Raw genomic sequence first — 56,868 nt, 5'->3', positions numbered from 1 at the left:
CTATCAAGCAGGTGCCTTTACTGTAGTGCGGTATGGCGAGCCAGGTTTCGGTTAATGTTTTCGCCGGGCTGGCTTCCGCTTGCTGCGGACGGCGAGCCCACCACATGCGATAACCCAGCACGATCATCGTGCATAAACCAAGTCCAAAGAACGCCAACAGCAGTTGGTTAGGCAAGCCAAACAGCACGCCCATATGCGCATCCACGCCCCAGCGCGTCAGTTTTGCCACCAGTGGGAACTGGGCGAAATAGACGTGATCAACAATCGTGAAGTCCTGCGGATTCACGGAAACCGCATCAACCCGTGTCGGCCAGCTTCGATCGATTTCGGTCACTGCCCATGCTTTGTCCGCGCTTTTCGGCTGACGTAACTCTAGCTTCCTGGCGCTCAATCCATCCTGGCGGGCGGCGTTGAGTACGCGATCCCAGTCACTGTCCGGCAGATTGTCAGGCATTGGCTTCGCGGGCTGTGCAACCGGTTTTGTCATTGATGACATCGACATTTTGGACATGTCCATATCCGACATATCCATATCAGGCATCCCTGGCATGCTGTGATGGTCAGCATGAGGATCGGCGGGTGCCGTATCGCTACTAAGTGAAGTGTTGACCTGTGGTGTCAGCCAGTTCAACTCCGTACGCCAGCGGTCAATATTATTACCCGCCCACTGCGACCAGGTTAAACCGGTGGCGGAGAAGAATACCAATCCCAGCACCAGCGTTAGACCCAGCGTGATATGCCAGTGGCGGCTAAAGGCGAATCCCTTGCGCGCGGCTTTCAGCTTACGTTTCGGGCGCGTGCCCAGCCACAGCACCACGCCGCCCAGTGCGGCAACCCACAACCAGGACGCCGCGAGCTCGCTGTAGTTGCGGCCAAAATCACCCAACAGCAGACTGCTGTGCAGCAGATCAAGCGTGGTACGCAACGGCAGTACACCGCTGGTGCCGTACACCGTCATATCGCCTTTAACTTTCAGGCTATAAGGATCGATAAACACCGCGCGAGACTGCGAAGCACCCAGTGAGGCATCGCTGAACTGTACGCGAGTGGTATCCGTTGCGCCTGGCGCAGGCCGCACAGCGTAAATGTGCTGTTTCTCACCTGCGTAGGCGCGTGCCGCGCTGATTTGCGCAGACAGTGGCTGGGCAGGGCCATTGGGTTGTGCCGTTAACGCATCGGAGTAGATGACGTTTTCCAGTTGTGGCGTCAGCACATAGAGCGTGCCGCTGAGTGCCGCGACAAAAATAAAGGGCGCGACAAACAGGCCAATATAAAAATGTAAGCGACGAAGTAGATTAAGCACCGCACCACGCGGTGCTGCAGAGTAAGCAGCAGACAAAGCCGTCTTCCTTCCGGTTAGAGAATGCCGTGACGCAAAAAGGTGCGTCGTTAATGATGTTATCAGCAGGAGAGAACAGCAGGCGGCGCACGCGGACGGTGTGTTGGGCTAAAGCGTCGGATCACCGGAGCCTGCAGAGGCGGCAGCGGTGGGGCGCGAGAAATCACCATCATCAGCCAGATGAACGGGATGAACACCCACATCATCAACGGCACATGCACCAGCAAGTCACAGTAGCCGCAGGCGAATTCACCGTCTTCCATCATGTGATGGTCCATGCCCGGCATCGCCATATCCATCATCATTTCGTGATGATGCATCGACATTTCAGACGTCATGCCGTGGGATGGCATATCCATCATGCGGCTTTGCCGTTCCATCAACGACTTCGTTACGATCGGCGCGACAAACAGCAGCAGCACCGCCAGGATGGCGATACAGGCAGTCAGGCGCTGGCGAAGTTGATGTGAAAAGGTCATGGCGGCGACGAAATGATTCAACAATTGAGGCCGAAGTGTAACGCCATTGCCGCAAAAGGGTTACAGAAACTCAGGCTAATTTAGAAAAAATTCGCACCTTTTGAAAAAAGTCACTTTACGCGCTGTATTTGTTAACCTAAATGCAACCTGATGAGAACAGTGCGGAAACATGTAAACGGAGAAGCGATGAAAATAGTGATGCTGGATGGTGATACGCTGCCTACACCGCCGACACGCCCGGAGTGGTGTACGGAATGGGATTTTCGTGGAACAACGGCACAGCACGACATTATTTCTGCCTTAAAGGGCGCGCAGATTGCCATCACCAACAAAGTGCCGCTGCGCGCGGAAACACTGAAACAGTTGCCGGATCTGCGCTACATCTGTGTCGCGGCAACGGGTTACGACTGCATCGATTTGGATGCATGTCGTGAACGCGGCATTGTGGTCAGTAATGTGCCCGGCTACTCCACGCGAAGCGTCTCCGAAGGCGTGATTGCCGCCTTATTTGCCCTGCGTCGCCATCTGGTGGATTACGCCAACAGCACGCGCGCGGCCTGGCCTGCATCGTCGCATTTTTGTGTGCATCGCCAGCCGATTCAGGACATTTTCGGTGCGACCTTAGGGATTGTCGGCAAAGGCGACATCGGCAGCGCGGTGGGTGCGATGGCAGAAGCGCTCGGCATGACGGTACTCTACGCGGACCGCAAAGGCAGTTCAGCGCCGCGCGCTGGTTATGTTCCGTTTGAAGAGGTGCTGGCGCGTAGTGATGTGTTGAGCTTGCATTGCCCGCTGACGCCGCAAACTCAGCAGTTAATCGATTTGCAGGCGCTGGCGCAGATGAAGCCGTCAGCCTGGCTAATCAACACTGCACGCGGTGGACTGATCAATGAAACGGAACTGGCCCACGCGCTGCGTCAGGGTGCGATTGCCGGTGCAGCGCTGGATGTGCTCAGCAGTGAACCACCAGCAGCCGATCATCCGCTGTTGCAATCGGAAATTCCTAACCTGCTGCTGACACCACACATCGCCTGGGCCAGCCAGCAGGGAGTGAACAATCTGTTGCGCGGTATTGAAGCTAATCTCGAGGGATTTGCTCAGGGCAATCCAACGCATGTGGTGAGCTAAGCGCTTAAAAAATCGAGCGGCCTAGTCGCTCGGTGAGTTTCTCCAGCAGCGCGGTGCCCGCCAGAGAGTTACCGGAGTGATCCAGCGCCGGCGACCACACCGCGATACACATCTCACCGGGGATGACCGCGACAATGCCGCCACCTACGCCCGACTTCGCGGGCATTCCCACACGCCAGGCGAACTCGCCAGCACCGTCATACATGCCGCTGGTCATCATCAGCGCATTGACCTGGCGTGCCTGACGCGGTGAGATCACGGCCCACTCATCGTGCTGACTGCGTCCCTGGTTAGCGAGATAGAGAAAGGTGCGCGCCAGCTCTTCACAGCTCATGGAGAGTGAGCAGTAGTGGAAGTAGGTTTCCATTACTTTGCTGACATCATTGTGGAAATTGCCAAACGACTTCATCAGCCAGGCAATGGCGGCATTGCGGGCGGAATGCTCGTATTCAGAGCGAGCAACCACACGGTCATAGTTGATGTCGCTTTGCTGAGCCAGGCTGCGCACAATCTCCAGCATGCGCTGGCGCGGGGCAGTTAAACGACTCTCCAGCAAGTCACACATCACCAGCGCACCGGCGTTAATGAAGGGATTGCGGGGTTTGCCCTGTTCCAGCTCCAACTGCACCAGCGAGTTAAACGCCTGACCGGAGGGTTCCTTACCCACACGCTGCCAGATCTCGGCATCGTCATACAGCGTCAACGCGACCGTGAGTGACAGCACTTTGGAGATCGACTGAATAGAAAAACGCGTGGAAGCATCGCCAGCCTGAAAGCGCTGGCCATCGGGTGTGACAATGGCGATGCCGAGCTGATCGGCATCGACACCGGCCAATGCGGGAATGTAGTCCGCCACCTTGCCCTGTCGCGTTAAAGGACGGACTTCAGCGACAATTTCTTCCAGCAATCCATTCGTGAGTTCTGACACCAGATGGCTCCAATTTTCTTGTTTTTCCGTTTCAAATACGTTTGCGGCTTTTTTCATAGCGCGTATCTGCAGTCATGAAGCCGCTATCAGCTGCGCAATCAAGAGAATGGCAATCGAAGTGCGGTAGTAGAGACAGCATGATCTTTAAGGCCAGGATCATGGTGATTTGCCCCTAACTCGTCAACGGGCGACGTAAAATTCTGTGAGCCTTCCGGGTGAAGCCTGCGTTACAGTGCATAAATCCAGCAAAAACATCGGGCTCACATTATGTTGACCAATCTGTTGCGTGATTTTCCGTCAGCGGTGCAAAGCGGCAGCGCTGAAACCTTCGAAGCGCTGTTGTCACAACCCAATCTCCTGATTGAACGTATCGTTTCAACCGGGCAAGCCAGTCCGCCCGATTTTTGGTACAGCCAGACGCAAGGTGAATGGGTGATGATTTTACAGGGTTCGGCTGGATTGCAGTTGGAAGGCGAAAGCGAAGCGCGCACACTGTTACCCGGCGATTTCATCGATATTCCTGCAGGCTGCCGCCATCGCGTTTGCTGGACGGATAGCCAGGGCCCTACGGTATGGCTGGCGGTGCATTACGGAGAGCTGCCCAGCCAACCGTAAAATTCTGTTGCCAATGATTGCGTTACGCGATCGCCTGAGTTAGCTATGCTGACGGTTTTTCGTCGCGGGAGATGCGGCGCTGATGTAATTGAGGATCTGCATGTCTGTTTCGCAAAATGCCACTCAGCCTGAGAATACGATGCGCGCCGGGCGCTTTATGCTGCTGCAAAAGCTGCTGCGCCGCGATAAAACACCCGTGGCTTTATTGCTACTCGCCGCACTGGTCGGTGTGCTTACCGGTTTGGTCGGTGTTGCCTTTGACCGCGCGGTGAATTTCATCCTGCATTCGCGCCTGAACTGGCTGGAAAACGCTGCCACTCATCCCCTTTTTAAGGTCCTGTGTGCTTTTCTGGTTTCCGCTGTATTGGGGGCCATTGGTTATTATCTGGTGCGGCGATTCGCGCCGGAAGCGGGTGGTTCAGGCATTCCCGAAATCGAAGGGGCGCTGGAAGAGCTGCGTCCGGTGCGCTGGTGGCGCGTGCTGCCGGTGAAGTTTCTTGGCGGTATGGGAGCGCTGGGCTCAGGCATGGTGTTGGGGCGCGAAGGCCCAACCGTGCAGATCGGCGGCAATATTGGCGGTATGTGTCTGGATCTGTTCCGCGTTAAGTCGTCTGAATCCCGGCATACCTTGATCGCCACCGGGGCAGCGGCGGGGTTATCGGCGGCTTTCAATGCGCCGCTGGCAGGCATTCTGTTTATTATCGAAGAGATGCGTCCGCAGTTTCGCTACAGCCTGATTTCAATCAAAGCGGTGTTTGTCGGCGTGATCGTTTCCAGCATCGTATTTCGTTTATGCAATGGTAATGAAGCCATTATCAACATCGGCCAGTTGCGCGATGCGCCTACCAACACGCTTTGGCTCTATTTGTTGCTTGGCATCCTGTTTGGCGGCTGCGGTGTGGCGTTTAACCGCCTGATATTTCTCGCGCAGGATCAGTTTCAACGATTACATCAAGGCCGCATTGCCGCCTGGGTAATGTGGGGCAGCCTGCTGGCGGGATTGTGTGGTGTGCTTGGCCTGTTTCTGCCTGCTGCCGTGAGTGGGGGGATCACGCTGATTCCCGATTTCTCAGCGGGAAGTTACAGCGCGCTGGCCTTGTTCGGTCTGTTCGCCCTGCGGACATTGGTGACAATTTGCTGCTTCTCTTCAGGCGCGCCGGGCGGGATCTTTGCGCCGATGCTGACGTTGGGCACCTTGCTGGGTACCTGTTTTGGTCAACTGTGCATTCACTGGTTCCCCGGTTATCAACTGGAGGCCGCGACCTTTGCCGTGGCCGGCATGGGCGCACTGTTTGCCGCTTCGGTTCGCGCGCCCTTAACCGGCATTGTGTTGGTGCTGGAAATGACCAACAACTATCAGCTGATTCTGCCGATGATCATCACGTGCCTGGGCGCAACCCTTGCTGCACAGTTCTTTGGCGGCAAACCGCTGTACTCTTCGATTCTGGCACGCACGCTGGCTAAGGCTCAGCTCAGCGGTCACGCCAGCGCAAAGATCCACTAAGGACGTTTACCCACGCTGTGTGTCAGCGTGGTCCAGCGGCGCGCCTGTTCGCTAAGACTGAAGCCGAGGCCGTGACGATCGGAGATCAACATACGGCCGTCACGCAGTTCTAACTGCTCATTGAACAGCGGGTTGAGCCACTCAAAATGCTCCAGCCAGGGTTCAATCGGATAGGCTGCTGCGAGATGAATGTGAATCTCCATCGCGAAGTGGGGTGCCAGTTTACGTCCGTGGCGCGCCGCCAGACCCATGATCTGCAGGAATGGCGTAATACCGCCCACGCGCGGCGCATCCGGCTGCACAAAGTCGCTGGCGTTGCCAAGGATGAGTTGCTCATGTTCACGGAAGCTGGTGAGCATCTCACCGGTGGCAATCGGCGTATCTAACGCGGCAGTCAATGCTGCGTGGCCTTCCACGTCATAGGCATCGAGCGGTTCTTCGATCCACACCAGATTGAATTGCTCCATCTTACGTCCCATGCGAATCGCTGTTTCACGATCCCACTGCTGGTTCGCGTCCACCATTAACGGGAAATCATCGCCCAGTGTCTGACGCACCGCAGTGAGGCGCCGCAAGTCTTCAGCGGTGTTGGGTTGGCCGACTTTGAGTTTGATGCCGCCAATGCCATTTTCACGCGAGATCGCCACATTTTTGATCACCTGATCAAGTGGCGTATGCAGGAAACCGCCTGAAGTGTTGTAGCACTGCACGGAATCACGATGCGCGCCGAGCAGCTTTGCCAAGGGTAATTGGGCACGCCGTGCTTTCATATCCCAAAGTGCAATATCAAACGGTGAAATCGCCTGCACCGCCATGCCGCTGCGGCCCACGGACGCGCCTGCCCACAGCAGTTTGGTGTAAATCTTGTCGATGTCGTTGGGATCTTCACCAATCAGCGCATCGGCAATTTCACAAGCATGGGCGTAAATGCCCTGGCCGCCCGCGCGTTTGGAATAGCTGAAGCCGATGCCCTGGAAACCGTCACGCGTTTCGATCTCCGCCACGATGATCGCCACTTCTGTCAGCGGCTTCTGGCGTCCAGTCAGCACTTTGGCATCGCTCACCGGTGTGGCCAGCGGCAAAAACGCCAGTGACAGATTGACCCAAACGATGCGGTCACCGCTCTCGGAGGCATTACCGGCTCCTGTTGTTTTGGCATAGCTTACGGCACTGGAATTCACACTCGACATGATGTTCTCCTGTAAATGATTGCGCTAACATTTTGAATCGGAGAAGACTATGCGCCAATAACGTTGAGCTTTAATGCAGAGCCGATCACAGAATGGACAATTCGGGGATTTAAATGATAGCCCTAACATTCTCAGCGTTTTGCGCTGGCTTTGATAGGGCGGCCTGCTATGCTAGCGCTATCTGCTTCTACCCTGAGCCGCCATGAAACTACGCAACCCCGAGCGCAATGCTGCCCCTACGCTGGAAGATGTCGCCCGCGTCGCGGGAATATCGCCGATGACGGTGAGTCGTGCGCTCAATTCCCCGCATCTGGTTCGACCGGCGACTGTCGCCAAAGTCAAAGCGGCAATCAGCGCCACCGGCTACATTCCCAACGCGCAAGCGGGCAGTCTGGCGAGCAATCGTAGTCGCCTGATTGCCGTTGTGGTGCCGCAAATCAATAACAACATGTTCGTGGACACCATTCAGAGCCTGAATGACAGCCTGAGTGCGCAGGGCTATCACATGCTGTTGTGTGTCACTGGTTATGAAGCGGAAACAGAAGCGGAAACCGTAGCCACGCTGTTGTCTCGCCGTCCGGATGGCATCGTGCTGACCGGTATTCATCACAGTGCGCAGCTGAAAAAAGTGTTATTACAAGCCAACGTTCCAGTGGTCGAAATCTGGGATATGACGCCCACCCCCATCGATATGCTGGTGGGTTTTTCTCATGAGAAAATCGGTGCTCGCGTTGCGACCTACCTTGCCGAGCGCGGTTATCAAAAGCCGGGTCTGATATGGACGGATGATCGCCGCGCATTGCAGCGTAAACAGGGCTTGCTGGATGCGTTAATGTCATTGGATATAGAACCGCTGGCTGATGTGCCCGTTCAACTCCCGGCGCTAATGGCACGCGGTCGCGAAGCCAGTTCACAATTGCTGGAGCAACATCCAGATGTCGATGTGCTGGTGTGCAGTTCAGACACGCTAGCGCAGGGCGCATTGATGGCGGCGCAGGCGCGTGGTTTAAACATTCCGCAGCAGCTGGCGGTGATTGGTTTTGGTGACCTTGATTTTGCCGCGGCAAATTATCCGGCGATTTCGACGGTCCGCATTGACCGACACCGCATGGGCGAGCTTGCTGCAGAGCAATTGTTAAAGCGCCTGCAACATCAGACGGTGGATAATCCGATAATTGATATGGGATTTACCATGGTGTCGCGTGATTCAGGTTGACCCAAACTAAACTGCGATCTTCATCACATGCGAAAAATATCTTCCATGTTATAAAAAGTGGAAAATAAATTTCATTTTGAGAGGATCCTATCAATGTCAGCACTGCCTTCATTAGAAACCCTGCTACAGCAGGAAGCTGAGCACCGTTTACCGCAGTTTGATTTCGATTTGGCCTGGCAAATTGGTCAGGGCATTCAACAGCGTGGCCGCGAAATGAATGCGCCAATTGCTATCGAAGTTTATGCTTTTGGGCAGGTGCTGTTTCTGGCGGCGTTACCCGGTTCCGCGCCCGAAAATCTGGAGTGGATGCGTCGTAAACGCAACACGGTGCTGTTGACCGGCCACTCTTCGATGTATGTAGGGTTCGCTAATGAGCAGAAGGGCGAACGTATGGCGCAGCAGCATAACATTCGCCAGGAAGATTACACCGATCACGGTGGCTCCTTCCCGCTGCTCAGCCCGCAGGGCGCGATCATTGGTGCAGTTAGCATCAGTGGCTTACCTTCTGAAGACGATCATGCTTTAGCGCTGTGGGGAATCAACCAACTGCTGCGCTGATTCCGACGCAATGAGACGTCATCGAGCACAAAACTGGAAAGCCGGTTTAGCGAAAATGTTAATGGTTGTTGGATGAGGGGAGTGATACAGAGCGGCCTGTTTTTTAAATTCCCGTGAATGCTTACGGCAGCTCATTGTTGAACCCCCTACTCGTTGGCATGGTGTCCAATTTTCGGAATTCACTTCAGAGCTTGCGCCGCTATTCTTTGCACAGAAAGGAATAGCGGCGCGTTGATGAAAAACGAGAAGCCGTTATTTCGCTGCCGGTACTTTCAGCTTATCTCCCGCATCCGTGGCTTTGCGCAGCGTGGCAACATCGCTGGCTTTCACCTCGGCAGCCTCGTTGCCCCATGAATTGCGCACGTAGTTAAGCACATCTGCCATCTCTTGATCGTTCAATTTTCATGAGAAGGCAGGCATGCCGGCAGACGTTGGGCGTCCTTCGGTGTGCGGTGCGCGCGCGCCATCTAACAGCGCATGGATCATGTTGGTGGGATCATTCTGCATCGCGGTGTTACCCGCGAAAGCCGGCACCATGCCGGTGATACCTTCTCCCGACAAGCCATGACAGGCTGAACAGTCCACCTCATAGCGCAGTGCCGCCTGATCGTGTTTCGTCTTATCCATGACAAATGCAGTTGGCTTAGCCGTTGCAGAAGCGGGCAGGCTGCGCAAATAGGTGGCAATGGCTTTCAGGTCCTGGTCATTGAAATATTGTGTTGAGTGCTCAACCGCTTCTGCCATCGGACCGGCCGCAACACTCTCCCCGTTGGAGCCGGTTTTCAGGTAATCCGCGATCTGCTCATCGCTCCATTTTCCGATGCCAGCATGAGGATTCGGCGAGATATCAGGTGCATACCAAGTCCCTAAGTTGCCACCTTGCAGATACTGGCTGCTGATCTCTCCTCCTAACGCATTACGTGCGGTGTGACACACACTACAGTGCGCGGGGCCATCAACGATGTACTTACCGCGGTTCCAGGCATCATTCTGCGCACTCTGGGGCTTGAACGCTCTGTTATCAAAGAACAACAGGTTCCACCCCGCCATCGCCAGACGAATGTTATACGGGAATTTCATGCCTGCGTTTTCGTCGATGGCATTTTTCACTGGCTTCTGCACAGAGAAATAGGCCCAGAGATCGTGCATGTCGGCATCGCTCATCTGCGTATAAGCGGTATAAGGCATCGCAGGATAAAGGAAGCCGTGTTCGCCGCGTCCCTGACGGACCGCATTAAAGAAATCGTGCTCCGTCATGTTGCCGATGCCGGTTTCACGATCGGGTGAAATGTTGGAGGTTTGCAGTGCACCAAAGGGGGTGTCGATCTTGTAGCCGCCGGAAAAGTCCGCGTTGTGGCACGCCGCGCAATCCGCCAGGCGCATCACATATTCGCCACGTTTAATGGCATCTGCATCACTGCTGTGGAAATCGGCTAACCTGACCTTATCATCAGCCACATTTGAACGTGAGCTGTCCATCACAACCCACATTCTGCCGGTCACGCCAATGGCGGCGACCACGGCCAATGCCGCGAGGGTATAGGTAATTTTCTTTGCCTTCGCCATGATTATGCCCCCACCAGCGGTGCAGGATTATTGATGTACTTCTGGTGGATAGCTTGCGCCGCACGCACCGCCAACGCCCCCACGGTGACTGTTGGGTTGTAGCCGCCATTGTTGGGGAAGGCCGAGGCACCGACCACAAACAAATTATGCGCATCCCAACTTTGCAAGTATGGGTTGAGCGCGGAAGTACTTGGATCGGCACCCATGACTGCGCCGCCAATGGTGTGCGAGCTGTGCTGCATGTAAGGGTTCCAGCTTTTCTCGGCTTGGTTATCGACCACAATGTGCTATTAATTCAAAGAAGGCCTGGCTATTCACCTGTGCCCCCAAATCGATTTTTCCGTCTTCCATTTTTGTGAGGAAATCATCAACCTGCTCAGCATTTAACGCATGGAAGGAGGATTGATATTTTTTTTGTGCCCAGTTTTCCAGCGCTTTTAAACCCGTTAAATAACGTTCCTTTGGTGCGGAAAGAAATTGAGGGCTGCCCATAATTTTTTCTTCGTTTTCAGGATGCAGTGGAGCTTGCAAATAAAGCGCGGCTCCTGAACCGTAATCCCCCGCTAACTGATTATCGAGGAACTCAATACAGCCCGCTTCAGTAGCTGAAGGCCCTAGCTTATCGGCCGGGATTAAACGATCAAAAATGGCTTGTAGATTCTGGCGATCCAGTGGGTTGGTGAGCACCTGGTAACCGTCTTGCCACGCTGGCTGTGGCAAATGGTCGGCACTGAGCTGGGTTTCCAGCGGCACATTGTGCAGCTCTTTGGCGCGCAGTTGCGGTGCCACGGCAAGTGAGGCGACAATACCGCTCAGCGAAAAGAGCGCTTCTCTTCGGTTCATACTTCTTTCCCTTAATCATTCCATCGTCTGATGGACACGGCAGATTAATATTGACAGAGCACGACGTTCCGGACATTCAGACATAGACCGGCCACACGTTAATTAGCGCGCAGCCGTCCACGACGAATCCATGTTCGTTATTATGATTTCTCAGAAAGTATTGAAAGACGTTATGCGCGTGTTGTTAATCAACACGCGATTCCGTAGGCTGGATTTTTCCCGCCATTGCCAAATGTCTTCACGGAAAACCCGTTATTCGGGCCTCCTTTATTTTTAATAAATATATTTTTTCATGTCGTCGATGCTGTGACGGGCAATATCCCAGAGATCATCTTCCCAGTTGCGCGGGCTCAATAATTCCGGTGACCATACGCCGTTGTATCCCGTGGCTTTCACTGCCGCCACCCAGGCTGGAATATCAACATCTCCCTCACCGGGCGCGTAATTGCGCTGGACCCATTCATCCCAGTCTTCGCCCGGATAGGCGGCGCGACCATCACAGAAATGCACACCGTAGATCAAATCCTTGTCCATGCGCGCCACTTCATCCGGTGTGGTGCCACCGCCGGCGTGCAGGTGCCAGAAATCGACCACCACGCCAAGGTTATCTTTGCCACTCTGTTTAATCAGATCCAGCGCGTGTCGCAGTGAATTGAAGGCAGTGAAGGCCACCACCTCTATCTGGAATTTAATGCCATGTGGCTTGCCGATATCGGCGATGGCGCAGAGGTTTTCCAGCAAGATGGCGTCACGTGCGGCGTCTGGCAGATGATCTAATTCGGTCAGCGCCATAATTTGTACCACCGGGCAGCGCAGTTCCACGGCCGCCTGCACCACTTTCTCCGCTTCACGCAGCAGGGCGGCACGTTCTTCTGGCTGGAAACGACCCATCCGCTTCAAAGCATTAATGCAGGTGATCTCAATCTGATACTTCGCCAGCACATCACGATATTTTGCGTAACTGCCGCCGTTATCCAGATAGCGATACAGATGTTCAGGCAGAATCTCCAGTCCGCTGTAGCCTGTTTCGTGGGCGATGCGTAACTGAGTGACGGCATTGCTGTACCAGACAGAAACACCATGCAGTGACAACTTCATCTCTCCTCCTTGTTACCTCAGGGTTTCAGGTGAGAGCGTCGTAAGCGCAATTCTCCCTGAGACCAAACACCACCTGGAGTGGCCTTTCCGTCAATCAAGCGGTTGAGGGCTTCATTGACAATTAAATCCAATCGCTGGCTAAACGTGGTCAGTTGCCAGCTGGACAAACTGGCTTCATCGATATCATCAAAACCCACCACCGCCATAAAACGGTTGCCTGCATGCTCTTTAAGCGCCGTCAATGCGCCGAGTGCCAAAATGTCATTCTCGCAAAACAGGGCGTCAACCCGCTGCTGAGGGGCGTGCGCGTTGAGATAATCACTCAGCACTTCATAACTCCGCTCACGAGAGTACTCGCCTGCAGTGAGCAGTAACTCCAGCGTCAATCCAGCCTCCTTGAGTGCCAGCTTTAGGCCATCCAGGCGCTGGGTATGATGGCTGCTGGTTTCCGGTCCCATCATATAGCCGATACGGGTGTAGCCCTGTGCCAGCAACAGTTCGCCCAGCTGTTTACCCGCGCGTAAACCGTCAACGTTCACCACATCGATATCGGGCTCGTCATTGTTTCGGCACACCTGCACCAGCGGAATCTGATGCATCTCGCGTGCCACGCTAATCAGTTCGTCGGTTAACACGGTGCCGAGAAATAGCAGGCCATCCACTTGCAACTGATCGGCGAGCGTCAGCACGGCGCTGTAATTTTTTCCGCTACCAATATTCAGCAACAACGCCATATAGCCGCGCTGTTGCAACTGACGCGTAACCATGTCGAGCATCAGCATCGAGTGAGGATTCTTCATCTCATCGATCACCACGCCGATAATGTGCGTTTTCTTCTGCGACAGGCTGCGCGCCAGCAGGTTAGGGCGATAGCCCAATTCTGCGGCGATTTTCAATATCTGTTCACGCGCCTTGTCAGAGATGGATGCACCCGGCGTGAAAGCGCGGGATACGGTCCATTTTGAGACGCCGGCAAGTCGTGCGACATCACTTGCTGTGGCTTTGTGGGGCTTCTTTGTTGGTTTATTCATAGCACCTGCGTAGGGATAAAAGGCGGAGTCCCCTGCATTGAACGTGAAAGCCAACTGAAAATAAACACCTAAGCGCAGGCAAATGAGGCAAATGACATCGAATAACCCTGTTTTTATGATGTTACGATTATGTTTGATCTTTGCACCCGATTGCAATGAGTTTTGCATTCAGGTGCAAATTTAACGGTTTTTGTGATCTTCTTCGCTGAATTGCAGGTTGCCAGATTGACTAAAAAGTCGGCATCGCTGACATTCAGCGCTTGTAAGCACAAGAATCATCCTTTTTATGCCCGATTCTGATGCGATTTGCACTCGGTAGCATCTCGTGAAGTACGGCAGTACGTGCAGTGCAATGGATTCCAGTGCGTGAATAAATAACAAGAATCGGCAATAACAGATAAGAACATCTACCCTCAACCTAATTTGCACCCGGGTGCAAAAACAGGAGTGACTATGTTAAATGGTGAAAAACACATTCCACGCCCGCTCCGCTGGGCAATGATCGGTGGCGGCCGCCTGAGTCAGGTGGGTTATAAACATCGGTCCGGTGCCTTGCGTGACAATACCGCCTACCAGATGGTAGCCAGCGCCTTTGATATTGATGCTACACGTGGGCGCGAATTTGGCGTCAATCTTGGACTTGCGCCGGAACGTTGTTATGACAACTACCAGCAATTGCTTGAGGAAGAGGCAAAGCGTGACGATGGGGTGGAAGTGGTATCAATCGCCACCCCCAATGGCACCCATTATGAGATCACGAAAGCGGCGCTGAATGCCGGTATTCATGTGATTTGTGAAAAACCGCTGTTCTTCACCAGCGCGGAAGCGCAGGAGATTAAAGCGCTGGCAGAGGCGAAAAAGCTCATTGTCGGCGTGACATACGGCTTCTCCGGCCATCCATTGTTGATGCAGATGCGAGCCATGATCGCCAACGGCGAGATCGGCGAAGTGCGTATGGTTGAGCTGCAATATACCCACGGCTTCAGCGCCAATGACAGTGCCGATAAATTTAGCGAAGCACAGAAATGGCGTGTCGATCCAAAAATCGCCGGTCCCTCGTTTGTACTGGGCGATATCTCCACTCACACCTTCTACATCTCGCAGCTGGTGCTGCCGCAGCTGAAAGTCAAATCGCTGCTGTGCGATCGCCAAAGCTTTATTCCCTCACGCGCACCGCTGGAAGACAACGCGATGGTGCTAATGCATTACGACAACGGGGCGGTAGGGCGCATGTGGGCGTCATCGATCAACGCCGGTTCAATGGACAGCCAAAGCATCCGCATTATCGGTTCACGCGCCAGTCTGGAGTGGAGTGATTACAACCCGGGCGAATTGAAATACGAAGTCCAGGGCCAGCCAAATCAACTGATGCATCACGGTATGCCGTATTTGCATGAAAGTGCACTGGCGGATGAGCGTCTGGGTGCATTGCATACTGAAGGCCTGGCCGAGTCCTGGGCCAACATCTACCTCAAATTTGCCATCGCTATCAGTGCCACCCAGCGTGGCGATCAGCACACGCTTGATAACCTGATCTATCCCGACATCAATGCCGGGCTGGAAGGCGTGCGCTGGATTGAAAACTGTGTTCGTTCCGCCGACAACGGCGCGACCTGGGTCAACTACCAATAAGGACTGCCATGAAACTCTCTTTTTGTACCGACAGCCTGGGGCATCTGCCGTTTGAGCAAATGCTGGATAAACTGCTGGAACTGGGCGTTTACGGCGTTGAAATGACGACGGGTGGCTGGTCCTCTGCGCCACATTTGCCGACAGAAGCGTTACTGGGTAGTGCCACGCAGCGTCAAAACCTGCTGAAAGCACTGGAAACGCGTGGGATGTCGATTGCCGCCCTGAATGTATCGGGCAATCCGCTGGATCCTGGTGAACTGGGGCAGAAACATAAACGCGATACCGAGAATGCCCTGGCGTTGGCGGGTGAGTTAGGGGTGAAGAAAATCGTCATGATGAGTGGGTTACCGCCTGCCAGCCCGCATGACACCATTCCCAACTGGATCACCTATACCGTGAGCTGGCCGCCGACACTGAAAAACTGCCTCGACTATCAATGGAATGAAGTGGCGATCCCTTACTGGCAAGGGCTGGTGGTGCGTGCGAAGCAAAGTGGGGTCGAGAAATTTGCGCTGGAGAACTTCAGCTCCATGCTGGTGTGGAATCCAGAGACCCTGTTCCGGCTGCGCAATGCGGTGGGCGACATGGTAGGGCTGAACCTTGATCCCAGCCATTTACTGTGGATGGGCGCCGATCCGATTGCCGCAGCTCGGGCGCTGGGGCCGGCGATCCATCACTGCCATGGTAAAGATGTGCGGATGGAACGGGGTCTGGTCAATATCAACGGTCTGCTGGAAACCAAACCGGTGGAGGATGTGGCAAACCGCGCCTGGAACTACGTTGCTGTGGGCTGCGGCCAGGATTTGCAGTGGTGGAAGGAGTTCTTCTCGGTGGTCCGTATGATGGGCTACAACGACTGGGTCTCACTGGAAATGGAAGATCTCACCATGTCGGTGGAAGCGGGCATCACCTCATCGATTGCCGCGTTGAAACAGACCATCAGTCAGTAGGCGTTGAGCGCGGTGTGCTGCCGCGCTGTACATCCCGCATCCGCTGCCCGATACTTCGTGTTTATACGAACTATCATGAGGCAGCCTATGCTGGAAAATCACCCGCAGCGCGATGAATTCCGTCTGGAAAATGTATTGGCCGCGCTCGGCAATCCCCTGCGCATGAGTGTGGTCGCTATCCTGGCTGAGGGGGGTGAGCACACGTGCGGATCGCTGCTGAAGGGCGTGTCCAAATCCACTCTAACGCATCACTGGCGCGTACTGCGCGACAGTGGCGTCATCTGGCAGAAACCTTCAGGCCGTGAAAACCTCTTGTCACTGCGTCGTGACGACCTGGACGCACGCTTCCCCGGGCTGCTGGACGCATTTCTTACGGCGACCACGCAGGATGGTCTGACGCGTGGTACCGTCAACGACTTTCACAGCTCAGCGTCTTAATCCGTTTTTGGCCGCAACAGATAGCCGGAGCGCACATCACCCTCAATATAGCCAAATGCGGATGCGCCAAAGTGCATGCCTGCTACCCGCGTTTTGTCCCTTGAAACCTGTTCGATAATCGCTTTGCGCGTGGTTTCAGCCAGTGCCGGATCGTTATCAAAGGAAATGGAAACGTCTGGTCGAGCTAACTGGATATGCGGGTAATGCACAATATCGCCCCAGATCAGTAGACGTTCATTGTCGGAATCAATCAGATATCCGGTATGCCCCGGCGTATGGCCTGGCAGACTGATAGCCTGGATATCCGCAGTGATATTATTCTGCTCAATCAGGTGCAGGCTGGGCCGATAGGCCTCGAGCGTACGACGCACCAGCAAGGCATTTCTCTGAGTGCGTTCGTTGGCTGTTTCAAGCTTTTCATCATCCCGCCAAAATGCCGCTTCAGCCGTAGAGAGATAAAGTTGCGCATTAACAAAGGCAGGTTGACCGTTGGCTGTTAGTAAGCCGCCAATATGATCGGGATGGCAATGCGTGAGCAACAGAGTATCAATGGCGTCGGGGTTAACACCCAGCGCTAACAGATTAGGCTGCAATTCCCCGCCAATATGATTGACGGCGCCCATGCCGCTATCAATCAAGATCGTGCGTCCTTCACCGCGAATAAGATAACAGTAAATATGAATATCACCCGGCACATCGATACCCGATAGCGCTTGAATTGACTCTGCGCTGGGGATATCAATGCCGGAGAGCAGCGTAAGGCTGGCTTTCATGGTGCCATCACTGATAGCCGTGACCAGATAGTGACCCACGCGTTGTGAGGAGAAATGTTTGACCATCATTACCGCCTTTGTTCTTCACCGAAAGAGAAAACGCTGTTTAATCATTAAGCTGCATCAGCAATGAAATATTGCAGGGAACCGGCGGGTGTGACTATCATCCTTTTCGACTGAGTTGAGACCGAAAAAGCTGTGGACATTAAATTATTGCGATCTTTTGCTACTGTGGCGCTGCTGGAACATGTCGGTCAGGCGGCGGAAAAGCTGCATATCTCGGCATCCCCGCTGAGCAGGCAAATTCAACAACTTGAGAGTGAACTCGGCGTCACGCTGTTTCATCGTGAGAAAAAGCGTCTGCGATTGACGGAAGCAGGGCGAAAATTTCTAGATGAGGTCACGCCTTTTCTGCAACATCATGCGCGTCTCACCGATTATGGCCGCAACCTGACGCAGACGGCCAGGGGGCGTCTGGATATTGGTTATGTTGAGGCGGCGATACATTCGCGCATACTGCCAGATGCCATTGCCCGGATTGATCAGCAAAGCGGCACCGCTATCCATCTGCACGCGATGCGATCCCAGCAACAACGCGAATTACTTGAGGAAAGGGCGCTGGATGTAGCGCTACTGCATACCCCTCCCGAAAAGGGCGACTGGTTTTTGCAGAAAAAAGTGCTGACGGAACCGATTCTGTTAGTCATGCCAAAAGCACAAACCATCGCTACACCCACACCGGCAGATTTACAAAAACAGCGCTGGATAGCCGATCATGCTCACCTCAATCCAGCTGCGCGCGCCCGCTTACTGGCTGCATGTGAGCAAGCGGGTTTCCAGCCGGATATTACCTTTGAGGTGAACGGGCCGCTGGCTGCCCTGGCCTGCGTGGAAGCGGGCCTGGGGTTTACCTTCATTCAACAAAGCCTGGCGAGTCGGGTCGCAGATACCGTTTCACTGGTGATGCTGCCGTGGTTACCGCTGGAGATAACCTTATATGCTGTGTGGCGGAAGGACGATAACAGGCCGCAGATTCGGGAGTTTATTGACGCGCTACCGAGGAGGGATGCGCTCACTTAGTCGCGGCAATGAGCTGTAGCCGATGCGTGCTGATATCCTGATCCGCTAAGCAATGAAAACCCAACCGTTCATAGAAGGAATACGCTGCGTGCGGTGCATGGGTATTGATCAGAGCAAAATGGATGACCGCATCCTGAATGATCTGTTGCAGTAGCAACGTTCCCAGCCCCATGCCGCGATAACATTGACCTAAATAGAGATGACGAACCCTGCCAGCCCGACAATTTGTCATGAATGGGTCCTGATTCAGCCCGCCAACACCAATCAGTTGATGGCATGAAAACAGCCCCAATAGTTTTTCGCCAGGGAGATCGAAACAATTGGTGCCGTTGCGCCAATTATCATCGAGCCTGCGAAGCATATTGAAACCCAGGTCGATGCTCTCCGCTTTGAGTGACGAAAATCCGGGGACATACGGGGTGATGGTTTCAACGCGCAGATTCAATTTCTTCTCCTCTCACTGTTGCAATGGCGACGGGCGTTTTACAACGGCTGTTGTATTTGCAACTTCTCACCCGTTAAGTAACGCTCCCATCTCAATAAAATCAACTGCTTAAATTCATGAAAATCTGGCACAGCTGCTGCATTACCCTTTATATATCGAAAAGATAGAACTTGATTGAAATTCATATTTTTAAGCTATATATCGACAGGAGAAGCCGATGTCAGATAAGAAACCCCTGCAATTTGCTTACTGGGTGCCCAATGTGTCCGGTGGATTGGTGATCAGTCAGATTGAACAGCGCACCCGTTGGGACGCGGAGTATAATCGCGAACTGGCAAAAATCGCTGAAAAGGCAGGATTCGACTATGCCCTGACGCAGATCCGATTTACTGCCGGATACGGTGCAGATAACCAGCATGAATCGGTGACCTTCTCACAGGACTTGCTGAGCCATACCTCAACGCTCAAAGTGATTGCCGCGCTGCTGCCCGGCCCATGGAATCCCGTGCTGGCCGCCAAGCAGATCGCTACCATCAGCCATCTTTACGGTCCACGTATCGCCGTTAACATTGTCAGCGGCTGGTTTCGGGGCGAATTTAAAGCGATTGGCGAACCCTGGCTCGATCATGAAGAGCGTTACCTACGGTCTGAAGAATTTATCCATTGCCTTAAAGGTATCTGGCGTGAAGACAGCTTCACCTTTGCCGGAGACTTCTATCGCTTCCGCGATTACGCATTAAAACCCAAACCTCTTTTACCTTTACCTGAAATCTTCCAGGGCGGCAGTTCCCGTGCAGCGCGTGATATGGCGGCACGCGTGTCGGATTGGTACTTCACCAACGGCAATACGCCGGACGGCGTTCAGCAGCAAATTGAAGACATTCAGGTGAAAGCCATCACGCAAGGACATCAGGTTAAAATTGGTTTAAACGGTTTTGTCATCGCCCGCGATACAGAGCAGGAAGCACAGTCCGTCCTGCAGGAAATCATCGCCAAAGCCAATCCGGATGCCGTTAAAGGTTTCCAGCATGAAGTAAAAAACGCGGGAAGTGCGTCACCGGAAGGTGAGGGCAACTGGGCAAAATCGTCGTTTGAAGATCTGGTGCAGTATAACGACGGCTTTAAGACCAATTTAATTGGCACCCCACAACAGATCGCTGAGCGCATCATGGCGTTGAAACAGGCAGGCGTCGATTTATTGCTGCTGGCCTTTTTGCACTTCCATGAGGACGTTGAGTTCTTTGGCCGCGAGGTGATGCCGCGAGTGCGTGAACTGGAACGTCAGGAAAGCCGGGTCTCCGCCTGATATCAAATATGGCGGGCGCGGCCCGCCAGTAGCGCCATCATCATCTGAACCACGGTAACCGCCAGTAACATGATCAGCGGCACCAGCCAGTTACCGCTGGCATCATGTAGCATACCGAAACACAGCGGGCCAAGTGCCGCCAGTCCGTAACCGACGCACTGCGCCATGCCGGAGAGTTTTGATGCCTGGCGATGATCCTGAGTGCGCAGATTAAACAGTGAAAGGCTGATCACCAGCGATGCGCCCGCGCCCAATCCAGCCAGAATCAGCCACAAAAGTGACCATGACGGCAGCAGCAGCAAGCCGACCACCGCAACAAAGATCAGGAATGAAGCGATAAAGCCAATAGCGCGCTGATCTTTCAGGCGTTTGAGGGCGCTCATGCAGGCGAGATTGGAGACGATGGCGACGATCTGATAGACGAACAGTATGCCGCCTGCCTCAATCTGGCTAATACCGTTGTCTTGCGCAAACGGGGTGAACCAGCCAATCAGGGTATAGAACAGCAGTGACTGACTGGCCATAAACAGCGAAACTTGCCAGCCCAATGCTGAGCGCCAGGGCGATCGCGTCACGCTGTGGGTTGCTGCGGCGTGCACCTGCGGCCCCGACTTTTTCAGATAAGGTAGCCAGGCGAGCAGTGCGATAAACGCGGGCACCAGCCACACCGCGAGCGACAGACGCCAACCTGCGGAGCTGATTTCAGCCAGCGGCACCGCAATCCCTGATGCAATACTGGCTGAAATCCCCATCACCATGGCATACAACCCGATGTAGCGTGCCGTGTGCTCAGTAAAGTCACGCTTGATCAGCGGGGGCAACAGCACGTTAGCGGCGGCAATACCGGAGCTCAGAATTAGCGTGCCCGCCCACATGGCATTTTCACCGCCGGTAATGCGCAGCAACGACCCCAGCGTGATCAGCAGCAGCGAGCCCCACAAACTGCGTTCCAGGCCAAAGCGATTACCAAACCAGGCGGCAGGCGGTGCCAGCGTGGCAAACATCAGCAGCGGTAAAAAATTGATCACGCCTGCGGCACTGGCGCTCAGACCAAAACTGGCGCGGATATTCTCCAGTATGGGGCCGGTGGCGGTGATCGGCGTGCGCAGGTTGGCAGCAGTAAGCAGCAACAGAAACAAGAAAAAACCCGCGCGTCGCAGGGCTGGATTTTGGGCAATAGTGGTATGGGACATATTTGCGCACCATAGAGTTGAGGCAGAACGATTCTGCATATGGTGCGTTGATTGACGTTAACGCTTACGCAGCAGTTCATTTCCGCTGAGGAGGGGAATACTAACGAGGGACGTTTGACATGTAAAGTTTCAAAATCCATCAAAGATAAAATCAATAGAATCTGTGATTTGCTGGCGATAAGGGCGCGCATCCATCACTTGTTTTCCTAACAGAGATGCGGGCACACTTGCCATTTCATGGGTCATGACGAGATAGCCCTCTCCTTCAATTTCGATGACGGGGTTAAGCCGTTTTACCTGACCAGCCTTAAGTCGATTCATAGGGTACAAAGGAATGACAATACGCGTTGTGAGCTGATCAATGATATCGCTTTGAACATCGACCAGATAAGGGTAAGCACTGTTTTTACTGGTGTTGTTATAAATCATGTACTGCATATTTAGAACGTCCTGTGTTCATCCGACAATAAACCATGCTCTTCAGTTATGCGGTTCAGTTCCTGTAAACCGGCACTATTTTCTTGTTTCCATTTTTCTGCAGCGGCTACCCGTATTTCTTGTCGCAAAGCCTCAGCAAGAATCGCGGATAAGTTTAAACCGGCCTCTCTGGCTTGTTGCAATAGCATGGGTTCGACGGTGACGCTGACGGTTTTCTTCTGGTTTACACTGGTATTAGGCATAAATCCCCCGTGTGGACTACACGTGTAGCAATGTCGATGAGTATGGATGAAAACTCAATTGCCATCAATCCAACAAAAATAAACGTTATTGACTTGCCTCTCGACCTATCCGCGTCCACTTTTAAAGCCTCTGTTCAACACAAATGGATGCACGATGCTTTGGTTATGGAATACGCTGATCCTGCTGGCGTCAGTGGTGGTGATGGAAGTGGTGGCGGCACTGTCGCATAAGTACATCATGCACGGATGGGGCTGGGGCTGGCATTTATCACACCATGAACCGCACGACGGCAAATTTGAACTCAACGATCTCTATGCCGTGGTGTTTATGTTCTTGGCGATTGCGCTGATCTACATCGGCGTAAACGGCTACTGGCCGCTGCAATGGATTGGTGCGGGCGTAACCTTGTACGGCGCACTCTATTTCATGGTACATGACGGGCTGGTGCATCAACGCTGGCCGTTCCGCTATATCCCGCGCAAAGGTTATCTCAAGCGTCTGTATATGGCGCACCGCATGCATCATGCGGTGCGGGGCCGCGAGGGGTGCGTCTCATTCGGCTTTCTTTATGCGCCGCCTTTGCATAAGTTGCAGGCGGCGCTGCGACAGCGGCATAAATCCGTTAACGCGGACGCTGCCACAACCCCTCAGGACGCGACTCCGGACGAGTCAAACGTGAAGTAAGCGCCAAGCCAGCACCTTTCACCAGCAGCGCCAGTTTTTCGCCGCTGCTGGTGCGTTGTCGCGCATCCCAGGCATGTGCGCCTGCATGTTGCACCTTCACCCCAATTTCACGATAGACGCCGCGTGCAGTGGCGATGGCCCATGCGGAGCGCAGCGGCAATCCGGGTAAGCCGGAACGAGCAGAGTGATAATAGGGTTCTGCTTCGCTCACCAGTCGCGCGGCCAGTGGTGCCAGGGCAGCGCGATGTTGCGGATCGGCCAGATTCTGGCCGGTTAAGCCCGCTTGGTCCAGCCAGCTTTGCGGCAGATAGCAGCGCCCATTCTGCGCATCTTCAACGATGTCGCGGGCAATGTTGGTGAGCTGGAAGGCGAGCCCCAGATCGCAGGCGCGATCCAGCACCGCTTCGTCACGGACGCCCATCACACGGGCCATCATCAGGCCCACCACTCCCGCGACGTGATAGCAGTAGCGCAGAGTATCGTCGAACGTCACGTAGCGCGCCTCACGCGCATCCATCGCAAAGCCTTCCAGGTGATCAAACGCCAACTGTGGCGGCAACTGGTGAATTAACGCCACCTCCTGGAATGCTTTGAACGCGGGTTCATCCATGTGCGCACCGCTGTAAGCACGGCGGGTTTCAATTTGCAGATGCAGCATGCGCGCTTCGGCATCTTCTACCACATGTTGTGTGCCGCCTTCGCCCAGCGTTTGTCCATCAATCACGTCATCGCAGTGGCGACACCACGCGTACAGCATCAACGTGCTGCGCCGCGTGGGCGCATCGAACAGTTTCGCGGCCGTGGCAAAACTCTTTGAGCCGATCGCCATGGTCTGAGTCACTTGCTCTAGCAGGGGTTGGCGATTCATCCAGCGAGATCCTCCTGCATCAGTTGCGCAGTGGCTTTCGCCGAGCCAATCACACCGGGTACCCCGGCGCCGGGATGTGTGCCAGCACCAACCAGATAGAGGTTGGCGATATTCGCATCGCGGTTATGTGGGCGGAACCATGCGCTCTGCGTCAAAATCGGTTCCAGCGAAAACGCTGAACCCTGATGGGCATGCAGCGTGTCGCGAAAATCAAACGGCGTAAACATGCGGTGCGTCACCAGTTGCTGACGTAGTCCCGGCATATAGTGCTCCTCCAGATAAGCAAAAATGCGATCGCGTAAACGCGGTCCTTCCTGTTGCCAGTCGATCGCCGCCGTGCCGAGATGCGGCACCGGTGCCAATACATAGAAACTGCCACAGCCTGCCGGAGCCAGTGATGGATCGCTGGAGCAGGGTGCATGCAGATAAAGCGAAAAATCGTCTGAAAGCTGGCTGCTGTTAAAAATCTCGTCGATCAGCTCACGATAGCGCGGGCCAAAGCACACGGTATGATGCGCCAGCTGTGAATGCGGGTGATTCAGACCGAAATAGAGTACAAACAGCGAATTGCTCATGCGTTTACGTTTCAGTGAGGCCGCACGTTTGCTGGCGGCAGGATGCCCACGCAGCAACCGATCATAGGTATGCACCACATCGGCATTCGACGCCACCGCATTAGCTGCAAACCGGCGACCATCTTTCAACTGTACGCCACTTATGCGATTGCCCTGGGTTTCAAGCTGACTCACTTCGGCGTTGAGCAACAATTCGCCACCCATGTCGGTAAACAGCTTAGCCAGGCCTTGCACCAGCGCTCCCGTGCCGCCACGTGGGAACCATACGCCCCATTCGCGTTCCAGCGCATGAATCAAGGTATAGATCGAGGACGTTGCAAAAGGATTACCGCCAACCAGCAGCGAGTGAAAAGAGAATGCCTGACGCAGGTGATCGTCCTGTATAAATTTTGCCACCATACTGTAAACGCTGCGCCAGGCCTGCAAGCGGCCTAACTGAGGGCCAGCATGCAGCATGTCACGGAAATGCAAAAAAGGCACAGTCCCCAACTTAAGATAACCCTCTTTGAACACCTCGCGTGAATAGGCGAGAAACTGCCGATAGCCTGCGACATCGGCCGGGTTGAAGCGGGCAATTTGCTGCTCCAGCAACGGTTGATTATTGTCATAGTCGAGCTGTTTGCCGTCTTCCCAGCATAAGCGATAGAAAGGCGTAACCGGCATCAATTCAACATAATCACTGAGCGATTTACCGGCCAGCGTAAACAGCGCTTCAATCGCTGTCGGGTCGGTGATCACTGTCGGTCCGGCATCAAAAGTAAAGCCCTGTTCCTGCCATGCGTAGGCGCGTCCGCCGGGTTTATCGCGCTGCTCAAGTAGCGTGGTAGGAATGCCAGCTGCCTGCAGCCGGATAGCCAACGCCAGGCCGCCGAAACCGGCGCCAATCACATAAGTACGTGTCATTATTTCTTCCCTGGTTTAGAAGAGGTCGTCATCAGTGCGCGCACCGCTTCGCCAATCGGCACCGGCGGTTTGCCACATAAAATGCGCGCTTTATCGCCGAGCTGGAGTTGCCCGGCGTAAAAGCGGCTGATTAATCCGGCATTCAGCCGATAAAAGCGCTGCATGACACGCCAGCGCTGGTCCGGGTGCCCGGCCAAGAACAGCATTCGATTGAGCAGCCGGAAAAAACGCTGTGTTCGCCACTGCTCGCGTGCAAACTGTTCGATGGCGCGACTGAGCGTTGTCGCATCACAGGGCAACAGTTGGGCAATGCGTTCAGCCAGCGCCAGTGCTGTGGGCAACGAGTAGCCCGTGGTGGCGTGAAACAAACCGGCGCGCAATCCACTGCACGGTTGACCACGCTGTTGCAGCCAAAAGGCATCAATATCGCCACTCAATGTAATTGGCAGTGAACCTTGCTCCTCACGCAGCAGAAGGCTCAAGCTCCAGTGATGCGCTTTGGCGTAATCGGCGATATTCAGCCGCGCGGTGTGCTCTGTCAGCGTGGGCTGATTAATGTAGTGCGTATCTTCAATTAAAAGACGATCTGTACTCAGCGGTAAGGTGTAAACAAAGCGGTAGCCCTGTTGTTGATCCACTGTCGCATCCATCAAGATCGGTTGTGTTAAACCGTGAGGCCTAGCCAGATGCCACTCCTGACCGATAAAGGCTTGATAGCCGAGTTGCAGATGCGGCGTGTGTTGCAGGCCGCGACCGTCAATCACCACCGCAGCATGCAGTATGCGATGGTCGGCCAGGATGACCTGTGTGGGTTGCACCTCATTCACCGGGGTATTGATCCAGAGATCATCCGCCATGACCTCATAAAGCCGTTGGGCAAAATCTGCAGAGGTGATTGAGCAATATTCCCCGCTGAGATTGCGGCGCAGTGTAGGGAAACGCACCTGATAGCCGGGCCAGCGATAGGCAATCAACGGTTGCAACCACTGAAACTGATGGGGGCTGAGATCGTCCTGATGAAAGGACCAGGTATGATTACCTGCCGGATGCGCGTGACTTTCCAGCATCAGAATGCGCAACTGGGGTTGGCGCTGACGCAGCTTCAGCGCAATCAAGCCATTAGCCAGTCCGGCACCCACTAAAATCACGTCATAATTCTCGGGCATCAGGTCGCCTCCGCCAGCACAACACGGTGTTGCCCCAATGCCTGCTCAACGATGTCAGCGGCGCGCTCGCAACCGCCTGAGCGCTGCAGCTGCGCCTGAATCGGCGAGATACGCAGCCGATAGCCGTCATCCGTCAACAGTTGCTGCAGGTGCTGCTCCAGCTGATGCACGCGGCTAAAGCGAGACGCGCGATGACCGACACCGTGCCAGGCAATACGTGACGCCACGCCGGGTTGGTCAAAGGCCAGCGGCAGCGCCAGCATCGGGGTGCCCCATTCCAGTGACTCTAACGTGCTGTTGAGTCCGGCATGGGTGATAAACAGCTGCGCATGTTGCAGCGCGGCTGGCTGATCGAGAAAATCCGTCACCCACGCCGCACCGGCGCGCTTAAGCTGCTGCACCTGATTGGCGTCCAAACCGCCACAATGGGCAATCACCAACGAGAGCTGCTGGTTGCGGCACGCTTTTGCCAGATGCAGGAACAAGCGAAAACGATGACCTTGCAAGGTGCCAAAAGAGGCATAAACCACCGGCTGTCGCAATTCTGGCCAGGGCGCGCTGGCACTGCTGGGAGGATTCGATGCCTGCAGCAGACCCACAGCGTGAAAATGGCTGGGCAGATGCTGGCGCGGAAAATCAAATGCCGGAACGAGTTGGCTAATCTGCGCCAGCGGTGACAAACATTGATGCAGGCTGTGGCGATCGGGTAAACCCCATCGTTGCGCATGGTGGCTGATCACCGCGCCATGGCGCTGCATCAGGCGATCATAAATATCCTGACTGGCCTGAAAACGTTGCAGTGATTTTTCATCCTGACCAAAGCGAAACGGCATCACCGCCAGCGGTATGCCAGGCTCGCGATTCACCGGCAGCGCGCAGGCCACTGAAACAAAGGGAAGGTGCAACGCTTCTGCCACTAAGCCACCCGCCGCTTCCATCTGATCGGCAATCACACCATCGACTTGCAACGAGGTTAAACGCGCAGGCAGTTCACGACACAACATATCGGTGCTGGCGGCGATATCACTGATTACCCGCCATAACGAAAGGGGCGAGGCCAGATGCTGTAACACCCGTGCCAGAGAACCGGCGGGATGGCTGCGCTCACCTACGGTGCTGAATCCTATACATTCATCCGTTAGCAGGAGACGTGCATCATCCTGTTGCACAAAGGTGATGCGATGACCGCGCGCAATCAGCGTATGTGACAACGCCTGCAGCGCGTGAAAATGGCTATACAGTGGCGGCGCAATCACGGCAAAGTGCCCCATCGGCAGTCCCGCGATCAGTGAAACATCGCCAGCTGTTGATTAAACAGGGCGTGCATATATTGGCGGGTCGCTATGCCACGATGGCAGGCGCAGGCGAGGTGCGCATCGGCACTGCGCAGATGTTCACGCAAGCGGCGCTCAGCACCTTCAGAACCGAGCATCTGTACCAGCGTCGATTTACCCTGATCCTGATTAATGTCCTTGCCGGTGTGTTTGCTGCCGTCGGCGAGATCATCGAGCAATTGGAAAGCCTGACCCAAATCCTGCGCGAAATAGCTGAGCTTCTGGCGCATAGCGGGGGTTGCTTCCGCGGCAATCGCCGCCATTTGCAAGGTGGCTCGGAACAGCACGCTGGTTTTGAGTTCATTGGTTAATGCGACGGCTTCCGGGCTACGCGATTGCGCGCCCTGATGCAGATCCTGGAATTGACCCTGCACCAAACCTTGTAAACCCACGGCAGAAGAGAGTTCGGCAATCGCCTCTGATTTCTGCAGGGCGGCTAAACCTGGCGCAACGGCGATCACTTCAAAGGCGCGGCTCAGCAGGGCAATCGCCGCCAGAATCGCCACGCTTTCGCCAAATTCGCGATGCACCGTTGGGCGCCCGCGTCGCATCTGAGCATTGTCCATGCATGGAATATCATCGAGGATCAACGACGCGGCATGCACCATTTCAACTGCGCAGGCGAGATCAAGAATGCCCTGTTGCGATGCTTTGCTGCCCATATCTCGCGCAGCCAACAGCAGCAGCAGTGGACGAATGCGTTTACCCGGTGCCAGTGCACCGGCGCGCATGGCGGCACGAACTTGATCGCTCGGCTGACCCGCAGGCAGCAGTTGCTCAAGATGCGTCTGCAATAATTGCTGCAAAGAGTGTAGTTCGTGTTCCGGGCTTGCGGTGATGTCGACATGGGCGGTCATAGCGGCTTTCCATGGTAAGTTGAATTGTTATGGTTTTTTTATTAACCGTAGACTGCGTAAGGTGAGTTCGCCAGCGCGCTCAACGCATTACGGTAAAAACAGATCCGAAATAAAACCTGATTCTCCACCAGGATTCATTGCACTTTCCCCGTGATCGTATTAGCGAAAAAAGTAACAAGGGTGCCGTAACATAAATTCATCCGGTAGTCTGAAACGACACGCTTATCCATCCAGGAAAATAATGATGTCTTCGCAACCTCATATTCTGATTATTCAGCCACTGATGCCGCAGCTGGACGAAAAACTCTCGCAACATTTTCATTGTCATCGTTTATATAATGAGCAGGACCCTGCGCTATTTCTTCAGCGCCAGGGCAAAGAGATTCAAGGCATAGTGACCCGCGGTGACGTGGGGGTAGAAACGTCGATTCTGGAACAGGTGCCGGCCTGTAAAGCGATTGCGGTGTTTGGGGTGGGAACCGATCGTATCGACCTGAATTACACCGCTGCACATGATATTCAGGTGAGCATCACCAGCGATATTCTTACCGATGATGTCGCCGATTTAGCCATGACGTTGACCTTAGCTTTTTCACGCAACCTGGTGGCCAATCATCAGTTCGCCCGCTCTGGCGCGTGGGAAAATACCGCTACTTCACTTTCCAGTAAAGCCAGCGGGAAACGCATGGGCATTGCGGGTTTGGGTGCGATTGGTCTTGCGATTGCCCGGCGTGCTGAGGCATTCGGTATGGAGATCGCTTACACCGCGCGCAGTCAAAAAGATGTGCCTTACCAACGCTGTGAGAACATAGAACAGCTGGCGGCGTTCAGTGATTTCCTGGTGCTGGCGCTGCCGGGTAGCCCGGAAAATATCCAGCTGGTGGACGCAAAAGTGCTGGCGGCGTTGGGGAAATCGGGTGTGCTGATCAACATTGCACGCGGTGCGGTGGTGAATGAAAACGATCTTATCCAGGCATTGCAGCAGGGTGTGATAAAAGGCGCCGCGCTGGATGTTTTCCCACAAGAACCGATTATTCATCCTGCGCTGCGTGAATTAGATAATGTGTTATTAACCCCACATATTGCGAGTGCCACCCATGAAACCCGTGAAGGCATGGCGAATAATGTGCTGGAGAATTTGCTGGCCTATTTCTCAAATGGGAAAATGCTGACAACGATATAAATTTATTCTCTGGCATCAGAGGATTTTCTTATATCCTGCGCAGTAAGCGTTATATAGCAATTGCAATCTCTGCCGATGAACGTTGTTATGATAGGGCTATTCATTCAGGAGCCATTCATGACAACTCAAAAGATTGCGATAGTGGGCGGCGGCGTCATCGGTTTAGCGGTGGCGCGCGCATTAGCCTTGCAGGGCGTACAGGTTACGATTTTTGAGAAGCAGCATATTGGTGCCGGCACCAGCAGCACCACCTTCGCCTGGGTCAACTCCAATGGTAAACAACCCCTCAGTTATCACCAGCTCAATGCCCTCGCTATGGAAGAACATACTCGTTTGCAGCTTTCGCAAACCAATGGTCTGCGCTGGCTGGAAACCTGTGGTACCTGGGAGTGGGCGTCAGAAGGCGAGGCGCAGCAGAGGCTACTGCGGCGTGTTACCTCCCTGCAATCGCTGGGTTATCCCGCGCATGAGGTGACACCGGATGCGTTGCAGCGTGAAGTGCCGGATCTGCGTTCACAGGCGGTAAGTGGCAGCGTCTGGCATTTCCCAACGGAATCGGTATTGCATCCGACGCTGTATCTCTCGCGACTCTGGTCTGAAGCGCGTGCCAATGGGGCGGTATTGCATCAACAACATGCGATTGAACGTCTTAGCGAACAAGCTGATGGCGTCACGCTGCATCTGGTAAACGGTGAACAGTGGCAGGGTGATCACGTGGTGATTGCCACCGGGCGCTGGGCCAATCAACTGCTTAACACCCTTAATCTTGATTTGGCGCTGCTCGATACCAGCAAACCCAACGCGGTGGCCTGTAGTTTCCTGGCACGCACGGCGCCACAGCCGCTCTCGCTGGCAACCAATTTAATCTCTCCTCAGCTCAACGTGCGCCCGGATGGCGGCGGGCGGTTGTTATTACAAGCACTGGAACTGGACGATCTTGCCGATCCTGCCTCGCCACCTTCGCTCCATGGCGATATTGCCCAGCAGTTCCGCGATCGCTACCACGCGTTGTTTGCAGATGCAGGCGAATTGCAGATTGAGAACATTGTGATTGGTCAACGCGCCAGACCGGCGGATGGATTACCTGCCATTGGCTACGTCACGCCTCATCAGCGTGTATATGTGGCAGTGACACACAGTGGAATCACATTGTCACCGTTGATTGGCAAGCTGGTGGCGCAGGAACTGGTGCAGGATCAGGCCAGTGAGTTACTGGCAGATTTCCGCCCTCAGCGATTGTTAGGCAAAAACGCCAGTGACTTTGCGCCGATTAAGCGCAACTTCCCTGCGGCACAGTAAAGCCATTTTTCCTAAAAATGATATTTTTGTGCCATTTTTGCGTGAGCGAGCAGTTTTAGTTGTTGCGATTATGTTATTACTGATTGCCTTACCACTCTCCTCTATCACAAGGAGGCAGCATGAAAATCGGTATCGTGGGCTATGGAACGGGCGGCAAACACTTTCACGCGCCATTCATTAATGCGGCTGAGGGCGTGGAGTTAGCGGGCATCGTGGCGCGTGCGCCAGCCACTATTGCACGCGTGAGAGCGGATTTTCCCGACATTCCGATCTATGCCAGCCTGACCGACATGCTGGTGGCAGGTGTCGATGCCGTCACGATCACGACACCACCGCAAACGCGCCGCGAACTGGTGCTGGAAGCGATTGCTGCGGGTGTGGCGGTGATTGCCGACAAACCCTTTGCACCCGACGCGAAAACGGGGCGTGAGTTGGCCAATGCCGCGAAAGCGAAAGGCGTCGTACTGAGCGTGTATCACAACCGTCGTTTTGACCATGATGTGCGCACGCTGAAAAAACTGATTGAGCAAAATCGCGTGGGAAAAGTGTGGCGTTTGCATAATCGTATGGATTTTACGATGCCAATACCCTCGAAGGCGGCGAAACTGGCGGCCTGCTGCGTGATTTAGGCAGTCATATTGTTGATCAGGCGCTGTTCCTGTTGGGTCCGGTAAAATCAGTTTATGCTCAGCTGGATATTATCGACCTGCCGGAAGGGCCGACCGACGCCAGTTTTTTGCTGACGCTCACTCATCAAAACGGGACTAAATCCTATCTTTCCGCCACCAAACTGAATCGCTTTGTTTGCCGTGAGTTTCGTCTGTATGGCGATGCCGGTAGCTTTTTTCACAAGGGACGGATGTGCAGGCGCAGGCCATTTTTGCGGGCCAGCGTCCGGCGGACGATCGGGATGCATGGGGCTATGAGCAGCCTAAGTGCTGGGGCACACTTAATACGCCGCAAGGCTCAGAACGGGTGCCTTCTGAACAAGGTGCCTATCACGCCTATTACGAAGCTTTTGCTCAAGCGGTACGCGATGGCAGTGAGCCTCCGGTGACGCCAGAGCAGGCGATTGAAGTCCTGGCGGTACTGGATGCTGCTTTTGTTAGCGCACGTGAAAATCGGGTTGTGGAAGTGATTTAAACGGTAGCGCTGCAGCAATGCAGCGCTCTATTCTCTTAACCTTTCCCCATGACACCCTGCTAATATGGCGCTCACGAGATGTTATGTTTAGAGGTCTGTTGTGTCGAATCTAAAGTTTCGAAGTGCCACCTTAGCCGATGTTGATCGCTGCTATGCCATTGAAATTAATGCCTACGAAGGCGATGAGGCTGCCACGCGCGAAAAAATCGTAACCCGTATAGCACACTATCCTCAAGGGTTTATGTGCCTTGAAAACGAGGGTCAAGTCATTGGCTTTATCAATGCAGGTTGCGCCTGGGATGTGGTGATGTCAGATGAGGAATTTAAGGAGTTAATCGGGCACGATCCTGCAGCACCTAACGTGGTAATTATGTCAGTGGTGCTCGATCCGGCTTATCAGGGTAAAGGTTACAGCACACTGATGATGCAACAGTTTATCAAGCTTATGAAGCAGATGGATAAGCAGACCATTCATTTGATGTGCAAAACCCATCACGTTGATCTGTATAAGAAGTTCGGCTATCAGTACATCAAACCTTCGGCGTCCGATCACGGCGGCATGGCGTGGCACGAGATGCTGATGACGCTGTGATTATTTTTTAACCAAAAATAATTCATCACCTGATCGCGATCATAAAATTACGCTGAAAACTGCTCAACCATGTCAGTTAAATCACATGCAACGAGGAGGTTATGATGCGTACTACACTGATGACCTTGCCGGAGGTGGCGCGCTATCTTGGCGTGCCCTCCGCCACTTTAGCCTGTGCGATTTGCAATCGTGGCACGCTAGAGAAAGTCCCGCTACCCGCCGCGGTTGACGATACCGCGCCGTTGTCCTGCCGCTGCTGGACGCCACAAGATGTCCGCCAGTTCAGGCTGGCGATGATGCGGGCGCGGCGTGGGCACTGAAGAACAACTGGCGGCTTCAGGCTGCAAGTTTTCGTGCTTATCCAATCAGCGCTTTCGCCTTGGCGCGAATCTCAGCCAGTTCATTCGATGTCACATGGCTTTTTTTCACCACTTTTCGGGCGTGCCAGTCAATGCTGGTCACCTGATCAGCCAGCGCGACACTCTCACGTGCGCCTGACAAGTTGACTTCAAAGGGATAACCCTTGGCCTGAGTGGTGCAGGGAACGCAAAGCAGCATGCCCACTTTGTTGTTATAGGCAAAAGGACTGAGGACGACAGCAGGGCGATGTCCACCCTGCTCGTGCCCCAGTGTAGGGTCAAAATCCAGCCAGATCAGGTCTCCGGCATCGGGTACAAAACGTGAAACCATTAGAGCAATTCCTTGCCAACTGAAGGTCCAAAATCAATTTTTTCATGGACGTTATCTTCAGTGATGCCGTCCAGTAGAGCGTCAAGGGAATACTCCTTTTCTCTCACCGGGACAAGTATCAACTTGCCATCTTCCACGCTGAGTTCCAGTTTGTCGTCAACACTCAGCGCAGCAGATTGCATTACGCTGGCAGGGATGCGGATTGAAGGGCTGTTACCCCATTTTTTTAACGTCACCGTCGTCATAACCAATCTCCTGCGAAATGTCGATACACTGTATATCATCGTTGATGTTGATACAACGTAGATACGTCATTACCGCTTGAGCTGCCACCTTTAAACGCAGGAAAGCGTATCATCTAAGACAACGTATTCGTGCTATTAGATACTCCAGTCTCGGTCAACGTCGCCCGCACATGAGGAAGACTCTGCGGATAATTCAGTTGAATAAACTCAATCATCTTCTCGCGCACGTAGCAGCGCAAATCCCAGGCGGTTGGGGAGTTTTGTGCAGTCATTAATAAACGAATCGTCATGGTTTTATCAGTGGTATCGGTCACCTGAAGCACCTGGGTTTGCTGATCCCAGAGTTTGGTTTCGCTGAGAACTTTTTCAAAATGCTGACGGAGTGGCTCTAATGGCATCGAATAATCGAGGTAAAGAAAAACCGAACCTAATATTTGGGCATTATTGCGTGTCCAGTTCTGGAAGGCGTTTTCGGTAAAATAGGTAATTGGCAGCACCAGACGGCGCAGGTCCCAGATACGTACTACAACATAGGTCAGGTTGATCTCCTCAATCCAACCCCATTCATTTTCAACCACAACCGCATCATCAATTTTGATCGGTTGTGTGAAAGCGATCTGAATGCCAGCAAACAAATTAACCAGTGATTTCTGCAATGCAAAACCGATAATGATGCCGGCCACCCCAGCTCCGGCGAGGATAGTGGTGCCGAATTTTCTCACGCCGGGGATGCTGATAAGAATTAGAGAAAGGCAGAATGATACAAGGAGGACAATCGCGACCTTTTTGACATAAATGATCTGGGTGCGAATCTTCCTGGCGCGCAGGTTGTTTGACAGATTAATATCATAGCGAATAAATAGCATGTCCTGCGCGACGTTGGTCAATCTTATTAAAATCGAGCACAATGACAATATTATGAAAACATTCAGCGTGGGGGTAATGTACGAAAGCGAATCGGGGTGAATATTTACATACTCGGCTCCGACGTTGATTAACATCAGTGGAATAAATAGAAACATTGAACCACGAAGATGCTTCTCAAGTGATTTGAATAATTTCCTGTCGCGATCCTGCCAGTAACGTATAAACCTAAGAAGTAAAAATCGAGCCAGAAATCCCGCGACAAGCGAGAGAGTGACAAGTAACACAGCAGGCACCCATGAAGGGGCGTCAGATAACTCATCAAATATCGATGGCATTATTTTCCCTCATTCTCAGCTGACAATATATCATTGTCAGGTAAATTACATATTCAGTAACCGTTGTCTATCCGGTTATCTGCTAACTATCTATTCGCTAATAATGAAATTAATTTAATACCCATCATTGATTCTGATGAAAACAATTTCATCATTATCGAGTTTTAATTAAAAATAGTGAATAAACCAACTCACTGAAAGTATAGACGATAATAAGTCTTCTGTGTCAGGAAGAGCGATTGAGGGGGGAATCCGCTGCCCTGAGGCAGCGGCTGTTATTTATTGCGTGATTTCGGGGTGCTGAGCAACTAAATTGCGGCGTTTATTTTTCAACTCCTCAATTTGTTCATCAATATCCTCGATGCGCTGCTCAATGCCATCATGATGCTCCTGCAGCAACTCTTTGGCTTCTTCAAGCGAGGAGGCAGCTGGGGTGTCACCATAGAGCGGTTTGTTAGCGGTTTCCCTCACGGTAAAACCGGTCACCACACCGATCGCACCCACTACCATCAGATACCATGCCGGCATATAAAGGTTGCCTGTCACTTCCACTAACCAGGCGGTAAGGGTAGGGGTAATACCCGCAACCAAAATGGAGATGTTATAGGTGCTGGCCAACGCGCTGTAACGCACTTCTGTCGGGAATAACGCGGGCAGGGTCGAGGCCATCACGCCAATCAGACAGTTGAGTATGACCGCCTGAATCAACAATCCGAAAAAGAGTGCGACTAAACTGTGATGAGTAATCAGCATAAAGGAGGGAATGGATAACAGCACCATTGCCACGCTACCAATAATGATAAACGGACGACGTCCAAATTTATCACTGAGTAATCCCATCACCGGTTGCACAAACAGCATCGCCAGCATGATAACGACAATGATTAAAACGCCACGGTCTTCTGAATAGTGCAGATTGTGGGTCAGGTAACTCGGCACATAAGTCAGCAGCATGTAATAAGCCACGTTGGTGGTGATAACGATGCCGATGCAGGAGATCAGATTTCGCCAGTGTTTGCGTGCAATCTCTTTGAAAGGAACAGAAGGGCCTTCACTCAAACCTTGCTTGGAACCTTCTTCCAGTGAATCCACATGTTTCTGGAATGCTGGGGTCTCTTCGAGCGCATGACGCAGGTAAAGGCCGACTAAACCTAATGGCAACGCCATAAAGAAGGGGATGCGCCAACCCCAGTCATTGAAGGTTTCCTGGCCCAGGATCGTGGTGAGCAGCACAACCACACCGGCGCCACAGACGAAGCCAACCAGCGAACCAAAATCAAGCCAACTGCCTAAAAATCCGCGTTTACGATCGGGTGAGTATTCCGCCACAAAGATTGAAGCACCGGTATATTCGCCTCCCACCGAGAATCCCTGAACCATTTTTGCAATCAGCAGCAAGACCGGCGCCCAGAAGCCGATGGTGGCATAGGAAGGAATAAGTCCGATACTGAAGGTGCTGAAGGTCATCAATATGATGGTGATGGCCAGAATCTTCTGACGGCCGTATTTATCACCCAATACGCCAAAGAACATTCCCCCTAGCGGACGAATGATGAACGGAACCGAGAATGTGCCCAAAGCGGCGATGATCTGAATGCCAGGCGAGGCACCCGGGAAAAAAACTTTGCCTAAAACGGCTGCGACATAGCCGTATACCCCAAAATCAAACCACTCCATGGCATTACCCAGAGCGGCGGCGGTAATCGCCTTCTTGAGACGAGCATCATCAATGATTGTCACGTCCTTCAACCGCATCGGTTTAACCTTTTTACGTCTTAAACTAAGCATTCCCATTCCCTTAAAAATCAATTACTTTTGATTGATATCTAGTTATAAACAAACAGTAAAACGTCATAGTGAACCCAGCAAAAGCTGATGATCCTGATACAGCATAGACATAAATTTACAATTTGCCGGGAGAAACCCCGATTTAGCGGCTTTTTTAGGCTGACGTATATAAGTAATCGCGAAGATTTGAGACGTAAGGACGGGCGTTCTCAGTGGGCAAGACGGACTCACTGATGCTGGTTAAGCTCACAGGCCCCTAGGCATCGTCACTGCGCCTTCATTCCGTGACAGGAGTGAAGGCAACACGATGGGGTGAATAGTATTTGGTCGACCATGCCAGACAATCGACCTTGTGCTGATGACTAGCGGTATTGCCATAATATGTTGTTTACTGGCAGTCCGTATTCATTCACTCAAGCAATGCGATAAATTTAAAATGAGTGGTTAACATGCAGCTTATTAATTAACAACCGAGATGCCAAGATGCTGCAATATTAATGAGGCCTGGTAGTTGTCCAGCTTCACGCCCTGCATATCAACTTCACGCACATCGATTTCACCTAGCTCCGAGTTAGTCAGATCGCAATAAGTGAAATTGGCGGAAGGCCAGTCAAATGAAGAAGACTCACCGCCTGAGAGGTCTGATCCACTGAATGTTGCGCCCAGAATATGAGTGCCAATCCAGCGGTTATCCCATAGCTCGCACTTCTCTAATACCACCTTGGATAAATTGGCGTAGCTGAGGTTTGTTTTGGTGATGTATGCACTGCAGAACCAGGTACGGGTTGTAATCATGTTCATGAAACTGGCACCGCGAAAATCGGCACCTTGTGCCATACAGCTACGAATCTCAATACCCAGCGCACTAACGTTTCTAAAGTCCGCCATGGAAAGATCGCAACTATTAAAGATGGCATCTTTCAGCGCGAATGACGCTCAGGAATGATTAGATTTCAAGTGCAGATATAATCGCAGATTCCATTTTCTCTGGCGTGGTGAACGGTGCAAAACGCTTAATCGGTTTGCCGTCACGTCCGATGAGAAATTTAGTGAAGTTCCACTTTATCCGACCGCCCAGCAAGCCGGGTAATTCGTTTTTCAGATAACCAAACACCGGATGCGTAGCCGCTCCGTTGACCTCCACCTTCTCGAACATCGGGAAGCTTACACCGTAGTTAATGTGGCAGGTTTGCGAGATCGCGTCGGCATCACCGGGCTCCTGCTTTCCGAACTGATTGCAAGGGAACCCCAGCACCATCAGCCCCTGGGCGGCATACTTCTTATAAAGCGCTTCAAGGCCTGCGTACTGTGGCGTGAAGCCGCAATGGCTGGCGGTGTTCACTACCAAAACCAGTTTGCCAGCGTAATCAGCCATGGAGATAAGCTGGCCGCTCAGGCTGGTGGCGGTAAGTTGATGGAAAGTGGTCATGTTGGCTTCCTTAAAGCAGAAAACAGTTCGACGTCGACATTACCACGTTGCTTGAAGGCGCTGCTTGTCGATTGTCGCGATAGATTTATGCCTGGCGGAAAAGCTTTTCACTGCTTATAAGTTTGATACCCGTAGGGCTACTCTCAAGAATACGTTTTTCCTGATCCGAAACCCATCTGACAGTAGACCATCCCTCTTCGGCAGATAGTGCGCTCTGAATTTTTGTGATGAGTGCATCGGCCTGATGACTTTCACAGTCAAGATTACCGACCAGGTTGTTATTGAGGTACACGCTGAGGCGGTGCGTCGTGATCATTGCCTTAGTCTCCTGTTGGCCAGAAGTGATCATCTGGGAGCGAGCGGGCACCAAAAATGGCCTGACCTACGCGCACCACATTGGCGCCTTCTTCGATAGCGATTTCGAAATCACCCGACATCCCCATCGACAGCTGCAAATGGCCATACACATCAGCAAGTCCATCACGCAGTTTCCTCAAACGGATAAAGCAGGCCCGCACACGATCGGCATCTGAGCTGAATTCTGCCAATGTCATCAGCCCCTTAATATGCAGATTCTTGAGCGGACTTAGGTGCGCCATGAAGTTCGCCACCTGTTCAGGAACCAAACCATATTTGCTCGGTTCAGCAGAGGTATTCACCTGCACAAACACCTCCAGCGTGCGGCCTTCAAGCTGTAAACGCCGATCCAGTATCACTGCCGTGTTGAGTGAGTCCAGAGCTTGAAATTCACTGGCAAATCTGGCAACCAGTTTGGCTTTGTTGGACTGAAGATGACCAATCACAGACCATTTCAAGTCAGTGAGATCTGACATGGCCTGCGATTTCCCCCATGCTTCCTGCACTTTGTTTTCACCCAGCAACTTACATCCGGCTTGATGCGCCAGACGGATATGGTTTTCATCCATGGTTTTACTGACGGGTAGCAGGTGAACGTCAGATACATCACGCCCCGCGCGCAGGCAAGCTGCATCGATTCGGGATTGCACGGCGGCCAAATTGTCGATGAAATCCTGCACACTCTCTGCGCGCGGCCAACGATTATGCATGTCGTGACGGGGCTGAGTGTCAGGATTTAAGGTTTTGATTTCGGTGTTTTTCATGGCGTATAGACAAGCGCTCAGCAGTCAATTAACATTGACCTAGGCTAAACTTTTATTTGTACCAGATCAATGAAGATAAACGGAAAAACAGCGGGTGATATTTTCGATCAGATTCGCGCAGAGATTCAGTCCGGTGAACTCGCGCCCGGCACGATGCTTCCTACACTACGTGATTTAGCCGGTGAGTTGGGCATTAATCGCAACACGGTTGCTCTGGCCTATAAGCGCCTCACGGATGCAGGTTTTGTGCTGTCCAGAGGCAGAAACGGCACCATTGTGCGTGAACCGATCGCGACGATTGATATTGAAGGCAGCGCACCGGGCCTGGCGATACGCGATCTCGCCAGTGGCAATCCTGCATCTTCGGTTCTTCCCTCTGTTAACCAACTTGTTACGCATATTCAAAATACACCGGGTTTGTACGGCGAACCGGAAATCCGCCCTGAACTTGAGGCGGCGGGTCTCGAATGGCTACAACCCGATCTCGATGTTCCCTTTGAATTAAATTTGACCAACGGTGCGGTTGATGCGGTTGAGAGGGTGCTTGCCAGTTACCTGATTGCAGGCGATCGCGTGGCGGTTGAAGACCCCTGCTTCCTGAGTAGCATCAGCACCTTGCGGCACAATCGTCTGCAGGCTGCGCCTGTAGCAATGGATACGGAAGGAATGCAGATTGAGGCACTATCACGTCAGCTTTCTGCGGGCGTCCAGGCGGTGATCATTACCCCTCGCGCCCACAATCCAACCGGCTTTGGCCTTAGCGCTGGCAGGGCAGAGGGCATACGTATTTTGCTGGCAAGTTATCCGCAGGTACTGGTGATTGTGGATGACCACTTTTCTCTGCTCTCAACACAGGATTATCACCACATTGTTCCGGCAAATACCCGTAACTGGGTGCTCATCCGCTCCCTGTCCAAGTTTCTTGGTCCTGATATGCGCATGGCCTTTGTTGCCAGTGATGAAGAAACTTCACAGCGTCTGCGTCAACGCCTGAATGCCGGGACAAACTGGGTCAGCCATATTTTGCAAGATATGGCTGCGGGCCATATGCGTTCGCCTGACTTTCAGCAATCCATTCTGGCCGCACGCAGGCGCTATTTGGGCCAACGAGAATTGCTGGTCAGCGCGTTGAAACAGCACGGCGTCACCGTTTCAGAACATCACGACGGCTTAAACGTGTGGGTTCCTTTAGCGCACAACAGTGCGGCAACGGTAATGCAAATGGCGCAACGGGGTTGGCTGGTTCGCGGCGGAGAAGGATTCATGCTGGACAGCACGCGTTCAGGGTTACGGATCACCGTCTCTGAGCTTGATGCACCGGAAACAGAGTTAATCGCTAAATCCCTGGCCGGGATTCTGTCACAGCAGCGTCAGATTCAGGCTACCAATAAGGTCTGAACAGGCCAGTACATTACTCATGGAGTTCTCTGCAATGCGCGTACATTTCATCGTACATGAAGATTTTGAGGCACCCGGCGCCTACGAAACATGGGCCATTAATCACGGCCATGATGTGTCTTACTCGCGGGTTTACGCCGGTGATAAGTTGCCAGGAGACGCGGAAGGTATCGATTTTCTGATTGTGATGGGAGGGCCACAAGATCCCTCCACCACATTAGCTGAATGCCCGCACTTTAATGCGAAAGGTGAACAGGCGTTGATTGCTTCGGCGGTTCAAACCGATAAAGCCGTTATCGGTATTTGCCTGGGATCACAACTGATTGGTGAAGCGCTTGGCGCACCGTTCGCACATAGCCCTGAAAAAGAGATTGGTAAATTCCCAATCACACTGACGGAAGAGGGTAGCAAGGATGAGATGTTCTCTCACTTTGCCAGCACGCTGGAAGTAGGGCACTGGCACAACGACATGCCGGGATTAACGGCAGAGGCAAAAATCATTGCTTATAGCCAAGGTTGCCCGCGCCAGATCGTTGCCTATTCCGATCGCGTTTATGGTTTCCAGTGCCATATGGAACTGACGCTAGAGGTAGTGGAAATGCTGATCGCGCATACTGAGAATGACCTGAGCCGTGCAGCTGAATACCGCTTTGTTAACACGCCAGAAGAACTTCGTGCACATGACTACAGCGAGATGAATGAAGTGCTATTTGGCTTTTTAGACAAGTTAGAAGCTCGTTATAAATCAGCATAAGCACTGAATACGTCAGGCTAACTGTGCCTGGATTCTTTCTGCTCTATTAATCAATAACGCTGCCCGGCGATTTTACGCGGGGCAGCGTCAGTTCAGTCAGCTTTTAGCGCCTCACTGGCGGCGACAGAGTGCCACTGTATGACATCCATCTTATATGCCATCAATTACAATTGCGGACCCGCCTGCGCAATACGCGCACCAGCCTCGTTATTACTGTACTGCTTGAAATTATTGATAAAAAGCTGTGCCAGTTTCTCGGCCGCTTCCTGCCAATCTGCCGGGGATGTCCAGCCGTTACGCGGATCGAGTGTGTTCACATCGACGCCAGCAATCTCCTGCGGAATGGCGAGACCAAAAATCGGCAGCGTTTCTTCACGCAATGCACCGGTTTCCCCTTCCAAAATGGCGTTGACGATTTGGCGCGTATCTTTCAGCGACAAACGCTCACCCGCACCGTTCCAGCCGGTATTCACCAGCCACACTTCAGCACCGCTTTGTGCAACTTTCTCCTGTAACACGTCCGCGTACTGCGTTGGGTGTAGCATCAGGAAAGCAGCGCCATAACAAGCTGAGAACGTCGGCGTCGGAGCGGTAATGCCGCGCTCGGTGCCCGCCAGCTTGGAGGTGAAGCCAGAAAGGAAGTGATACTGCATCTGCTCTGGCGTCAAACGTGAAACCGGAGGGAGCACGCCAAATCCGTCCGCAGCAAGGAAGATAATGCGTGAAGGGTGACCCGCGCGAGACACCGGCTGCACGATATTCTCGATGTGCGACAGTGGATAAGAGACGCGTGTGTTCTCGGTTTTGCTGCCATCGGCATAATCCACGCTGCCATCTTCACGAACGACAACGTTTTCCAGCAGCGCATTACGGCGGATAGCACCATAAATTTCCGGTTCAGATTCCGCTTTCAGATTGATGGTCTTGGCATAGCAGCCGCCTTCAAAATTGAATACGCCGTCAGCATCCCAGCCGTGCTCATCATCACCAATCAGCTGGCGACGCGGATCGGTCGACAGTGTGGTTTTACCGGTGCCGGAAAGGCCAAAGAACAGCGCCACGTCGTCTTTTTCGCCACGGTTCGCTGAGCAGTGCATTGACGCAATACCCTTCAGCGGCAGCAGGTAGTTCATCACGGAGAACATCCCTTTTTTCATTTCGCCGCCGTACCAGGTCCCGCCAATCAGCTGGATATTCTCTGTCAGGTTGAAGGCAACAAAGTTCTCCGAGTTTAACCCTTGCTCCTGCCACTGCGGATTGACGCAACCGGCGCCATTAATCACCGTGAAGTCCGGGTTAAAGCTTGCCAGTTCTTCGGCGGTCGGGGCGATAAACATGTTTTTGACAAAGTGCGCCTGCCAGGCCACCTCAGTGACAAAACGCACGGCCAGACGGGTATCCGCGCTGGCACCACACCAGGCATCCACGATATACAGCGCTTTCTCAGATAAGTGATCGGCTACCAGCGATTTCAGGTGTGCCCATACTTCAGTGGACATCGGTTTATTATCGTTGCGCCCCAGGCCAGCATCGGACCACCAAAGGGTATCTCGCGTCACATCGTCACGAACGATGTATTTATCGCGTGGAGAACGGCCAGTGAATTCGCCGGTATCAACGGTAACCGCACCAGACGTCGTCAATATTCCGCGCGCCGGGCCTTTAAGCTCGGCTGACGTTTCATGCTCGAACAGCAATTCGTAACTCGGGTTGTAAACAATCTCGCTGACATCGTTGATGCCAAGGCTTGAGAGATGTTGCATGACAGATTTAATTGCGCTCATAAAATACCCTGACTCATTGGATGATTGGCGAGGCGGCAAGGGCCGACCCGAGTAAGGGATGGATAGTAGCACTGGCTTTTTGATGCAGAAATTGCATATAAATCATTTGTCATGTAAAAAATGCATAGAATTGGGGGCTGCAATTGGAGAAAAGACGTGCTAAGTAACCTCGAAGTGAAGTGGTTCTATGATGTGATTGCATTAGAAGAATGCCGCAGCTTTACGCTTGCGGCAGAGAGACGAAATATTTCGCAATCCTCGTTTAGCAGAAGGATTCAGGCACTCGAATCGAACCTGGGTTTCAGCGTCTTTAATCGTGAAGTGAACCCGCCACAGTTGACGCCGCAGGGCAGGATATTTGTCGGCTATGCCAGGAACATGCTCGACGATATGGACTTCCAGATCAGCCGAATTAAGGGTGAAGATAAGCTTAAGCAGAGTATCCGTATCGATGCGGCGCCTTCGCTTTCCGTCCTGCTGCTGCCCGATATACTGGCGGATTACCGTGACAGCCCTGATAAAGTTTTCTTTGTTGAATCGATTAACGTCAACGATGCCGTATTTAACCTGAAAGAGGGGAAAAGTGATTTCATCCTGTCCTTTTATAATGAAGAGCTGATGAATTATCCGTTTATCAATCACAAAATTTTCGATTCCGCGCTGCACCTGGTTTCACCCTGTGACCAGCACGGTAAGCCGATTTTCTCCATCAATGGCGACACACTGCCGCTGGTCAAGTATGCCAATGACAGTTATATGGGGCGTCAGGTCAATCAGGTGATTGATCGCATACCTAACACCACCTTTATCCTGACCTTTGTCTCTTCGATGAGTGAGTTGTTAAAGAGAATGATCCTCAAAGGCGATGCCGTTGGCTGGCTGCCAGATTACTCGATTCAGCGCGAGTTGGAGGAGAGAAGGCTGGCGATCATGGATCACAGCCTTTCGCTGAAGATATCGGCTTATGTTTATCGATCTGGCGCGCGTTTAAACCTGACGGCGGAACGTTTCTGGCGCTACGTTAAGGGGCGAAACATTGATGGCTAAAGTAAAATTTTATGCCTGAAAAGGATATTCAGGATAAAAATGAGCGCCAGGGATGTTTTTTGGGATTTTTATCAGCGTGAGTAATACGTGTGATTCATGCGCTATGTCAATCAATCGCCATCATATTATTCCCAACAACGTTTTTTGTTCAGGCTAAAGTGATTTAAACACATGCTTGCTGAATATTATCCATATGAAAACGGCGCAAAGCGCAATGCCTGCCAAAACAAGATAGGCAAAGCTCCATGAGGTGTGGCTGACTATGGCACCAGCCAATGCCGGGCTGAGTGAGGCTCCCAATCCCTGTAGCAACATAACGAGCCCAAGCGCGGCGTTGATATGTCCTGAACCATTGAATAATGAGGCGATAAGTCCGGGAACGGCAACGCCTAAAATACCCGCAGCGACACCGTCCAGTGCCTGTACGGGAAACAACACGAACTCATTGCTCCAGAACGACGCAATCGCCGCACGAAATGGCAGTACAATCAGCGCAATAACGACAAGTCTGGCATAACCATACCGTGATGCATACCTTGCGGTAAGCAATGCGACGGGGATCATCACCGCTTGAGAAATAGCGACCGTGAGGGCAGCATAGGTGCCAGGCGAAAACAGAGACTCCGTGGAAGAGGAGGCGACCTGCATGCTTAACATTGGCAGTTGCGCTGCATTGGCCAGATGGAAAAGAAGCAAGGTCATCCCTGTTACTGCCAGTTCAGGTCGCTTGAGTAATGCCAACACAGAGACAGACACGGTAGGACCTTCATGCTTTTCTATTCCTCTGGCCACATCGTGATCTATGTCGTTTTTGTTGATCGCTAAAGTGCATAAAACCGCGCACACCACCATTGTGGTCATCAGCAAGAATACCGAACCGGTGCCCCAGATCCAGCAGGTGATGGCCGCCAGCACCGCCACCGTCATATTGCCGCTATGGTTAAAAGCTTCGTTTCGTCCCATCTGTGACAAAAAACCTTTTTGACCGGTGATACCTAAGGTGATACCCGCAATCGCTGGCGCGACGACAGCTGCCGCAATACCAGTAATAATTTGCGATAAAATAACCACAGCAGATGTGGGGAAATACCAGAGGGCGAGGGCGCTTAAGGTAATCAGCAGAGATGCAGTAACAATCAACAGTCGTTTAAAACGGGTGGCATCGACAATTATCCCTGCGGGGAAGGTAGCCAATAGTCCAGCTAATCCGCCCAATGTCATCACCAGACCAATTTCTTCCGCTCGCCAGTGGTGGGATACCAGAAAAATGCCCAGAAACGGCCCCAGCCCATCCCGCACATCAGCGATAAAGAAGTTGAGCAGACAGAGAACCTGCAGTGAACGTAATCTCATCAACACCCGCCCCGAAAAGTTTTATCGTCCTAAAATACCCTGCGCCTGGTCAGGGTTGATTGGCCAATCTTTTGATAATTTTGTGGCTGAGGAACCTTGTTGCTAATCGTCTTGAACCTCGCTCAAAAAATAGTGCTCATCTCACGCCTCGTCAACGTCCGCACCGCCTCGCTTTGCGGAACTCATGATTGAATTGAGGGCGTTTAAGTTCAAGGGGTAGGTATCAGAATAGGGCGTTTACCTGGGTTCGATGCCCTAACCTGCGGTTTCAAATGAGTGATAAGAATTGGTTCGCAATAGAATCGGTAGGGAGGTAATCAGTCATAATCTGTCTCCTTATGAGATGTGTGCTGCTCCTGTTGATAACGTGTGTAATCAGGGAAATCATGCAGTAAACATTAGCGCAAAATTGTCACTCACGCATATTTACTTAAGTCAGGCTTAATATAGACCATAGGGACGTGGCGATATTTACTGCTTAAGAACGCTTGTGGCGGGACGAGAGAAAATGTCGAACAAGCGAAGGTTTCTAAGTCAGGAAAGCTCTATGATGATTGGCACGGGACTTCAGCGAATTTTTTTCAGCAACTCAGTTTAAAGTATTCGGAGTTTACGTATCACTATGTTTAGAAGAGATTTTCTGCCATTAATTTTGATTCGTAGAACCAGATTTTATTGTCCTGCCAATGATCCTCAGTCACAGTACAAACCAATTTGCGTCTTTCATCTCAATCTAACGCCAGGCCAAATGGCATTTGCGCTGAGTTCCCAGTTTAGTGAGCTTATCATCCAGAATGACAATAACGTTGAGTTCAACACTGCAGTGTGACGCTCCAATAGGATGGTAATTAATCATAAAATATTAATGCTAAGCATTTCATTCTCCCTGCCGATAACCTGATCAATTGAATCAGTTCACGTTTTTCCTTCTCTCAAATCAGGCGAATAAGCATGAATATTTCCCAGCGGTTAACCCTAATTTGCTCATTGTTATCTGCAGCAATTATTGCTGTTGTTATTACTTCTCTTGTGGTTATTTCAGGTTTTCAAGCGCGCTTTCATTACATTCAGTCCAACGCTACTGCCTCTGTAATTGATCTGGGTAAATTGGTCAGTGGGTCTAACGAACTCACTATCTGGATGTACCGACACCTGACTTCACCAGACGCAGCGAGAATGTCTGACGTTGAGAAAGAGATTAATGCGCGGATAGATAAGATGAATGCCCTTAATCAATTTTATCTTGAGAATGAGATCTCTAGTGATGAGGACCGACGAATGACTGAGAGCGCAATAGCCACTATGAAAGAGCTCAGTAATAAACTCCCTGCCTTTCTGGAGAGTTCACGTGCCCTAAATAGTAATCTTTCGCTCGCGCTCTTGCAGGGCAATAATGGAGTCGGCCAGCTTGCTCGTGACCTGATTGTTGGATATAAGAAACAACTCCAACTTAATCTGGAAATTGGTAACGGACTGCGCAAAAAAAATGATCGCACCTACTTCCTCACCTTTTGGGGCATGCTGATAAGCTCAACGCTGGTCGTCGTTCTTCTGGGTGCGCTGGCCATGTTAACCATACGAAACATTCGCACCAGCCTTAGTGGCATGCGTACCGTTATGGAAAACGTCAGTAATAATCTGGATTTAACGCTGAGTGCAGATGAATCCCGTAGGGATGAAATTGGCCTGACATCCAAGGCTTTTAATCATCTTATTGCTGCTTTTTCAAAAGCCCTGTTATCTGTGAGCGCCTCTTCTGGCTCTGTCAGTACCGCATCGGCTCAGATTTCTGCCGGTAACGAGGATCTATCGTCCAGGACGGAAGAGCAGGCGGCCTCGCTGGAACAGACCGCTGCCAGCATGTCAGAATTGAGTGAAACTGTCCGCCAGACAGCGGAAAATACCCAGTTGGCCAGCCAGCTTTCACATAATACCCGCCTGATATCAGATGATAGCACGGATAAAGTTCAGGGCATGTTGCAGACCATGTCTGATATCAACAGCAGTGCGGTGAAAATTACCGACATTATTTCCATTATTGAAGGTATCGCGTTTCAGACTAATATTCTGGCGCTTAATGCCGCGGTGGAAGCTGCAAGAGCTGGTGAGCAGGGGCGTGGATTTGCCGTGGTTGCCGGAGAGGTGCGAAATCTTGCCCAGCGCTCATCCACCTCTGCCCGGGAGATTAAAGAGCTGATTGAATCTTCGATGCAGTTTGTTCGCACCGGTTCAGCGCAGGCTGAAGAGGTCGGCAACAATATGAACCGCATGAATGACGCCATCCGGCAGGTCAACGATCTGGTGAATGAAATCGCGGCTGCCGCTCAGGAGCAGACCTTGGGGATAGGGCAGGTGCACCAGGCGGTCAGCCAGATGGACGACGTGACACAACAAAATGCGGCACTGGTAGAGGAAGCCTCCGCAGCGTCCCACTCACTCATGGAGCAGGCCTCTACCCTAAATAATCTGGTGTCAGCTTTTACCCTGAACGCTCCGAAGGAGTTGAATTCCATCAACGCGGAAACATCCCGTACTTCAGTATCACGTCCATCGTTAAATCGGGCAGCACCTCAGGCAGATTTGGAAGGTAGCTGGCAAAGTTTTTGAGAAAATGACGGCCCGGTGAGCAAAACCGTCGGGCCCACTAAAATTTAAAATAAAACCGATATGAAAAATAATAATGGATAAAACGTCGTACCATCAAAAACATCAGGAACTTATTCTTATCAGCGAGCATGCAAACGTGCTGCTATGGCAGATGAGGAATAAGAAATATGCCGACGTGACAACATTTATTAATAATTTAAATCACCTCGAGCGATATCAGAAGGTTATCCTCATGCTGTCAAAAGATTCAGTATTCTGGCAGTGGTTTAAAGAAAATGACACTGATCTTTTTATTCACACTGAAGCCATTCAACTCTCTTTCGGTATTCTGGATAATCTGATTGAAAATCTGCGTAACGCCTTTTTGATGTTCAAAAAAGAGTCGGAGTCAAGCAGCGCAGGATAGTTTCAGATTCATCTCTCTGTAGAAAAATAAAAAAATTACGGTAATTTCGGGCGCTTTACTGACGCATAATTTTATGAAAAAGTGAGGTGCCTTTCATGGTCATCTGCACATGTGTCCGAATTCGCCATCGCGTGCCTCATTTTTGAGGCATACTGAATCCAACATTTTATTTCCTGGCGTTCTGGATGACGGTATAAAAGGGATGTCGTCCGGCGAGGAGCAAAAGTAATTCGTATTCTCCCTGACTCAGCAGACCGGGATTTTTTGTGGCCTCCTTCATTTGCCATACGCGCAGGCTAAGATTGAACCTCTCCGCTGCTGCCTCTTGCGACAAACCCGCAGCCATTCGAAGCTCTCTGACATTGGAACTGACAATGACGGGGCGATTCATAATCTGATTTCCCAAAGGACACTCCTTACCTGTATGAGGTTTAAACATAATGATAAACATTAATTTTTTATGAATTTTTTATTACAATCAATTGTTGCGATGGTTCTCCGTCATGATGCCAAAACCATTCGGCATAAGGTTTAAATCTTAAACTCATCATTGATTTTCTTTATTTTAACGCCCGAATCAAAAATTTATAATTCCTTTCGCAGGTAATTCTTTATTTTTACTCAATCCTTACAAAAAGCACGTCAGCTGATTTAAGGTGTTGACGAATGAGCATTTATTCCACTCTTATACAGAAATAAGTCTGTGGCATGGAGCAATAAAAGCCATTTGAAAAAGCCACACTTGGAAGGTTATCGTGAAGACTTCGGTGGATTCCACGGTATGGCGCTAACGACTTAAGGTGAAAATTTTTGTAAATTTGTTTAGTCACTGTCACTCTTGCTTTATTTTCAGAAACCTCAGCTTATTTTGCTATATCTATCAATGGATAAAAATTGATGGGGCGGGAAATAAAACCTATTAAATTAGGGTTAAACCAAAATTTTTATCTGGTTTAATCGTTTCACTATGGTCATTAACTGGCACTAAAACCAATCACGCCTATAGTGAATTTTGATGAGGGAAGTCACCTGATTTTTTTCTGGTCGCATCTCTGAAAATGGCTTTTTACCGCTTTCAAATTTTTATTTCGCACCGGATCCAGGCCGGGGCGGAGGAACTCATGCTAATAAATCTTAACAGCGACATCGATCGCCGTGTGCGGGCGCTGAATGTGCTGCGCCACCCAGACGAAAGCCGCGACGAGGTGTTGTCCAAATTCGTGCAGCTAGCGAGCCAGGCCCTTGGCATTCCCGGTAGCTTTATCTCCGTACTCGATGACGACTACCAGCACGTACAGGCCGCACATAACTTTGCCCTTACACAATCGACACGCGAGAATGCCCTCTGCCGATATGTGGTGGACAGCGACAGCCCTGTCATTGTGCCGGATACAAGGCTGGACGCCCGCTTCGTTATGCATCCACTCATCGCTGGAGCCCCCTTCATAAGGTTTTATGCCGGCGTACCGCTGAAAAATCGTGAGGGTATCGTGCTTGGCACGCTGTGTGTCACCGATACCGCTCCTCACTCGTTCAGCGCGGAGCAGCTTGAAACCCTTACACAGTTGGCCTCGCTGGTGATGTCCTTTTTGGAGGGGTGGCACTCCGCCGGTTTTGTGGATCCGGTCACCGGACTTCCCAATCGCCAGCGTCTCATTCGCGACCTGCAGTATCTCGCTGCATCGCCAGACCCTGCGCCTCGCCGTCTCATACTCATAGACTGCATTGACATGCCGCGTGCCTATGAGCTCGCCCGATCAATTGGCATTGAGGCGTTGGAAACCCTGCTCAAGGATGTGGCTACACTGCTGCCGCTGCGCCTGCGGCCAGCCAAAAGTGAATCACTTTATACCATTGCCACCGGGCGATTTGCCCTGCTGACGCGAGCTGGCAGTCCCCTGAGCGCCGAGTGGATCGCAGAACGTATGGAGGGAATCAACGCCGAACTTGGGGACGGCATCTATTTAGCTCTCAGTACCCGCACAGGAGAGACAACTTTTGTCTGCGGAGAAACCCCAGCGCATGAAACACTTCGCCGTGCCATCAGCGCGTTGCATGAGGCCATTGCATTGGGTATGCCATCTATGCGCTTCAGCCAGTCGTCCGATGTCCAGTCCAGTGATGACGGAGTTTTGATGAACGATCTGGTCGCCGCGATCAGAGAAGATAATGGTCTGTGGCTGGCTTATCAGCCGAAAATATGCCTGCGGACCGGGCAGCCCTTGGGGCTGGAGGCACTGGTGCGCTGGCGCCATCCGCTTCGTGGCGAGCTCTCACCCGCGCTGTTTGTACCCCTGGCAGAGCAGACAGAGCTGCTCAGCAAACTGACGGGCTGGGTCACAGACCGTGCAATCGGCCGCCTAAAGAGGCTGCGCAACAGCGCCATCCAGCTTCCCATTACGATCAATGTTGGGAGCCACGATATTGCGCGCGAGGGTTTTGCCAGTATGCTGGAGGATAAGATGATCAGGTCAAAACTGCCCACCTCAATGCTGGGCATCGAGTGCATGGAGACCGAACGTATTATCGAAAATCCAACAGCTATGCGCGGGCTGGAAAGGCTGAAGCTGAAGGGATTTAATATCTCGCTGGACGACTTTGGCACGGGCTCCAGCAACATTGGTTATTTGAGGCGTATGCCTCTTGACATCATTAAGCTGGATCAGTCACTTATCAGTGAAATTTCATCGGATACCGCATCCCGTATCATTGCGCGCAGCATTATTAACATGCTGAAGGACCTTGACTATACGGTGGTGGCTGAAGGAGTTGAAGATGCAAATGTTGTATCCGCGCTGAAGGATTATGGTTGCGATCAAGCGCAAGGCTTTTTTTATTCTCGACCCCTGCCTGATGAGGAGATCGACAAGTGGCTTTCCTGGAAACTTCGCGACCAGTGCAGGAGTAATCTTCAACCCGGTTATACAGGTACCTGACCTGAAACCTGCGGGCTGGAAAGTATATACCGCGGTTCATGACCCTTAATTTTGCGCTGACAGCGCGCAGTAGGAGATTAACAAAGCGCAGCCATGTCGATAGATCCAGTCATTACCATTGTGCAAGTGATATTGTATTGATGACTATAACAGGTGTGTAGGGCCGTAATTTACTGCGTTAAGCGTAGGCAGCCTTTCAAACCGACGCGCTTTAAACATGTATCGACCGTTTTTCTTCGACAACTCAGCTGCAAAGCACCGGAAATAAATGGCTCCCTGATGGGAGCCGAATTATTACCAAGGATTTAGTCGTCATGTGCCCTTTTGGGTACAGAAGGATTATCGCCATCTGCTATCGGGTCATCAGCGCAGCCTTGGAGAATGTTTTTCGTTACAGAGATGCGTCACACTTTTCACATTACAGTGAGGCATTGTTTCTTCAGGAAGTAAGGCTGCGGTATCACCGTCATACTTACAGAATCATTGTTTGTGAGCGATAAGCAAAAGACGGTCATTAGTCGTGCTTTTTAACGATGACTTCATTACCATCATTGAACAAACATGACCGATGGGAACGAGCCACAGTCAGTACATCCCTACCAATAGCGCATCAGAGGGGTATCGAATGGGATCATTATGATGAGTTTTATTGACGGTTTCTTATGAGAACTTAGCTTTCAAAGGAGGGGGATTATCTTAAAAGCCCCGACCATTGCAGCCATGGCTTTTAAGGTACGTCGGACTTCAGAATTGACATTAATAGACTTAATAGAATGATACTGCTATTTGTACTGCGTTTAAATGAACCCGTTTACTTCAGACAATATTGGGTATGAATACTAAAAGCCTCCCTCTATTTATCTCGTCAAACACTTGCCTTCGCTTTCAGAAACCGAGCGTGGCAACTTTAAACAAGCACATCCTCCATAGCGATATAGACTCTTTGATGCGTTGCCCGTTGCTGAGCCACTTACCGTACACAAAACACACCGTCAGCAGATAAAAAACAAGGCCTTACATCGTCGCGTTTTACTACCATTTTGCTAACCAGCACATTTATAACCAGGCCTGAAAGCAACTACATCCCAAACAATAAACTTCGTGGCCTTTAAAGCCAAACGGTGTTATTACAACTTAGTACTATTCAGAAACTTAATATCGATTTTTATTGTGCTGCTGGGTATTAATTTACTCATATAGAATTAGAGGTCAATAGTGTTTTTTAAAAAATGTTTTAATTTACAGCGGTAGAAAGGGTGCTGGATCCCGCTAATCATCTCTCGGTGATTGCAGTCAGCCTCCACGCCGGACCATTAAATTCTGATGTGCGGGATACCGATCTTTTGATACGACCTTTTTCTGACAAATTTTTTCATTTTCATCGGTTTTCCTGATTCATTTAGCATTGAATTTCGTTATATTAATGATGCAGGTGAACAACATGCCTTTCTGTACAGCAAATGATCATCCCTTTTTTGACGATGTGAAAAGTCGCTGATGACCTGACCGTAGCCATGAGTATTGAAGGCGTAAGACCTGATTATATTTGATCTCAACACCTCTTTACTCATGAATGACGCTGACAATGTCTCATTAAACTCATGACGCCATTGTTACAAGATTATCTCACCAAGCAATAACCCAAATTCCGCCACTGCTTTTCTGAATGCAGACACCAGCGGAACGGTTACCTTTACGGGACTTATAGTCGAATCTACCTGTACCACGCAAACCTATAATTCAATGGCGGAAATTACATGCATCCGTGACAGCCAGGTCACAACGGATAATGTAGAGTTCGATAAAGTTAATATTAAGATGTCGGTAGGGAACGTCATTTCAACGGCCCTGCTCAGACATATTAATGATAATAAAAAAGTTGCAATACTGGATGTGGATTACCAATAAACGATTTTTGTTATAGAGCTTATTAACAGACTTGAATGATAATTCATTTCCGTATTGCAATGGGGGCCTAAAATCAGGTGGGTTATAAACTCCTGCCTGTTTTCATAGTTCAGTCAGTGTGTCGCGAAAACAGGCGCTATAATCAATGCCAAAACCAAATGAGTATTGCACAGGGAGCAATAATGCAGGATGACGATTTTCGCCAACGCGAAGCGTTTTTAGCGGTGGTGCGTGCGGGCAGCTTTAGCGCTGGCGCGCGTAAGTTAGGACGTGATATCTCCGTGGTCTCGCGCCGCATCGCTGCGTTAGAAAAACGGCTGGGCATTCGCCTGATTGAGCGCACCACGCGGCGGATACGTCCCACGGAAGAAGGGCAGCGCTATCGTCAGAAGATCGAACTTGCTGATGAGCTATTGCGGGAAGCGGAAGAAGAAGCGCGGGCCCTGGCCGCGCGTCCAGCGGGCACCATCCGATTAACCGTGCCAGCCTCATTTGGTCGCAGCTGGGTGGCGCAGGCGTTGCCGGGCTTTTTGCAGGCCTATCCCGATATTCGCATCGTGCTGAATTGCAGCGACCGCTACGTCGATTTGCTGGGGGATAATTTTGATATGGCGATCCGCATCGGCGTGCTCACCGATAGCCGACTGATAGCGCGTAAGCTGGCGGATACCAGCCGAATGCTGTGCGTGGCGCCAGATTATCTGGATCGTCATCCCGCGTTAAGCCAGCCCCAGGACCTCCGCCAACACGACTGTCTGGGATTTACCCCAATGCACAGCTGGCCGGAATGGCGGCTGGAGAAAGGCGGCCATCAAATCGCGGTACCGGTGCAAACGCGTTTTGAAAGCGATGAAATGGATGCACTGGTGCTGGCCGCGCAGGCAGACATGGGCGTATTACTGGCGGCCAACTGGCTGGTGCAAAAGGAGCTGGCCGAAGGATCGCTGGTGCCGGTGCTATCTGACTGGCAGGCGGTTGGGGAAGATGGCGTCTGGCTGATTAAACCTTCCAGCCAACTTCAGTCGGCGAAAATCAGTGCCCTGACCGAATGGCTGGTAGCCTGGTTTGCGGAAAAGCGCTGGTAATTCGAAGCCCTGACCTCACTCTGAGGTTGTGCGGCTGCAGCGGCCTGAAGACCGCTCCAGCCGTTTGCATCACTGGATGTTGAGCATAGTGTTGAGGAGGCCGATTTTTACCGTTTCATCAATTTCTGCAGTGACGCCGCACTCTGCTCATCATCCGGTACATACACCAGCAGGCGGTCGCCGTTGCGTGAAGCAGACCACCAGTTATTCTGGCGCAGCGTCATTTCACCCACTTCCTCGCGGTAAAAACGCTTCAGCCGATTTTCCACCTTGCCCAGTTCGTAGCGTTGCCAGGTTTGGGCAAATTCATCCGAGCTATTCAGCAAACGAGCGAGAAAACTTTCCCAGTGCGGATCGCCAAGGTGTTCGCCCATTTGCCCTCGAAACATCGCCACCATTTGTGGCATCACGTCGTCCCAGTCGCTCATCGCTTTGCGCCAGGCAGGATGATTGAACGCCAGCCAGATGCAGTTACGATCTTCCACAGCTATCCCGGCCAGATCCACATCCATCAGCGCACACCATGCGGCGTTGTAGCCAAGAATATCGAAACGCGGTGTTTCGATAATCGCCGGTAACTGGATCGCGTCCAGCATCTGCTGATTATGCGCCGCGATTTTGCAGCAGGCAGCGGCCACCCGTACCGATGGCAACGAGTGTCCGGCAAGGGAAAACAGATGCTGCGTCTCGACATCGTTGCACTGCAATGCCGTGGCAATGGCCGTCAGGGTTTTTGGCGAGGCTTTGATATCGCGACCCTGTTCCAGCCACGTATACCAGGTCACGCCGACATCCGCTAACTGCGCCACTTCTTCACGGCGTAATCCGGGTGTACGGCGGTGACGCATATGCGGCAAACCCAGACGATTAGGGTCGAGACTTTCACGACGGGTGCGTAAAAAAGTGCCAAGCAGTTTTCGATTGTTGTATTCAGCCGTGACGGGGGCAGTAGCCGTGCTCATGAGCAGATCTCCAAACGAGACGGGTAGTATTTATACCATGATAAACAAGCACTGGTACCCGTTTAATAGTTAGGTGATGCTATGCCGTACTGCACTTAAAAACAAGGTTAAAACCGATGCAAACATCGCAACTTCAACGCGCGGGACTGGTGGTCCTGCTGGCAGGGCAACTGCTGCCCATGATCGATTTTTCCATTGTCAACGTGGCGCTGGATGCCATGGCGCATACGTTGCGCGCCACATCGATTGAGCTGGCGCTGATTGTCGCCGTGTACGGCATTGCTTTCGCCATCTGCCTGGCGATGGGCGGACGCCTGGGGGATAACTACGGACGTCGTCGGATATTCCTGGCGGGAGTAGGGAGCTTTGGTATTGCATCTTTATTATGCGGCATCGCCAACAGTGTCGGTCTGTTGATGTTTGCTCGCGCATTGCAGGGTGTAGGCGCGGCTTTCATCGTGCCGCAAATCCTCGCCACCATGCATGTCACCATGAAGGGCAGGGAGCACGCGCGCGCCATTGGCCTTTACGGCGGCATTGGCGGGCTGGCCTTTATCATTGGCCAGGTGTTAGGTGGATTCCTGATCAAAGCGGATATCGGCGGCTACGGCTGGCGCAGCGTGTTCCTGATCAACCTGCCGATTTGCCTGTTTGTGCTGATCACCGCGCGACGTTTTGTGCCTGAAACCCACAATCATCAGCGCGTGCCGGTGGATGTCAGCGGCACCTTGCTGCTTGCAGGCGCGATTGGCTGTTTAATGCTGGCGCTGGCGCTCGGTCCGCTGCTGCACTGGTCATGGCCGTGCATTCTGCTGCTGGTGCTGTTCCCGGTGTTATTGCATCGCCTGCGTCAGAGTTCACTGCGTCTGGAAGCAGAAGGTGGTTCGCCGTTGCTGCCCCCTTCGCTGCTGCGTCTGCCAAGCGTTCGTTTTGGTTTAACCCTGGCGGTGCTGTTCTTCTCCTGCTGGAGCGGCTTTATGTTCGCGGTAGCGCTGACGCTGCAGTCAGGCATTGGCTTAACTGCATTTCAGTCGGGAAACGCGTTTATCGCACTGGGCGCTGCCTACTTTGTCGGCGCGATGCGTTCAACGCGCATGGTGGAACGCTTTGGTAAACGCACCACGTTACTGACCGGTTGCGGCATCCAGATGGTCGGTTTGATTGCACTGATCGGGACTTTCCAGTTTGCCTGGCCTGATGTTGGCGTCTTTACCCTGATGCCGGCCACCATCCTGATTGGCTTTGGTCAGTCATTTATCGTCAGCACCTTCTACCGTATCGGCATGAGCGGTGTACCGCATCACCAGGCGGGCGCGGGCAGCGCAGTGTTATCCACCGTACAGCAATCGGCACTTGGCCTGGGCCCGATGCTGCTCGGAGGCGTGTTCACCCAGATAAATGTGCATGGCAATCATTTGGCGGCCATCTCCGGCACCCTTGGCGTCGAGCTGTTAATGATGGTGACGCTGGTGATTCTGACCAGTCTGAACCGTCGCACTTTCCAGCCGGTGACGGCGGAAGGGTAATCCTTATGCTGTGATTTCTGCAGCGGCTTT

Annotated in this window: 55 protein-coding genes and 3 pseudogenes (1 of these 58 running past the window's edge); 26 read left to right on the top strand and 32 right to left on the bottom strand. The window is 52.2% G+C overall.

Annotated elements, in window-relative coordinates; translation table 11 throughout:
* Both FD737_RS17700 and FD737_RS17695 read right to left on the bottom strand, forming a co-directional pair.
* Positions 1-1,339: the 5' portion of a DUF2534 family protein gene (locus FD737_RS17700; protein WP_160834156.1), read on the bottom strand. It extends 419 nt beyond the left edge of the window; 1,339 of the gene's 1,758 nt are visible here — the first part of the coding sequence; its start codon is at positions 1,337-1,339; the stop codon falls past the left edge of the window.
* A 62-nt stretch (positions 1,340-1,401) separates the two neighbouring features.
* A complete protein-coding gene (locus FD737_RS17695) occupies positions 1,402-1,818 on the bottom strand; it encodes a DUF2946 domain-containing protein (RefSeq protein ID WP_160834172.1) in 417 nt (138 codons plus the stop codon).
* Positions 1,819-2,004: 186 nt separating this feature from the next.
* Here FD737_RS17695 and FD737_RS17690 point away from each other — a divergent pair, with 186 nt between their 5' ends.
* Complete coding sequence (locus FD737_RS17690) at positions 2,005-2,946, top strand: D-2-hydroxyacid dehydrogenase (RefSeq protein ID WP_160834155.1); 942 nt, start codon at positions 2,005-2,007, stop codon at positions 2,944-2,946.
* 4 nt (positions 2,947-2,950) lie between these two features.
* Here the strand turns inward: FD737_RS17690 and glsB are convergent, their stop codons facing one another.
* Positions 2,951-3,877 (bottom strand): glutaminase B, encoded by a 927-nt coding sequence (gene glsB / locus FD737_RS17685; RefSeq protein ID WP_160834171.1) that lies wholly within the window; start codon positions 3,875-3,877, stop codon positions 2,951-2,953.
* A gap of 264 nt (positions 3,878-4,141) precedes the next feature.
* Between glsB and FD737_RS17680 the strand changes: the two genes are divergently transcribed.
* The gene (locus FD737_RS17680; RefSeq protein ID WP_160834154.1) at positions 4,142-4,489 is read left to right on the top strand and encodes a cupin domain-containing protein; all 348 of its coding nucleotides are present in this window, start codon (positions 4,142-4,144) and stop codon (positions 4,487-4,489) included.
* 100 nt (positions 4,490-4,589) lie between these two features.
* On the top strand, positions 4,590-5,993 hold the full coding sequence (gene clcA, locus FD737_RS17675) for a H(+)/Cl(-) exchange transporter ClcA (RefSeq protein WP_160834153.1): 1,404 nt from the start codon (positions 4,590-4,592) through the stop codon (positions 5,991-5,993).
* On the opposite strand, the gene FD737_RS17670 is transcribed toward clcA, so the two are convergent.
* Complete coding sequence (locus FD737_RS17670) at positions 5,990-7,186, bottom strand: L-talarate/galactarate dehydratase (protein ID WP_097118733.1); 1,197 nt, start codon at positions 7,184-7,186, stop codon at positions 5,990-5,992. The two genes, clcA and FD737_RS17670, sit on opposite strands and share 4 nt — an antisense overlap.
* A gap of 199 nt (positions 7,187-7,385) precedes the next feature.
* On the opposite strand from FD737_RS17670, the gene FD737_RS17665 reads away from it, so the two are divergent.
* Both FD737_RS17665 and FD737_RS17660 read left to right on the top strand, forming a co-directional pair.
* Complete coding sequence (locus tag FD737_RS17665; protein WP_160834152.1) at positions 7,386-8,399, top strand: LacI family DNA-binding transcriptional regulator; 1,014 nt, start codon at positions 7,386-7,388, stop codon at positions 8,397-8,399.
* A gap of 93 nt (positions 8,400-8,492) precedes the next feature.
* On the top strand, positions 8,493-8,957 hold the full coding sequence (locus FD737_RS17660; protein WP_160834151.1) for a heme-degrading domain-containing protein: 465 nt from the start codon (positions 8,493-8,495) through the stop codon (positions 8,955-8,957).
* A gap of 252 nt (positions 8,958-9,209) precedes the next feature.
* Here FD737_RS17660 and FD737_RS24065 read toward each other — a convergent pair whose 3' ends face one another.
* The 6 genes and pseudogenes from FD737_RS24065 to FD737_RS17635 all read right to left on the bottom strand — a co-directional run bounded on the left by FD737_RS24065 (position 9,210) and on the right by FD737_RS17635 (position 13,495).
* Complete coding sequence (locus FD737_RS24065; protein WP_255492029.1) at positions 9,210-9,341, bottom strand: hypothetical protein; 132 nt, start codon at positions 9,339-9,341, stop codon at positions 9,210-9,212.
* 18 nt (positions 9,342-9,359) lie between these two features.
* Positions 9,360-10,523: a c-type cytochrome gene (locus FD737_RS17655; RefSeq protein ID WP_237448820.1), complete on the bottom strand. Its 1,164-nt coding sequence runs from the start codon at positions 10,521-10,523 to the stop codon at positions 9,360-9,362.
* Between the two features lie 2 nt (positions 10,524-10,525).
* A pseudogene (locus tag FD737_RS17650) lies at positions 10,526-10,810 on the bottom strand (GMC oxidoreductase); the annotation flags it as partial.
* Positions 10,794-11,366 carry a gluconate 2-dehydrogenase subunit 3 family protein gene (locus FD737_RS17645; RefSeq protein WP_160834150.1) on the bottom strand — a complete coding sequence of 191 codons (573 nt, stop codon included), beginning with the start codon at positions 11,364-11,366 and terminating at the stop codon, positions 10,794-10,796. The pseudogene FD737_RS17650 and the gene FD737_RS17645, both read right to left, overlap by 17 nt.
* Before the next feature lie 273 nt (positions 11,367-11,639).
* Positions 11,640-12,464 (bottom strand): sugar phosphate isomerase/epimerase, encoded by an 825-nt coding sequence (locus tag FD737_RS17640; protein WP_160834149.1) that lies wholly within the window; start codon positions 12,462-12,464, stop codon positions 11,640-11,642.
* A gap of 17 nt (positions 12,465-12,481) precedes the next feature.
* On the bottom strand, positions 12,482-13,495 hold the full coding sequence (locus FD737_RS17635; RefSeq protein WP_160834148.1) for a LacI family DNA-binding transcriptional regulator: 1,014 nt from the start codon (positions 13,493-13,495) through the stop codon (positions 12,482-12,484).
* 453 nt (positions 13,496-13,948) lie between these two features.
* On the opposite strand from FD737_RS17635, the gene FD737_RS17630 reads away from it, so the two are divergent.
* The 3 genes from FD737_RS17630 to FD737_RS17620 all read left to right on the top strand — a co-directional run bounded on the left by FD737_RS17630 (position 13,949) and on the right by FD737_RS17620 (position 16,515).
* Positions 13,949-15,127 (top strand): Gfo/Idh/MocA family protein, encoded by a 1,179-nt coding sequence (locus tag FD737_RS17630; RefSeq protein ID WP_160834147.1) that lies wholly within the window; start codon positions 13,949-13,951, stop codon positions 15,125-15,127.
* An 8-nt stretch (positions 15,128-15,135) separates the two neighbouring features.
* Positions 15,136-16,077: a sugar phosphate isomerase/epimerase gene (locus FD737_RS17625; RefSeq protein ID WP_160834146.1), complete on the top strand. Its 942-nt coding sequence runs from the start codon at positions 15,136-15,138 to the stop codon at positions 16,075-16,077.
* Positions 16,078-16,164: 87 nt separating this feature from the next.
* Complete coding sequence (locus FD737_RS17620) at positions 16,165-16,515, top strand: helix-turn-helix transcriptional regulator (protein ID WP_160834145.1); 351 nt, start codon at positions 16,165-16,167, stop codon at positions 16,513-16,515.
* Here the strand turns inward: FD737_RS17620 and FD737_RS17615 are convergent.
* Entirely contained in the window at positions 16,512-17,357 is an 846-nt protein-coding gene (locus FD737_RS17615; RefSeq protein ID WP_237448819.1) for an MBL fold metallo-hydrolase, read from the bottom strand. The two genes, FD737_RS17620 and FD737_RS17615, sit on opposite strands and share 4 nt — an antisense overlap.
* A 129-nt stretch (positions 17,358-17,486) precedes the next feature.
* On the opposite strand from FD737_RS17615, the gene FD737_RS17610 reads away from it, so the two are divergent.
* Entirely contained in the window at positions 17,487-18,368 is an 882-nt protein-coding gene (locus tag FD737_RS17610; RefSeq protein ID WP_160834144.1) for a LysR family transcriptional regulator, read from the top strand.
* On the opposite strand, the gene FD737_RS17605 is transcribed toward FD737_RS17610, so the two are convergent.
* Positions 18,361-18,813 (bottom strand): GNAT family N-acetyltransferase, encoded by a 453-nt coding sequence (locus FD737_RS17605; RefSeq protein WP_058962008.1) that lies wholly within the window; start codon positions 18,811-18,813, stop codon positions 18,361-18,363. The genes FD737_RS17610 and FD737_RS17605 overlap by 8 nt on opposite strands.
* A 217-nt stretch (positions 18,814-19,030) precedes the next feature.
* On the opposite strand from FD737_RS17605, the gene sfnG reads away from it, so the two are divergent.
* Positions 19,031-20,119, top strand: coding sequence for a dimethylsulfone monooxygenase SfnG (gene sfnG, locus FD737_RS17600; RefSeq protein WP_160834143.1), 1,089 nt, complete (start codon positions 19,031-19,033; stop codon positions 20,117-20,119).
* 2 nt (positions 20,120-20,121) lie between these two features.
* Here the strand turns inward: sfnG and FD737_RS17595 are convergent, their stop codons facing one another.
* From FD737_RS17595 to FD737_RS17585, 3 genes are all read right to left on the bottom strand, one after another.
* Positions 20,122-21,312 carry an MFS transporter gene (locus FD737_RS17595; protein ID WP_160834142.1) on the bottom strand — a complete coding sequence of 397 codons (1,191 nt, stop codon included), beginning with the start codon at positions 21,310-21,312 and terminating at the stop codon, positions 20,122-20,124.
* A 129-nt stretch (positions 21,313-21,441) separates the two neighbouring features.
* Positions 21,442-21,750: a CcdB family protein gene (locus tag FD737_RS17590; protein WP_160834141.1), complete on the bottom strand. Its 309-nt coding sequence runs from the start codon at positions 21,748-21,750 to the stop codon at positions 21,442-21,444.
* Between the two features lie 2 nt (positions 21,751-21,752).
* Positions 21,753-21,992, bottom strand: a complete 240-nt coding sequence (locus tag FD737_RS17585; RefSeq protein WP_058962011.1) for a type II toxin-antitoxin system CcdA family antitoxin — start codon at positions 21,990-21,992, stop codon at positions 21,753-21,755.
* Positions 21,993-22,146: 154 nt separating this feature from the next.
* Between FD737_RS17585 and FD737_RS17580 the strand changes: the two genes are divergently transcribed.
* Entirely contained in the window at positions 22,147-22,677 is a 531-nt protein-coding gene (locus tag FD737_RS17580; RefSeq protein ID WP_058962012.1) for a sterol desaturase family protein, read from the top strand.
* Here the strand turns inward: FD737_RS17580 and crtB are convergent.
* Genes crtB through FD737_RS17555 form a run of 5 tightly spaced genes read right to left on the bottom strand, consistent with a single transcriptional unit; the run spans position 22,616 to position 28,380 of the window.
* Positions 22,616-23,545 carry a 15-cis-phytoene synthase CrtB gene (gene crtB, locus FD737_RS17575; protein ID WP_097118745.1) on the bottom strand — a complete coding sequence of 310 codons (930 nt, stop codon included), beginning with the start codon at positions 23,543-23,545 and terminating at the stop codon, positions 22,616-22,618. The genes FD737_RS17580 and crtB overlap by 62 nt on opposite strands.
* The gene (locus tag FD737_RS17570; RefSeq protein WP_160834140.1) at positions 23,542-25,023 is read right to left on the bottom strand and encodes a phytoene desaturase; all 1,482 of its coding nucleotides are present in this window, start codon (positions 25,021-25,023) and stop codon (positions 23,542-23,544) included. The genes crtB and FD737_RS17570 overlap by 4 nt, the downstream gene beginning before the upstream one ends.
* Entirely contained in the window at positions 25,023-26,189 is a 1,167-nt protein-coding gene (gene crtY, locus FD737_RS17565; RefSeq protein ID WP_160834139.1) for a lycopene beta-cyclase CrtY, read from the bottom strand. Before crtY ends, FD737_RS17570 begins: the two co-directional genes overlap by 1 nt.
* Complete coding sequence (locus FD737_RS17560) at positions 26,189-27,460, bottom strand: glycosyltransferase (RefSeq protein WP_160834138.1); 1,272 nt, start codon at positions 27,458-27,460, stop codon at positions 26,189-26,191. Before FD737_RS17560 ends, crtY begins: the two co-directional genes overlap by 1 nt.
* Before the next feature lie 14 nt (positions 27,461-27,474).
* Complete coding sequence (locus tag FD737_RS17555; RefSeq protein ID WP_097118748.1) at positions 27,475-28,380, bottom strand: polyprenyl synthetase family protein; 906 nt, start codon at positions 28,378-28,380, stop codon at positions 27,475-27,477.
* A 241-nt stretch (positions 28,381-28,621) separates the two neighbouring features.
* Between FD737_RS17555 and FD737_RS17550 the strand changes: the two genes are divergently transcribed.
* The 7 genes and pseudogenes from FD737_RS17550 (at position 28,622) to FD737_RS17530 (ending at position 32,917) form a co-directional block, all read left to right on the top strand.
* Positions 28,622-29,563 (top strand): 2-hydroxyacid dehydrogenase, encoded by a 942-nt coding sequence (locus FD737_RS17550; protein ID WP_160834137.1) that lies wholly within the window; start codon positions 28,622-28,624, stop codon positions 29,561-29,563.
* A gap of 117 nt (positions 29,564-29,680) precedes the next feature.
* On the top strand, positions 29,681-30,862 hold the full coding sequence (locus tag FD737_RS17545) for an FAD-binding oxidoreductase (RefSeq protein WP_160834136.1): 1,182 nt from the start codon (positions 29,681-29,683) through the stop codon (positions 30,860-30,862).
* A gap of 119 nt (positions 30,863-30,981) precedes the next feature.
* Positions 30,982-31,491 carry a Gfo/Idh/MocA family protein gene (locus tag FD737_RS23950; protein ID WP_237448818.1) on the top strand — a complete coding sequence of 170 codons (510 nt, stop codon included), beginning with the start codon at positions 30,982-30,984 and terminating at the stop codon, positions 31,489-31,491.
* Positions 31,476-31,649 (top strand): annotated as a pseudogene (locus FD737_RS24185) (gfo/Idh/MocA family oxidoreductase); the annotation flags it as partial. The gene FD737_RS23950 and the pseudogene FD737_RS24185, both read left to right, overlap by 16 nt.
* A gap of 74 nt (positions 31,650-31,723) precedes the next feature.
* The gene (locus FD737_RS24180) at positions 31,724-32,005 is read left to right on the top strand and encodes a Gfo/Idh/MocA family oxidoreductase (protein WP_370523097.1); all 282 of its coding nucleotides are present in this window, start codon (positions 31,724-31,726) and stop codon (positions 32,003-32,005) included.
* 100 nt (positions 32,006-32,105) lie between these two features.
* Positions 32,106-32,597, top strand: a complete 492-nt coding sequence (locus FD737_RS17535; protein ID WP_160834135.1) for a GNAT family N-acetyltransferase — start codon at positions 32,106-32,108, stop codon at positions 32,595-32,597.
* 104 nt (positions 32,598-32,701) lie between these two features.
* Positions 32,702-32,917: a hypothetical protein gene (locus tag FD737_RS17530; protein ID WP_072017049.1), complete on the top strand. Its 216-nt coding sequence runs from the start codon at positions 32,702-32,704 to the stop codon at positions 32,915-32,917.
* Between the two features lie 37 nt (positions 32,918-32,954).
* Here FD737_RS17530 and mazF read toward each other — a convergent pair whose 3' ends face one another.
* The 8 genes and pseudogenes from mazF to FD737_RS17490 all read right to left on the bottom strand — a co-directional run bounded on the left by mazF (position 32,955) and on the right by FD737_RS17490 (position 39,072).
* Positions 32,955-33,287, bottom strand: a complete 333-nt coding sequence (gene mazF, locus FD737_RS17525; protein WP_097118753.1) for an endoribonuclease MazF — start codon at positions 33,285-33,287, stop codon at positions 32,955-32,957.
* Positions 33,287-33,532 (bottom strand): AbrB/MazE/SpoVT family DNA-binding domain-containing protein, encoded by a 246-nt coding sequence (locus FD737_RS17520; protein ID WP_058961633.1) that lies wholly within the window; start codon positions 33,530-33,532, stop codon positions 33,287-33,289. Before FD737_RS17520 ends, mazF begins: the two co-directional genes overlap by 1 nt.
* Positions 33,533-33,645: 113 nt before the next feature.
* On the bottom strand, positions 33,646-34,734 hold the full coding sequence (locus FD737_RS17515) for a mechanosensitive ion channel family protein (RefSeq protein WP_160834134.1): 1,089 nt from the start codon (positions 34,732-34,734) through the stop codon (positions 33,646-33,648).
* Positions 34,735-35,013: 279 nt separating this feature from the next.
* A complete protein-coding gene (proP, locus tag FD737_RS17510; RefSeq protein WP_160834133.1) occupies positions 35,014-36,522 on the bottom strand; it encodes a glycine betaine/L-proline transporter ProP in 1,509 nt (502 codons plus the stop codon).
* A gap of 459 nt (positions 36,523-36,981) precedes the next feature.
* Positions 36,982-37,446 (bottom strand): annotated as a pseudogene (locus FD737_RS17505) (Qnr family pentapeptide repeat protein); the annotation flags it as partial.
* Between the two features lie 22 nt (positions 37,447-37,468).
* Positions 37,469-37,951, bottom strand: a complete 483-nt coding sequence (locus FD737_RS17500; protein WP_160834132.1) for a glutathione peroxidase — start codon at positions 37,949-37,951, stop codon at positions 37,469-37,471.
* Positions 37,952-38,036: 85 nt separating this feature from the next.
* Complete coding sequence (locus FD737_RS17495) at positions 38,037-38,267, bottom strand: cytoplasmic protein (RefSeq protein WP_160834131.1); 231 nt, start codon at positions 38,265-38,267, stop codon at positions 38,037-38,039.
* Between the two features lie 4 nt (positions 38,268-38,271).
* Positions 38,272-39,072: a YggS family pyridoxal phosphate-dependent enzyme gene (locus tag FD737_RS17490; RefSeq protein ID WP_160834130.1), complete on the bottom strand. Its 801-nt coding sequence runs from the start codon at positions 39,070-39,072 to the stop codon at positions 38,272-38,274.
* Between the two features lie 69 nt (positions 39,073-39,141).
* Between FD737_RS17490 and ptsJ the strand changes: the two genes are divergently transcribed.
* Both ptsJ and FD737_RS17480 read left to right on the top strand, forming a co-directional pair.
* Positions 39,142-40,470 carry a transcriptional regulator PtsJ gene (ptsJ, locus tag FD737_RS17485; protein ID WP_160834129.1) on the top strand — a complete coding sequence of 443 codons (1,329 nt, stop codon included), beginning with the start codon at positions 39,142-39,144 and terminating at the stop codon, positions 40,468-40,470.
* Between the two features lie 34 nt (positions 40,471-40,504).
* A complete protein-coding gene (locus tag FD737_RS17480) occupies positions 40,505-41,224 on the top strand; it encodes a type 1 glutamine amidotransferase (protein WP_160834168.1) in 720 nt (239 codons plus the stop codon).
* A 164-nt stretch (positions 41,225-41,388) separates the two neighbouring features.
* Here FD737_RS17480 and pckA read toward each other — a convergent pair whose 3' ends face one another.
* Positions 41,389-43,008 carry a phosphoenolpyruvate carboxykinase (ATP) gene (pckA, locus tag FD737_RS17475; RefSeq protein ID WP_160834128.1) on the bottom strand — a complete coding sequence of 540 codons (1,620 nt, stop codon included), beginning with the start codon at positions 43,006-43,008 and terminating at the stop codon, positions 41,389-41,391.
* Positions 43,009-43,164: 156 nt separating this feature from the next.
* On the opposite strand from pckA, the gene FD737_RS17470 reads away from it, so the two are divergent.
* Complete coding sequence (locus FD737_RS17470; RefSeq protein ID WP_097118762.1) at positions 43,165-44,055, top strand: LysR family transcriptional regulator; 891 nt, start codon at positions 43,165-43,167, stop codon at positions 44,053-44,055.
* A 153-nt stretch (positions 44,056-44,208) separates the two neighbouring features.
* Here the strand turns inward: FD737_RS17470 and FD737_RS17465 are convergent, their stop codons facing one another.
* Positions 44,209-45,408, bottom strand: coding sequence for an MFS transporter (locus tag FD737_RS17465; protein WP_160834127.1), 1,200 nt, complete (start codon positions 45,406-45,408; stop codon positions 44,209-44,211).
* Between the two features lie 951 nt (positions 45,409-46,359).
* On the opposite strand from FD737_RS17465, the gene FD737_RS17460 reads away from it, so the two are divergent.
* Positions 46,360-48,015: a methyl-accepting chemotaxis protein gene (locus FD737_RS17460; protein WP_160834126.1), complete on the top strand. Its 1,656-nt coding sequence runs from the start codon at positions 46,360-46,362 to the stop codon at positions 48,013-48,015.
* 73 nt (positions 48,016-48,088) lie between these two features.
* Positions 48,089-48,421 carry a hypothetical protein gene (locus FD737_RS17455; RefSeq protein ID WP_160834125.1) on the top strand — a complete coding sequence of 111 codons (333 nt, stop codon included), beginning with the start codon at positions 48,089-48,091 and terminating at the stop codon, positions 48,419-48,421.
* Between the two features lie 166 nt (positions 48,422-48,587).
* Here FD737_RS17455 and FD737_RS17450 read toward each other — a convergent pair whose 3' ends face one another.
* The gene (locus FD737_RS17450) at positions 48,588-48,827 is read right to left on the bottom strand and encodes a transcriptional regulator (protein ID WP_176505782.1); all 240 of its coding nucleotides are present in this window, start codon (positions 48,825-48,827) and stop codon (positions 48,588-48,590) included.
* A gap of 715 nt (positions 48,828-49,542) precedes the next feature.
* Here FD737_RS17450 and FD737_RS17445 point away from each other — a divergent pair.
* Both FD737_RS17445 and FD737_RS17440 read left to right on the top strand, forming a co-directional pair.
* Complete coding sequence (locus tag FD737_RS17445) at positions 49,543-51,357, top strand: sensor domain-containing phosphodiesterase (RefSeq protein ID WP_160834167.1); 1,815 nt, start codon at positions 49,543-49,545, stop codon at positions 51,355-51,357.
* A gap of 2,090 nt (positions 51,358-53,447) precedes the next feature.
* Positions 53,448-54,350 (top strand): LysR family transcriptional regulator, encoded by a 903-nt coding sequence (locus FD737_RS17440; protein WP_160834124.1) that lies wholly within the window; start codon positions 53,448-53,450, stop codon positions 54,348-54,350.
* A 107-nt stretch (positions 54,351-54,457) separates the two neighbouring features.
* On the opposite strand, the gene FD737_RS17435 is transcribed toward FD737_RS17440, so the two are convergent.
* Positions 54,458-55,312, bottom strand: coding sequence for a helix-turn-helix transcriptional regulator (locus FD737_RS17435; RefSeq protein WP_097118766.1), 855 nt, complete (start codon positions 55,310-55,312; stop codon positions 54,458-54,460).
* Positions 55,313-55,428: 116 nt separating this feature from the next.
* Between FD737_RS17435 and FD737_RS17430 the strand changes: the two genes are divergently transcribed.
* Positions 55,429-56,838, top strand: a complete 1,410-nt coding sequence (locus FD737_RS17430; RefSeq protein WP_160834123.1) for an MFS transporter — start codon at positions 55,429-55,431, stop codon at positions 56,836-56,838.
* The last annotated feature ends 30 nt before the right edge of the window (positions 56,839-56,868 follow it).

Origin of the sequence: Pantoea sp. Seng (assembly GCF_009829935.1) — a bacterium.
Taxonomy (GTDB): domain Bacteria; phylum Pseudomonadota; class Gammaproteobacteria; order Enterobacterales; family Enterobacteriaceae; genus Pantoea; species Pantoea communis.
The sequence above is the reverse complement of the archived record's forward strand: the minus strand, read 5'-3'. Positions and strand labels throughout refer to the sequence as shown.

What these genes read in the sequence shown, in the direction of transcription:
- FD737_RS17530 (WP_072017049.1), top strand. Translation starts at nt 32,702, where the DNA reads ATGCGTACTACACTGATGACCTTGCCGGAGGTGGCGCGCTATCTTGGC.
- FD737_RS17615 (WP_237448819.1), bottom strand. Translation starts at nt 17,357, where the DNA reads ATGATGGTCAAACATTTCTCCTCACAACGCGTGGGTCACTATCTGGTC.
- FD737_RS17500 (WP_160834132.1), bottom strand. Translation starts at nt 37,951, where the DNA reads ATGACCACTTTCCATCAACTTACCGCCACCAGCCTGAGCGGCCAGCTT.
- FD737_RS17660 (WP_160834151.1), top strand. Translation starts at nt 8,493, where the DNA reads ATGTCAGCACTGCCTTCATTAGAAACCCTGCTACAGCAGGAAGCTGAG.
- FD737_RS17690 (WP_160834155.1), top strand. Translation starts at nt 2,005, where the DNA reads ATGAAAATAGTGATGCTGGATGGTGATACGCTGCCTACACCGCCGACA.
- FD737_RS17665 (WP_160834152.1), top strand. Translation starts at nt 7,386, where the DNA reads ATGAAACTACGCAACCCCGAGCGCAATGCTGCCCCTACGCTGGAAGAT.
- FD737_RS17555 (WP_097118748.1), bottom strand. Translation starts at nt 28,380, where the DNA reads ATGACCGCCCATGTCGACATCACCGCAAGCCCGGAACACGAACTACAC.
- clcA (WP_160834153.1), top strand. Translation starts at nt 4,590, where the DNA reads ATGTCTGTTTCGCAAAATGCCACTCAGCCTGAGAATACGATGCGCGCC.
- FD737_RS17550 (WP_160834137.1), top strand. Translation starts at nt 28,622, where the DNA reads ATGATGTCTTCGCAACCTCATATTCTGATTATTCAGCCACTGATGCCG.
- FD737_RS17580 (WP_058962012.1), top strand. Translation starts at nt 22,147, where the DNA reads ATGCTTTGGTTATGGAATACGCTGATCCTGCTGGCGTCAGTGGTGGTG.
- FD737_RS17655 (WP_237448820.1), bottom strand. Translation starts at nt 10,523, where the DNA reads ATGGCGAAGGCAAAGAAAATTACCTATACCCTCGCGGCATTGGCCGTG.
- FD737_RS17695 (WP_160834172.1), bottom strand. Translation starts at nt 1,818, where the DNA reads ATGACCTTTTCACATCAACTTCGCCAGCGCCTGACTGCCTGTATCGCC.
- FD737_RS17490 (WP_160834130.1), bottom strand. Translation starts at nt 39,072, where the DNA reads ATGAAAAACACCGAAATCAAAACCTTAAATCCTGACACTCAGCCCCGT.
- FD737_RS17440 (WP_160834124.1), top strand. Translation starts at nt 53,448, where the DNA reads ATGCAGGATGACGATTTTCGCCAACGCGAAGCGTTTTTAGCGGTGGTG.
- FD737_RS17620 (WP_160834145.1), top strand. Translation starts at nt 16,165, where the DNA reads ATGCTGGAAAATCACCCGCAGCGCGATGAATTCCGTCTGGAAAATGTA.
- pckA (WP_160834128.1), bottom strand. Translation starts at nt 43,008, where the DNA reads ATGAGCGCAATTAAATCTGTCATGCAACATCTCTCAAGCCTTGGCATC.
- FD737_RS17640 (WP_160834149.1), bottom strand. Translation starts at nt 12,464, where the DNA reads ATGAAGTTGTCACTGCATGGTGTTTCTGTCTGGTACAGCAATGCCGTC.
- FD737_RS17635 (WP_160834148.1), bottom strand. Translation starts at nt 13,495, where the DNA reads ATGAATAAACCAACAAAGAAGCCCCACAAAGCCACAGCAAGTGATGTC.
- FD737_RS17480 (WP_160834168.1), top strand. Translation starts at nt 40,505, where the DNA reads ATGCGCGTACATTTCATCGTACATGAAGATTTTGAGGCACCCGGCGCC.
- FD737_RS17625 (WP_160834146.1), top strand. Translation starts at nt 15,136, where the DNA reads ATGAAACTCTCTTTTTGTACCGACAGCCTGGGGCATCTGCCGTTTGAG.
- FD737_RS17590 (WP_160834141.1), bottom strand. Translation starts at nt 21,750, where the DNA reads ATGCAGTACATGATTTATAACAACACCAGTAAAAACAGTGCTTACCCT.
- proP (WP_160834133.1), bottom strand. Translation starts at nt 36,522, where the DNA reads ATGCTTAGTTTAAGACGTAAAAAGGTTAAACCGATGCGGTTGAAGGAC.
- FD737_RS17595 (WP_160834142.1), bottom strand. Translation starts at nt 21,312, where the DNA reads ATGTCCCATACCACTATTGCCCAAAATCCAGCCCTGCGACGCGCGGGT.
- FD737_RS17495 (WP_160834131.1), bottom strand. Translation starts at nt 38,267, where the DNA reads ATGATCACGACGCACCGCCTCAGCGTGTACCTCAATAACAACCTGGTC.
- FD737_RS24065 (WP_255492029.1), bottom strand. Translation starts at nt 9,341, where the DNA reads ATGGCAGATGTGCTTAACTACGTGCGCAATTCATGGGGCAACGAGGCT.
- FD737_RS17515 (WP_160834134.1), bottom strand. Translation starts at nt 34,734, where the DNA reads ATGCCATCGATATTTGATGAGTTATCTGACGCCCCTTCATGGGTGCCT.
- mazF (WP_097118753.1), bottom strand. Translation starts at nt 33,287, where the DNA reads ATGGTTTCACGTTTTGTACCCGATGCCGGAGACCTGATCTGGCTGGAT.
- FD737_RS17465 (WP_160834127.1), bottom strand. Translation starts at nt 45,408, where the DNA reads ATGAGATTACGTTCACTGCAGGTTCTCTGTCTGCTCAACTTCTTTATC.
- crtY (WP_160834139.1), bottom strand. Translation starts at nt 26,189, where the DNA reads ATGCCCGAGAATTATGACGTGATTTTAGTGGGTGCCGGACTGGCTAAT.
- sfnG (WP_160834143.1), top strand. Translation starts at nt 19,031, where the DNA reads ATGTCAGATAAGAAACCCCTGCAATTTGCTTACTGGGTGCCCAATGTG.
- FD737_RS17545 (WP_160834136.1), top strand. Translation starts at nt 29,681, where the DNA reads ATGACAACTCAAAAGATTGCGATAGTGGGCGGCGGCGTCATCGGTTTA.
- FD737_RS17680 (WP_160834154.1), top strand. Translation starts at nt 4,142, where the DNA reads ATGTTGACCAATCTGTTGCGTGATTTTCCGTCAGCGGTGCAAAGCGGC.
- crtB (WP_097118745.1), bottom strand. Translation starts at nt 23,545, where the DNA reads ATGAATCGCCAACCCCTGCTAGAGCAAGTGACTCAGACCATGGCGATC.
- FD737_RS17435 (WP_097118766.1), bottom strand. Translation starts at nt 55,312, where the DNA reads ATGAGCACGGCTACTGCCCCCGTCACGGCTGAATACAACAATCGAAAA.
- FD737_RS17430 (WP_160834123.1), top strand. Translation starts at nt 55,429, where the DNA reads ATGCAAACATCGCAACTTCAACGCGCGGGACTGGTGGTCCTGCTGGCA.
- FD737_RS23950 (WP_237448818.1), top strand. Translation starts at nt 30,982, where the DNA reads ATGAAAATCGGTATCGTGGGCTATGGAACGGGCGGCAAACACTTTCAC.
- FD737_RS17455 (WP_160834125.1), top strand. Translation starts at nt 48,089, where the DNA reads ATGGATAAAACGTCGTACCATCAAAAACATCAGGAACTTATTCTTATC.
- FD737_RS17645 (WP_160834150.1), bottom strand. Translation starts at nt 11,366, where the DNA reads ATGAACCGAAGAGAAGCGCTCTTTTCGCTGAGCGGTATTGTCGCCTCA.
- FD737_RS17585 (WP_058962011.1), bottom strand. Translation starts at nt 21,992, where the DNA reads ATGCCTAATACCAGTGTAAACCAGAAGAAAACCGTCAGCGTCACCGTC.
- FD737_RS17520 (WP_058961633.1), bottom strand. Translation starts at nt 33,532, where the DNA reads ATGACGACGGTGACGTTAAAAAAATGGGGTAACAGCCCTTCAATCCGC.
- ptsJ (WP_160834129.1), top strand. Translation starts at nt 39,142, where the DNA reads ATGAAGATAAACGGAAAAACAGCGGGTGATATTTTCGATCAGATTCGC.
- FD737_RS17460 (WP_160834126.1), top strand. Translation starts at nt 46,360, where the DNA reads ATGAATATTTCCCAGCGGTTAACCCTAATTTGCTCATTGTTATCTGCA.
- FD737_RS17445 (WP_160834167.1), top strand. Translation starts at nt 49,543, where the DNA reads ATGCTAATAAATCTTAACAGCGACATCGATCGCCGTGTGCGGGCGCTG.
- FD737_RS17560 (WP_160834138.1), bottom strand. Translation starts at nt 27,460, where the DNA reads ATGGGGCACTTTGCCGTGATTGCGCCGCCACTGTATAGCCATTTTCAC.
- FD737_RS17570 (WP_160834140.1), bottom strand. Translation starts at nt 25,023, where the DNA reads ATGACACGTACTTATGTGATTGGCGCCGGTTTCGGCGGCCTGGCGTTG.
- FD737_RS17630 (WP_160834147.1), top strand. Translation starts at nt 13,949, where the DNA reads ATGTTAAATGGTGAAAAACACATTCCACGCCCGCTCCGCTGGGCAATG.